General features: G+C 55.9%; 60 protein-coding genes, 4 tRNA genes and 1 rRNA gene (1 of these 65 cut by a window edge). 52 read left to right on the forward strand and 13 right to left on the reverse strand.

The window, feature by feature from the left end; all coding sequences use genetic code 11:
- The first annotated feature begins 203 nt into the window (after positions 1-203).
- The 50 genes from rrf to bfr all read left to right on the forward strand — a co-directional run bounded on the left by rrf (position 204) and on the right by bfr (position 35,941).
- Positions 204-319, forward strand: a 5S ribosomal RNA gene (gene rrf, locus GHO25_RS11730).
- A 203-nt stretch (positions 320-522) separates the two neighbouring features.
- Entirely contained in the window at positions 523-1,470 is a 948-nt protein-coding gene (gene birA, locus GHO25_RS11735; RefSeq protein ID WP_082148813.1) for a bifunctional biotin--[acetyl-CoA-carboxylase] ligase/biotin operon repressor BirA, read from the forward strand.
- Positions 1,460-2,203, forward strand: a complete 744-nt coding sequence (locus tag GHO25_RS11740; RefSeq protein ID WP_048373867.1) for a pantothenate kinase — start codon at positions 1,460-1,462, stop codon at positions 2,201-2,203. Before birA ends, GHO25_RS11740 begins: the two co-directional genes overlap by 11 nt.
- A 7-nt stretch (positions 2,204-2,210) precedes the next feature.
- Positions 2,211-2,690: a hypothetical protein gene (locus tag GHO25_RS11745; RefSeq protein WP_153390850.1), complete on the forward strand. Its 480-nt coding sequence runs from the start codon at positions 2,211-2,213 to the stop codon at positions 2,688-2,690.
- Between the two features lie 110 nt (positions 2,691-2,800).
- Positions 2,801-2,885: transfer RNA gene (locus tag GHO25_RS11750), tRNA-Tyr, on the forward strand.
- Between the two features lie 24 nt (positions 2,886-2,909).
- Positions 2,910-2,983: transfer RNA gene (locus GHO25_RS11755), tRNA-Gly, on the forward strand.
- Between the two features lie 25 nt (positions 2,984-3,008).
- Positions 3,009-3,084 (forward strand) — tRNA-Thr (locus tag GHO25_RS11760).
- A gap of 241 nt (positions 3,085-3,325) precedes the next feature.
- Positions 3,326-3,401: transfer RNA gene (locus tag GHO25_RS11765), tRNA-Trp, on the forward strand.
- A 45-nt stretch (positions 3,402-3,446) separates the two neighbouring features.
- Positions 3,447-3,815 (forward strand): preprotein translocase subunit SecE, encoded by a 369-nt coding sequence (gene secE / locus GHO25_RS11770; RefSeq protein WP_016779165.1) that lies wholly within the window; start codon positions 3,447-3,449, stop codon positions 3,813-3,815.
- Positions 3,816-3,824: 9 nt separating this feature from the next.
- Complete coding sequence (gene nusG, locus GHO25_RS11775) at positions 3,825-4,358, forward strand: transcription termination/antitermination protein NusG (RefSeq protein WP_026014126.1); 534 nt, start codon at positions 3,825-3,827, stop codon at positions 4,356-4,358.
- A gap of 120 nt (positions 4,359-4,478) precedes the next feature.
- Positions 4,479-4,910: a 50S ribosomal protein L11 gene (gene rplK / locus GHO25_RS11780; RefSeq protein WP_048362305.1), complete on the forward strand. Its 432-nt coding sequence runs from the start codon at positions 4,479-4,481 to the stop codon at positions 4,908-4,910.
- Positions 4,910-5,605, forward strand: coding sequence for a 50S ribosomal protein L1 (gene rplA / locus GHO25_RS11785; RefSeq protein ID WP_048373858.1), 696 nt, complete (start codon positions 4,910-4,912; stop codon positions 5,603-5,605). The genes rplK and rplA overlap by 1 nt, the downstream gene beginning before the upstream one ends.
- A 195-nt stretch (positions 5,606-5,800) precedes the next feature.
- Entirely contained in the window at positions 5,801-6,301 is a 501-nt protein-coding gene (gene rplJ / locus GHO25_RS11790) for a 50S ribosomal protein L10 (RefSeq protein ID WP_048373856.1), read from the forward strand.
- Positions 6,302-6,381: 80 nt separating this feature from the next.
- On the forward strand, positions 6,382-6,747 hold the full coding sequence (gene rplL, locus GHO25_RS11795; protein WP_048373854.1) for a 50S ribosomal protein L7/L12: 366 nt from the start codon (positions 6,382-6,384) through the stop codon (positions 6,745-6,747).
- Between the two features lie 219 nt (positions 6,748-6,966).
- Positions 6,967-11,040, forward strand: a complete 4,074-nt coding sequence (gene rpoB, locus GHO25_RS11800; RefSeq protein WP_048373853.1) for a DNA-directed RNA polymerase subunit beta — start codon at positions 6,967-6,969, stop codon at positions 11,038-11,040.
- A gap of 64 nt (positions 11,041-11,104) precedes the next feature.
- Positions 11,105-15,304 carry a DNA-directed RNA polymerase subunit beta' gene (gene rpoC / locus GHO25_RS11805; RefSeq protein ID WP_048373851.1) on the forward strand — a complete coding sequence of 1,400 codons (4,200 nt, stop codon included), beginning with the start codon at positions 11,105-11,107 and terminating at the stop codon, positions 15,302-15,304.
- Positions 15,305-15,518: 214 nt separating this feature from the next.
- Positions 15,519-15,890, forward strand: coding sequence for a 30S ribosomal protein S12 (gene rpsL / locus GHO25_RS11810; RefSeq protein WP_002555494.1), 372 nt, complete (start codon positions 15,519-15,521; stop codon positions 15,888-15,890).
- 124 nt (positions 15,891-16,014) lie between these two features.
- The gene (rpsG, locus tag GHO25_RS11815; protein ID WP_019409900.1) at positions 16,015-16,485 is read left to right on the forward strand and encodes a 30S ribosomal protein S7; all 471 of its coding nucleotides are present in this window, start codon (positions 16,015-16,017) and stop codon (positions 16,483-16,485) included.
- 30 nt (positions 16,486-16,515) lie between these two features.
- Positions 16,516-18,618 (forward strand): elongation factor G, encoded by a 2,103-nt coding sequence (fusA, locus tag GHO25_RS11820; protein ID WP_048373849.1) that lies wholly within the window; start codon positions 16,516-16,518, stop codon positions 18,616-18,618.
- 35 nt (positions 18,619-18,653) lie between these two features.
- Positions 18,654-19,847, forward strand: coding sequence for an elongation factor Tu (gene tuf / locus GHO25_RS11825; RefSeq protein ID WP_048373848.1), 1,194 nt, complete (start codon positions 18,654-18,656; stop codon positions 19,845-19,847).
- 143 nt (positions 19,848-19,990) lie between these two features.
- Entirely contained in the window at positions 19,991-20,302 is a 312-nt protein-coding gene (rpsJ, locus tag GHO25_RS11830) for a 30S ribosomal protein S10 (protein WP_003186070.1), read from the forward strand.
- A gap of 81 nt (positions 20,303-20,383) precedes the next feature.
- Positions 20,384-21,019 (forward strand): 50S ribosomal protein L3, encoded by a 636-nt coding sequence (rplC, locus tag GHO25_RS11835; protein WP_019409902.1) that lies wholly within the window; start codon positions 20,384-20,386, stop codon positions 21,017-21,019.
- Between the two features lie 12 nt (positions 21,020-21,031).
- The gene (gene rplD, locus GHO25_RS11840; RefSeq protein WP_048373846.1) at positions 21,032-21,634 is read left to right on the forward strand and encodes a 50S ribosomal protein L4; all 603 of its coding nucleotides are present in this window, start codon (positions 21,032-21,034) and stop codon (positions 21,632-21,634) included.
- Positions 21,631-21,930: a 50S ribosomal protein L23 gene (gene rplW / locus GHO25_RS11845; protein WP_003444375.1), complete on the forward strand. Its 300-nt coding sequence runs from the start codon at positions 21,631-21,633 to the stop codon at positions 21,928-21,930. Before rplD ends, rplW begins: the two co-directional genes overlap by 4 nt.
- Before the next feature lie 14 nt (positions 21,931-21,944).
- Positions 21,945-22,769 (forward strand): 50S ribosomal protein L2, encoded by an 825-nt coding sequence (gene rplB, locus GHO25_RS11850; RefSeq protein WP_048373844.1) that lies wholly within the window; start codon positions 21,945-21,947, stop codon positions 22,767-22,769.
- A gap of 16 nt (positions 22,770-22,785) precedes the next feature.
- Positions 22,786-23,061 (forward strand): 30S ribosomal protein S19, encoded by a 276-nt coding sequence (rpsS, locus tag GHO25_RS11855; protein WP_003232420.1) that lies wholly within the window; start codon positions 22,786-22,788, stop codon positions 23,059-23,061.
- Positions 23,062-23,074: 13 nt separating this feature from the next.
- Positions 23,075-23,407, forward strand: coding sequence for a 50S ribosomal protein L22 (gene rplV / locus GHO25_RS11860; RefSeq protein ID WP_003444373.1), 333 nt, complete (start codon positions 23,075-23,077; stop codon positions 23,405-23,407).
- A gap of 13 nt (positions 23,408-23,420) precedes the next feature.
- A complete protein-coding gene (gene rpsC, locus GHO25_RS11865; RefSeq protein ID WP_003176422.1) occupies positions 23,421-24,107 on the forward strand; it encodes a 30S ribosomal protein S3 in 687 nt (228 codons plus the stop codon).
- A gap of 12 nt (positions 24,108-24,119) precedes the next feature.
- On the forward strand, positions 24,120-24,533 hold the full coding sequence (rplP, locus tag GHO25_RS11870) for a 50S ribosomal protein L16 (RefSeq protein ID WP_019409905.1): 414 nt from the start codon (positions 24,120-24,122) through the stop codon (positions 24,531-24,533).
- On the forward strand, positions 24,533-24,724 hold the full coding sequence (gene rpmC / locus GHO25_RS11875) for a 50S ribosomal protein L29 (protein ID WP_003444371.1): 192 nt from the start codon (positions 24,533-24,535) through the stop codon (positions 24,722-24,724). The genes rplP and rpmC overlap by 1 nt, the downstream gene beginning before the upstream one ends.
- A gap of 2 nt (positions 24,725-24,726) precedes the next feature.
- Positions 24,727-24,993 carry a 30S ribosomal protein S17 gene (gene rpsQ, locus GHO25_RS11880; RefSeq protein ID WP_003176419.1) on the forward strand — a complete coding sequence of 89 codons (267 nt, stop codon included), beginning with the start codon at positions 24,727-24,729 and terminating at the stop codon, positions 24,991-24,993.
- Positions 24,994-25,016: 23 nt separating this feature from the next.
- Positions 25,017-25,385 carry a 50S ribosomal protein L14 gene (gene rplN, locus GHO25_RS11885; RefSeq protein WP_011063774.1) on the forward strand — a complete coding sequence of 123 codons (369 nt, stop codon included), beginning with the start codon at positions 25,017-25,019 and terminating at the stop codon, positions 25,383-25,385.
- 11 nt (positions 25,386-25,396) lie between these two features.
- Entirely contained in the window at positions 25,397-25,711 is a 315-nt protein-coding gene (gene rplX / locus GHO25_RS11890; protein ID WP_048373841.1) for a 50S ribosomal protein L24, read from the forward strand.
- A gap of 22 nt (positions 25,712-25,733) precedes the next feature.
- On the forward strand, positions 25,734-26,273 hold the full coding sequence (rplE, locus tag GHO25_RS11895; RefSeq protein WP_003186044.1) for a 50S ribosomal protein L5: 540 nt from the start codon (positions 25,734-25,736) through the stop codon (positions 26,271-26,273).
- Positions 26,274-26,286: 13 nt separating this feature from the next.
- The gene (rpsN, locus tag GHO25_RS11900; RefSeq protein WP_048373839.1) at positions 26,287-26,592 is read left to right on the forward strand and encodes a 30S ribosomal protein S14; all 306 of its coding nucleotides are present in this window, start codon (positions 26,287-26,289) and stop codon (positions 26,590-26,592) included.
- Between the two features lie 212 nt (positions 26,593-26,804).
- The gene (gene rpsH, locus GHO25_RS11905) at positions 26,805-27,197 is read left to right on the forward strand and encodes a 30S ribosomal protein S8 (RefSeq protein WP_048373837.1); all 393 of its coding nucleotides are present in this window, start codon (positions 26,805-26,807) and stop codon (positions 27,195-27,197) included.
- A gap of 12 nt (positions 27,198-27,209) precedes the next feature.
- Complete coding sequence (gene rplF, locus GHO25_RS11910; RefSeq protein WP_003176412.1) at positions 27,210-27,743, forward strand: 50S ribosomal protein L6; 534 nt, start codon at positions 27,210-27,212, stop codon at positions 27,741-27,743.
- 10 nt (positions 27,744-27,753) lie between these two features.
- The gene (gene rplR / locus GHO25_RS11915; protein WP_003444364.1) at positions 27,754-28,104 is read left to right on the forward strand and encodes a 50S ribosomal protein L18; all 351 of its coding nucleotides are present in this window, start codon (positions 27,754-27,756) and stop codon (positions 28,102-28,104) included.
- Positions 28,105-28,107: 3 nt separating this feature from the next.
- Positions 28,108-28,608, forward strand: coding sequence for a 30S ribosomal protein S5 (rpsE, locus tag GHO25_RS11920; RefSeq protein WP_003186035.1), 501 nt, complete (start codon positions 28,108-28,110; stop codon positions 28,606-28,608).
- 2 nt (positions 28,609-28,610) lie between these two features.
- Positions 28,611-28,787 carry a 50S ribosomal protein L30 gene (rpmD, locus tag GHO25_RS11925; RefSeq protein ID WP_003176408.1) on the forward strand — a complete coding sequence of 59 codons (177 nt, stop codon included), beginning with the start codon at positions 28,611-28,613 and terminating at the stop codon, positions 28,785-28,787.
- A gap of 3 nt (positions 28,788-28,790) precedes the next feature.
- A complete protein-coding gene (rplO, locus tag GHO25_RS11930; protein ID WP_048373834.1) occupies positions 28,791-29,228 on the forward strand; it encodes a 50S ribosomal protein L15 in 438 nt (145 codons plus the stop codon).
- Positions 29,229-30,557 carry a preprotein translocase subunit SecY gene (secY, locus tag GHO25_RS11935; protein WP_003444361.1) on the forward strand — a complete coding sequence of 443 codons (1,329 nt, stop codon included), beginning with the start codon at positions 29,229-29,231 and terminating at the stop codon, positions 30,555-30,557.
- Positions 30,558-30,585: 28 nt separating this feature from the next.
- Entirely contained in the window at positions 30,586-30,702 is a 117-nt protein-coding gene (gene rpmJ / locus GHO25_RS11940; protein WP_002555468.1) for a 50S ribosomal protein L36, read from the forward strand.
- 129 nt (positions 30,703-30,831) lie between these two features.
- The gene (rpsM, locus tag GHO25_RS11945; RefSeq protein ID WP_048373831.1) at positions 30,832-31,188 is read left to right on the forward strand and encodes a 30S ribosomal protein S13; all 357 of its coding nucleotides are present in this window, start codon (positions 30,832-30,834) and stop codon (positions 31,186-31,188) included.
- A gap of 30 nt (positions 31,189-31,218) precedes the next feature.
- Entirely contained in the window at positions 31,219-31,608 is a 390-nt protein-coding gene (rpsK, locus tag GHO25_RS11950; protein ID WP_002555466.1) for a 30S ribosomal protein S11, read from the forward strand.
- An 18-nt stretch (positions 31,609-31,626) separates the two neighbouring features.
- A complete protein-coding gene (gene rpsD, locus GHO25_RS11955) occupies positions 31,627-32,247 on the forward strand; it encodes a 30S ribosomal protein S4 (protein WP_003444359.1) in 621 nt (206 codons plus the stop codon).
- A 22-nt stretch (positions 32,248-32,269) separates the two neighbouring features.
- Entirely contained in the window at positions 32,270-33,271 is a 1,002-nt protein-coding gene (rpoA, locus tag GHO25_RS11960) for a DNA-directed RNA polymerase subunit alpha (RefSeq protein WP_003176403.1), read from the forward strand.
- Positions 33,272-33,313: 42 nt separating this feature from the next.
- Positions 33,314-33,700 carry a 50S ribosomal protein L17 gene (gene rplQ, locus GHO25_RS11965; protein ID WP_016779185.1) on the forward strand — a complete coding sequence of 129 codons (387 nt, stop codon included), beginning with the start codon at positions 33,314-33,316 and terminating at the stop codon, positions 33,698-33,700.
- 173 nt (positions 33,701-33,873) lie between these two features.
- Positions 33,874-35,322 (forward strand): catalase, encoded by a 1,449-nt coding sequence (locus GHO25_RS11970; RefSeq protein WP_048373827.1) that lies wholly within the window; start codon positions 33,874-33,876, stop codon positions 35,320-35,322.
- A gap of 154 nt (positions 35,323-35,476) precedes the next feature.
- On the forward strand, positions 35,477-35,941 hold the full coding sequence (gene bfr / locus GHO25_RS11975) for a bacterioferritin (RefSeq protein WP_048373825.1): 465 nt from the start codon (positions 35,477-35,479) through the stop codon (positions 35,939-35,941).
- Between the two features lie 70 nt (positions 35,942-36,011).
- Here bfr and uvrA read toward each other — a convergent pair whose 3' ends face one another.
- Positions 36,012-38,846: an excinuclease ABC subunit UvrA gene (gene uvrA, locus GHO25_RS11980; RefSeq protein ID WP_048373823.1), complete on the reverse strand. Its 2,835-nt coding sequence runs from the start codon at positions 38,844-38,846 to the stop codon at positions 36,012-36,014.
- A gap of 227 nt (positions 38,847-39,073) precedes the next feature.
- Between uvrA and GHO25_RS11985 the strand changes: the two genes are divergently transcribed.
- Both GHO25_RS11985 and GHO25_RS11990 read left to right on the forward strand, forming a co-directional pair.
- Positions 39,074-40,465, forward strand: coding sequence for an MFS transporter (locus GHO25_RS11985; protein ID WP_048373821.1), 1,392 nt, complete (start codon positions 39,074-39,076; stop codon positions 40,463-40,465).
- Between the two features lie 9 nt (positions 40,466-40,474).
- Positions 40,475-40,963, forward strand: a complete 489-nt coding sequence (locus GHO25_RS11990) for a single-stranded DNA-binding protein (RefSeq protein ID WP_153390851.1) — start codon at positions 40,475-40,477, stop codon at positions 40,961-40,963.
- A gap of 264 nt (positions 40,964-41,227) precedes the next feature.
- Here the strand turns inward: GHO25_RS11990 and GHO25_RS11995 are convergent, their stop codons facing one another.
- From GHO25_RS11995 to GHO25_RS12050, 12 genes are all read right to left on the reverse strand, one after another.
- A complete protein-coding gene (locus GHO25_RS11995; protein ID WP_153390852.1) occupies positions 41,228-42,805 on the reverse strand; it encodes an aldehyde dehydrogenase (NADP(+)) in 1,578 nt (525 codons plus the stop codon).
- Between the two features lie 71 nt (positions 42,806-42,876).
- Positions 42,877-44,301: an FAD-binding oxidoreductase gene (locus tag GHO25_RS12000; protein ID WP_153390853.1), complete on the reverse strand. Its 1,425-nt coding sequence runs from the start codon at positions 44,299-44,301 to the stop codon at positions 42,877-42,879.
- Positions 44,298-44,840, reverse strand: a complete 543-nt coding sequence (locus GHO25_RS12005) for a permease (protein WP_153328512.1) — start codon at positions 44,838-44,840, stop codon at positions 44,298-44,300. Before GHO25_RS12005 ends, GHO25_RS12000 begins: the two co-directional genes overlap by 4 nt.
- A 47-nt stretch (positions 44,841-44,887) precedes the next feature.
- Positions 44,888-45,979, reverse strand: coding sequence for an ABC transporter permease (locus GHO25_RS12010; protein WP_153390854.1), 1,092 nt, complete (start codon positions 45,977-45,979; stop codon positions 44,888-44,890).
- A complete protein-coding gene (locus GHO25_RS12015; RefSeq protein ID WP_153390855.1) occupies positions 45,972-46,967 on the reverse strand; it encodes an ATP-binding cassette domain-containing protein in 996 nt (331 codons plus the stop codon). The genes GHO25_RS12010 and GHO25_RS12015 overlap by 8 nt, the downstream gene beginning before the upstream one ends.
- 2 nt (positions 46,968-46,969) lie before the next feature.
- Positions 46,970-48,031 carry a TauD/TfdA family dioxygenase gene (locus tag GHO25_RS12020; RefSeq protein ID WP_048373905.1) on the reverse strand — a complete coding sequence of 354 codons (1,062 nt, stop codon included), beginning with the start codon at positions 48,029-48,031 and terminating at the stop codon, positions 46,970-46,972.
- Between the two features lie 25 nt (positions 48,032-48,056).
- Positions 48,057-48,719 carry a class I SAM-dependent methyltransferase gene (locus GHO25_RS12025; RefSeq protein ID WP_048373904.1) on the reverse strand — a complete coding sequence of 221 codons (663 nt, stop codon included), beginning with the start codon at positions 48,717-48,719 and terminating at the stop codon, positions 48,057-48,059.
- A 77-nt stretch (positions 48,720-48,796) separates the two neighbouring features.
- Positions 48,797-51,799 (reverse strand): citrate/2-methylcitrate synthase, encoded by a 3,003-nt coding sequence (locus GHO25_RS26320; RefSeq protein WP_082148815.1) that lies wholly within the window; start codon positions 51,797-51,799, stop codon positions 48,797-48,799.
- Between the two features lie 36 nt (positions 51,800-51,835).
- Entirely contained in the window at positions 51,836-52,831 is a 996-nt protein-coding gene (locus tag GHO25_RS12035; RefSeq protein WP_048373903.1) for a hypothetical protein, read from the reverse strand.
- A gap of 4 nt (positions 52,832-52,835) precedes the next feature.
- The gene (locus tag GHO25_RS12040) at positions 52,836-54,410 is read right to left on the reverse strand and encodes an acyl-CoA ligase (AMP-forming), exosortase A system-associated (protein ID WP_048373901.1); all 1,575 of its coding nucleotides are present in this window, start codon (positions 54,408-54,410) and stop codon (positions 52,836-52,838) included.
- Positions 54,411-54,420: 10 nt separating this feature from the next.
- Complete coding sequence (locus tag GHO25_RS12045; protein WP_082148814.1) at positions 54,421-55,599, reverse strand: pyridoxal-dependent decarboxylase; 1,179 nt, start codon at positions 55,597-55,599, stop codon at positions 54,421-54,423.
- Between the two features lies 1 nt (position 55,600).
- Positions 55,601-56,047, reverse strand: partial view of a hypothetical protein gene (locus GHO25_RS12050; protein WP_048373897.1) — the final stretch only. The gene runs 531 nt beyond the window's last position; only the last 447 of its 978 coding nucleotides appear in the window; the start codon falls outside the window, past its right edge; its stop codon occupies positions 55,601-55,603.

Below are 56,047 nucleotides of genomic sequence, written 5' to 3' on the forward strand. Positions count from 1 at the left end.
AAGCGCTGTGAGGCGTTGAGCTAACCAATACTAATTGCCCGTGAGGCTTGACCATATAACACCCAAGCAATTTGAGTCGAAGAGACCAGATTGCGGTGTGTGAAGACGATACAAACCGAAAGTTTGCAACTCACAAAACACCGATTCTATTACATACCCATTCGCTGGAGCGTTACGCACGTAACGACCTGGCTACCGAATTTCTTGACGACCATAGAGCATTGGAACCACCTGATCCCATCCCGAACTCAGTAGTGAAACGATGCATCGCCGATGGTAGTGTGGGGTTTCCCCATGTGAGAGTAGGTCATCGTCAAGATTAAATTCCAAAATCCCTGTCTGCTCACGCAGACAGGGATTTTGTTTTTGTGCTCGAAAAAACATTGTCGACGGGACAAGGCGCGCTGCGCGTTACAGCGTTGCGTTGCTTATCAGTGTTGTACAGTCCTTCTCTTACAGGGTTTCTATGCAATAGCGTGGCTCGTCGTTATTATGCGTGCCTGATTGTGAGGCGTAACTTGCATGCTGACGTTGTTGAAGCTTCTTAAAGATGGTCGTTTTCATTCTGGGCAAGCGCTGGGTGCTGCGCTCGGCATAAGCCGTAGTGCGGTCTGGAAGCAGTTGCAGCGTTTGGAAGCTGACCTGAACCTGCCTATCCATAAAGTTCGTGGTCGTGGCTATCAATTGGCCGCGCCGCTTGAGCTTCTCGAGCGCGATCAGCTCGCTGATAGCCCTTATCCTGTTTCCATACATGAGTCCCTCGATTCGACGAACGCAGAAGCTTTGCGCGAAATTTCGGGAGGAGTTCAGGCGCCTTTTGTAATTCTGGCCGAGCAGCAGAGCGCAGGTCGAGGACGCAGGGGGAGAAAGTGGATCAGCCCGTTTGCCGAAAATATTTATTACAGCCTGGTACTTCGAATTGATGGTGGCATGCGTCAGCTTGAAGGACTGAGTTTAATTGTCGGTCTGGCGGTTTTGAGTTCGCTTCGTGAATTTGGTAGTCGCGATGCGGGTTTAAAGTGGCCCAACGATGTACTGGTGGGCAATAAAAAAATCGCCGGTATTCTGCTGGAGCTGGTGGGTGATCCAGCTGATGTGTGTCATGTCGTTATAGGCATCGGCATCAACGTTAATATGATGGTCGCCAGTGATGTCGATCAGTCCTGGACATCCGTTCGCTTGGAGGCGGGTCAGGCGATCAATCGGAATGAGCTGATTGTTGCCTTGGGTCGCAATTTGCAGGGTTATCTGATTCGCCACGAGGCTGAAGGATTTGCTGCTATTCAGGCAGAGTGGGAGTCCAACCATTTGTGGCAAGGGCGTGAGGTTACGTTGATTGCGGGTACACACACTGTTGATGGCGTGGTCGCTGGTGTGGATCAGCAGGGGGCATTGCGTCTTAATGTCGCGGGTCAGGAGAAGGTTTTTAGTGGTGGCGAGCTGAGCTTGAGGTTGCGCCATGATTCTTGAAATGGATTGCGGTAACAGTTTTATCAAGTGGCGAGTACTTGATAGCAATACTGTGGTCGATGGTGGCGTTGTAGATTCCGATGTTGGTCTCATAGCCGCGCTCTTGGCTAGCCCGTTGCTGCGCATCACGCGCTGCCGTTTGGTGAGTGTGCGCAGTGACGGTGAAACTGCGAGTCTGGCTGCTCTTTTGTCGTCCACATTCTCGGTAGAAGTAGTGTGTGCAAGCCCGGCAAGAGTGATGGCGGGAGTAACGAACGGCTATGAGGACTTTGAGCGTCTAGGCTTGGACCGCTGGCTAGCCTTGATCGGCGCTTATGAGCTCTCCAGGCGCGCCTGTCTTGTCCTGGATCTGGGTACAGCCGTAACAGCCGATTTTGTGGCTAAAGACGGTAAGCATTTGGGTGGGTTCATATGCCCTGGATTACCGTTAATGCGTAACGAGTTGCGCACGCATACCCGGCGAATCAGATATGACAACCTTTCGGCTGAGCAGGCGTTGTTGCGAAATAGTCCCGGGCGGACGACTGTTGAAGCTGTGGAGCGTGGCTGTCTAATGATGTTGCGAGGGTTTGTCCTGAGTCAGTTGCAATTGGCACGTGATTACTGGGGGGATGATTTCGAGGTGTTTCTCACGGGCGGTGATGCAGATCTCGTGGCTTGCGCTGTGCCTGAGGGTCGTTTGGTGAAAGATCTTGTGTTCATAGGCTTGGCTGCAGCTTGTCCTATTTATTGAGGTTTCTATGCGCTGGTTGTTTCTGCTGCTTGTTGTATTGAATATTTTCTACTTTGTATGGCATCAGCAAGAGGCTCCTCTTAAAGCGAAGGAGGTTGTATCTCTATCGTTGTACAAAGGAAGCAAGCAGGAAATACAGCTGCTGAGTGAAACGCGAACAGGGCTTGTCCCTGTACAGTCTGGAGAAAGCGCGAGCAGTGATAAAGGTGTCTGCTTCTACCTGATCGGGTTGATCCGTTCTGACGCTGAGGTCAAGATTAAAAAAAGTTTGTCAGATGCAGGAATAAAGAGTGGTTTGGACAGCCTGGAAGGTGCGGGCGCAGGTGATTTTGTCCTGGTCCTTTCTCCGTCGGACAATGTGCAGGCTGTTGAAAAGGTTCTACAAAGTCTTCTCAATGAATTCAATGAGTTGAAATACGAAAAAAAGCAGTGCCAGGGGTTGCAGGCGTCCGATAGTTTGCATAGAATGGCGCCCGCTCCACAGTGAACACCGGAAACGGTTTTAAATGTGAAGTGAGTCTTCAAGCTAACTTAATGATTTAATTGAGAAAAGCGGTTGACAAAGGGTTGGGATGCTGTAGAATCCCGCTCAGCTCAGGAGGGGTTCCCGAGCGGCCAAAGGGATCAGACTGTAAATCTGACGTCTACGACTTCGAAGGTTCGAATCCTTCCCCCTCCACCATATTTGCGCAAATCAGCATGATTTGCGGGTGTAGTTTAGTGGTAGAACCTCAGCCTTCCAAGCTGATGATGCGGGTTCGATTCCCGCCACCCGCTCCATTCGCGCTGGTTTCAATGGTGTTTTGCTCTTGTAGCTCAGTTGGTAGAGCACACCCTTGGTAAGGGTGAGGTCAGCGGTTCAAATCCGCTCAAGAGCTCCATATAAACAAGGCAGATATGAAAATATCTGCCTTTGTTTTAACGGGCTGAAAAGCTTGTCCGGAGTGTTTGCTGGTGGCGCTGTTGTAAGGTGTTGCTGCTCTGGTTGGCGATTGCTGTCGTTGGTGGCCTGCATTCTGCTGCTGACGTGTCGTTAGGTTTTGGGCTTGGCGATAAAGTAATTGCAAAGGTTGTTGAAAAGTCTCTCTCGGGTCTGCATAATCGGCGGCTCGATAATGTTTTAGGTCAGTAGCTCAATTGGCAGAGCGACGGTCTCCAAAACCGTAGGTTGGGGGTTCGATTCCCTCCTGACCTGCCAGATTCGCTCAATGCGTCTGGCTTTCTTTTCACAGGATCCTCTTTGATGACTCCCAAGGCTGAAGTTCAAGGCTCTCGCTTCGATCTCCTCAAGTGGCTAGTAGTGGTTGCCCTTGTGGTAGTTGGCGTTGTTGGGAATCAGTATTATTCTGGTTCGCCGATCCTGTATCGCGTCATTGCACTTCTTGTGATTGCTGCTGTTGCTGCCTATGTGGGTTTGCAAACCGCGAAAGGCAAGTCGTTTGCTGTCTTGGTAAAGGAAGCTCGTACTGAGATTCGTAAAGTCGTATGGCCGACTCGCCAAGAAACTACGCAGACTACGTTGATCGTAGTGGCTGTTGTTCTTGTTATGGCGTTGCTGTTGTGGGGTTTGGATTCCCTGCTCGGCTGGCTTGTTTCCTTGATTGTTGGCTAAGGGTGTCCCGTGGCTAAGCGTTGGTACGTAGTGCATGCTTATTCGGGTTACGAAAAGCATGTTATGCGCTCTTTGATTGAGCGTATTAAGCTGGCAGGCATGGAAGATGGCTTCGGCGAAATTCTGGTTCCCACTGAAGAAGTGGTTGAAATGCGTAATGGCCAGAAACGCAAAAGCGAACGCAAGTTCTTCCCTGGCTATGTGCTAGTCCAGATGGACATGAGCGAAGGTACTTGGCACTTGGTCAAGGATACACCTCGTGTCATGGGATTCATCGGTGGCACTGCTGATAAGCCTGCACCGATTACAGACAAAGAGGCAGAAGCAATTCTGCGTCGCGTTGCTGATGGCAGCGACAAGCCCAAGCCGAAGACACTGTTCGAGCCGGGTGAAGTTGTTCGCGTCACCGACGGTCCGTTTGCCGACTTTAACGGCACGGTCGAAGAAGTTAACTACGAAAAGAGTCGCATCCAGGTGGCTGTACTCATTTTCGGACGTTCCACTCCGGTGGAGCTAGAGTTTAGCCAGGTCGAAAAGGTCTAGCTGGACACGCATCCCAACCCCACGGCTTCGGTCGTGGGGTTTTGTCGTCACTGGGATAAACACGCAAGTAACCGGGGAGCCTTTTAAGTTAGGCGTCTGAACCCGTAATTGGAGTGCCTCATGGCCAAGAAGATTACCGCTTACATCAAGCTGCAAGTGAAGGCCGCTCAGGCCAACCCAAGCCCACCTGTTGGTCCAGCTTTGGGTCAGCACGGTGTGAACATCATGGAATTCTGCAAAGCTTTCAACGCCCGTACCCAGGGTATTGAGCCAGGCCTGCCGACTCCAGTGATCATCACTGTATACAGCGACCGTAGCTTCACATTCGAAACCAAGTCGACCCCTGCTTCGGTTCTGCTGAAGAAGGCTGCTGGTCTGACTAGCGGTTCGGCTCGCCCTAACACCGTTAAGGTTGGCACCGTTACCCGTGCTCAGCTGGAAGAAATCGCGAAAACCAAAAACGCGGATCTGACTGCAGCTGATTTGGATGCAGCCGTGCGTACCATCGCCGGTTCTGCTCGTAGCATGGGCCTTAACGTGGAGGGTGTGTAATGGCTAAGCTGACTAAGCGTCAAAAGGCAATCGCCGGTAAAATTGAAGCTGGCAAGTCTTACAACTTTGTAGACGCTGCTGCTTTGCTGGCTGAGCTGTCGACTGTTAAGTTCAGCGAGTCTTTCGACATCGCTGTTAACCTGGGCGTAGACCCACGTAAATCTGACCAGGTTGTTCGTAGCGCAACTGTGCTGCCACACGGCACTGGCAAGACTGTACGTGTAGCTGTGTTCACCCAGGGTCCAGCTGCTGAAGCTGCTTTGGCTGCTGGCGCTGATCGCGTTGGTATGGACGACCTGGCTGCCGAAATGAAAGGCGGCGACCTGAACTACGACGTAGTTATTGCTTCCCCGGACGCAATGCGTGTTGTAGGTCAGTTGGGTCAGATCCTCGGTCCACGTGGTCTGATGCCTAACCCTAAGGTTGGTACTGTAACTCCAGACGTAGCGACTGCGGTTAAGAACGCAAAAGCTGGTCAGGTTCGTTATCGCACCGACAAAAACGGTATCATCCACACTTCCGTTGGCAAGGTCGGTTTCGACGCTGTTCAACTGAAGGAAAACGTTGAAGCCCTGATCGCTGATTTGAAGCGTATCAAGCCAGCTTCCTCGAAAGGTATTTATGTTAAGCGCGTTACTCTGAGCACCACTATGGGCCCAGGCCTGGTCATCGACCAAGGTTCGTTGAACGCGTAAGACAAATTGGCGCAGCATGCTGCGCCAATGAAAGATTGGGGTCCCTGCCTGGCGGGGGCTATCCAAGACCGTAGGCGGCGCAAGTCTTAAACCTCAAGCCTACGCAGATGGTGCTCCCGGTTCCTTACCGAATCAGACACCAAAACGACATCCGACTCAGGTCAGATGAAACGGTAACAAGCAGGAGTTAAACCCGTGGCAATTAAACTCGAAGACAAGAAGGCCATCGTCGCTGAAGTCAACGAGGCTGCCAAAGTTGCCCTGTCTGCTGTTGTGGCTGATGCCCGCGGCGTGACAGTTGGCGCTATGACCGGACTCCGTAAAGAGGCTCGTGAAGCTGGCGTATACGTACGTGTTGTACGTAACACCCTGCTCAAGCGCGCTGTTGCTGACACTGAATACAGTGTTCTCAACGACGTGTTCACTGGCCCGACCTTGATCGCATTCTCCAACGAACACCCAGGCGCTGCTGCCCGTTTGTTCAAAGAGTTCGCTAAAGGTCAGGATAAGTTCGAGATCAAGGCAGCTGCGTTCGAGGGCAAGTACCTCGCAGCTAATCAGATCGACGTACTGGCAAGCCTGCCGACCCGTGACGAAGCAATTTCTCAGCTGATGAGCGTGATTCAAGGCGCTACCAGCAAATTGGCTCGTACTCTGGCGGCACTTCGCGACCAGAAAGAAGCAGCTGCAGCTTAAGGCTGAGCAACTCCTTTCAGCGTTTATTGTTTATTTCGATGGCCGCATAGGCTGTCACCCCAATACAGGAATTTATAGTCATGTCTCTGACTAACGAGCAAATCATCGAAGCAATCGGCGAGAAATCCGTTCTGGAAATCGTTGAGCTGATCAAAGCAATGGAAGAGAAGTTCGGCGTTTCGGCTGCTGCTGCTTCTGCTGGTCCTGCTGTTGCTGCTGCTGTCGTTGAAGAGCAAACTGAATTCAACGTCATGCTGCTGGAAGCTGGCGAGAAGAAAGTTAACGTGATCAAGGCTGTTCGTGAACTGACTGGTCTGGGCTTGAAAGAAGCCAAGGCAGTAGTTGACGGCGCTCCAGCAATGGTTCTGGAAGCTGTTGCTAAAGACGCAGCTGACAAAGCCAAAGCTGCTCTGGAAGAAGCAGGCGCTAAAGTCGAGCTGAAGTAAGCATCGACCTTGCGTCTCCAGCCCAAGCGTTAAGCTGAGGCTGATGGCTGGTGGCTCATGCCACCGGCCTTTTTCCGTTCTTGGCAGCCGACTGGGTTGGCGCCATAAACGAGCTGTAACCACCCTGTGCGGTGGAGCAAACCAAGGGGTTTGCACGATTTTCTGGCTGCTCCCGTCGGGAGAGGCCAAACAAGCAGGTGACCAAGCTGGGGAACGCTGATGGCTTACTCATATACTGAGAAAAAACGTATCCGCAAGGACTTTAGCAAGTTGCCGGACGTCATGGATGTGCCGTATCTCTTGGCAATCCAGCTGGATTCGTATCGTGAATTCTTGCAGGCGGGAGCGACTAAAGATCAGTTCCGCGACGTGGGCCTGCATGCGGCCTTCAAATCCGTTTTCCCGATCATCAGCTACTCCGGCAATGCTGCGCTGGAGTATGTCGGTTATCGCCTGGGCGAACCGGCATTTGATGTCAAAGAATGCGTGTTGCGCGGTGTGACTTACGCCGTACCTTTGCGGGTGAAGGTTCGTTTGATCATTTTCGACAAAGAATCGTCGAATAAAGCGATCAAGGACATCAAAGAGCAAGAAGTCTACATGGGTGAAATCCCCCTGATGACTGAAAACGGTACCTTCGTAATCAACGGTACCGAGCGTGTAATTGTTTCCCAGCTGCACCGTTCCCCGGGCGTGTTCTTTGACCACGACCGCGGCAAGACGCACAGCTCCGGTAAGCTGCTGTATTCCGCGCGTATCATTCCTTACCGTGGTTCGTGGTTGGACTTTGAGTTCGACCCTAAAGACTGCGTGTTCGTACGTATTGACCGTCGTCGCAAGCTGCCTGCGTCCGTATTGCTGCGCGCGCTCGGCTATAGCACTGAGCAAGTACTGGAAGCGTTCTACACCACTAACGTTTTCCACGTTCAAGGCGAAAGCATCAGCCTGGAACTGGTACCTCAGCGCCTGCGCGGTGAAATCGCGGCCATCGACATTACCGATGACAAAGGCAAGGTGATTGTTGAGCAGGGCCGTCGTATCACTGCTCGCCATATCAACCAGCTGGAAAAAGCCGGTATCAAAGAGCTCGTTATGCCTCTGGACTATGTCCTGGGTCGCACAACGGCCAAAGCTATCGTGCACCCGGCGACTGGCGAAATCATTGCTGAGTGCAACACCGAGCTGACCACTGAAATCCTGGCAAAAGTTGCCAAGAGCCAAGTCGTTCGCATCGAAACGTTGTACACCAACGATATCGACTGCGGTCCGTTCATTTCGGACACGCTGAAAATTGACTCCACCAGCAACCAACTGGAAGCGCTGGTTGAGATCTATCGCATGATGCGTCCTGGCGAGCCTCCAACCAAGGATGCTGCCGAGACTCTGTTCAACAACCTGTTCTTCAGCCCTGAGCGCTATGACCTGTCTGCGGTCGGCCGGATGAAGTTCAACCGTCGTATCGGTCGTACCGAAATCGAAGGTTCGGGCGTGTTGTGCAAAGAAGACATCGTCGCGGTACTGAAGACTCTGGTCGACATCCGTAACGGCAAAGGCATCGTCGATGACATCGACCACCTGGGTAACCGTCGTGTTCGCTGCGTAGGCGAAATGGCTGAAAACCAGTTCCGCGTTGGCCTGGTACGTGTTGAGCGTGCGGTCAAAGAGCGTCTGTCGATGGCTGAAAGCGAAGGCCTGATGCCGCAAGACTTGATCAACGCCAAGCCAGTGGCTGCGGCAGTGAAAGAGTTCTTCGGTTCCAGCCAGTTGTCCCAGTTCATGGACCAGAACAACCCGCTGTCCGAGATCACCCACAAGCGCCGTGTTTCTGCACTGGGCCCGGGCGGTCTGACGCGTGAGCGTGCCGGCTTTGAGGTTCGTGACGTACACCCGACTCACTACGGTCGTGTATGCCCGATTGAAACGCCAGAAGGTCCGAACATTGGTCTGATCAACTCCTTGGCTGCCTATGCGCGCACCAACCAGTACGGCTTCCTCGAGAGCCCGTACCGTGTAGTGAAAGACGCGTTGGTTACCGACGAGATCGTGTTCCTTTCTGCTATTGAAGAAGCGGATCACGTTATCGCTCAGGCTTCGGCCACCATGAACGACCAGAAAGTCCTGGTTGATGAACTGGTAGCTGTTCGTCACTTGAACGAATTCACCGTTAAGGCGCCGGAAGACGTCACCTTGATGGACGTTTCGCCGAAACAGGTAGTTTCGGTTGCTGCGTCGCTGATTCCGTTCCTCGAGCACGACGACGCCAACCGTGCGTTGATGGGTTCGAACATGCAGCGTCAAGCTGTACCAACACTGCGCGCTGACAAGCCGCTGGTAGGTACTGGCATGGAGCGTAACGTAGCTCGTGACTCCGGCGTTTGCGTCGTGGCTCGTCGTGGCGGCGTTATTGATTCCGTCGATGCAAGCCGTATCGTGGTTCGTGTTGCTGATGATGAAGTTGAGACCGGCGAAGCTGGTGTTGATATCTACAACCTGACCAAATACACCCGCTCCAACCAGAACACCTGCATCAACCAGCGTCCGCTGGTGCGTAAAGGTGATCGGGTTCAGCGCAGCGACATCATGGCCGATGGTCCGTCCACCGATATGGGTGAATTGGCTCTGGGTCAGAACATGCGTATCGCCTTCATGGCATGGAACGGCTTCAACTTCGAAGACTCCATCTGCCTGTCGGAACGTGTTGTTCAAGAAGACCGTTTCACCACGATCCACATTCAGGAACTGACCTGTGTGGCCCGTGACACCAAGCTTGGCCCTGAAGAAATCACTGCAGACATCCCGAACGTGGGTGAAGCTGCACTGAACAAGCTGGACGAAGCCGGTATCGTTTACGTCGGCGCCGAAGTTGGCCCGGGCGACATCCTGGTAGGTAAGGTCACTCCGAAAGGCGAGACCCAACTGACCCCGGAAGAAAAACTGCTGCGTGCAATCTTCGGTGAAAAAGCCAGCGACGTTAAAGACACCTCCCTGCGCGTACCAACCGGTACCAAAGGTACTGTCATTGACGTACAAGTCTTCACTCGTGATGGCGTAGAGCGCGATGCTCGTGCCCTGTCGATAGAGAAGACTCAGCTGGACGAAATCCGCAAGGATCTGAACGAAGAGTTCCGCATTGTTGAAGGCGCTACATTCGAACGTCTGCGCTCTGCCCTGGTCGGTCAAATTGCCGAAGGTGGTGCCGGTCTGAAGAAAGGCCAGGAAATCACCAATGAAGTCCTGGACGGTCTTGAGCACGGTCAGTGGTTCAAGCTGCGCATGGCTGAAGATGCTCTGAACGAGCAACTTGAGAAAGCTCAGGCTTACATCATCGATCGCCGTCGTCTGCTGGACGACAAGTTCGAAGACAAGAAGCGCAAACTGCAGCAGGGCGATGACCTGGCTCCAGGCGTGCTGAAAATCGTCAAGGTTTACCTGGCAATCCGTCGTCGCATCCAGCCGGGTGACAAGATGGCCGGTCGTCACGGTAACAAAGGTGTGGTCTCCGTGATCATGCCGGTTGAAGACATGCCGTACGATGCCAATGGCACCCCGGTTGATGTTGTCCTCAACCCGTTGGGCGTACCTTCGCGTATGAACGTTGGTCAGATTCTCGAGACCCACTTGGGCCTTGCAGCCAAAGGTTTGGGCGAGAAGATCAACCTCATGATTGAAGAACAGCGCAAGGTTGCTGACCTGCGTAAGTTCCTGCATGAGATCTACAACGAAATTGGCGGTCGTCAAGAAAGCCTGGATGACTTCTCTGATCAAGAAATCCTTGATCTGGCGAAGAACCTTCGCGGCGGTGTACCGATGGCTACCCCGGTGTTCGACGGTGCCAAAGAAAGCGAAATCAAGGCAATGCTTCGTTTGGCAGACCTGCCAGACAGCGGCCAGATGGTGCTGACTGATGGTCGTACCGGCAACAAGTTCGAGCGTCCGGTTACCGTTGGCTACATGTACATGCTGAAGCTGAACCACTTGGTAGACGACAAGATGCACGCTCGTTCTACTGGTTCTTACAGCCTGGTTACCCAACAGCCGTTGGGTGGTAAGGCGCAGTTCGGTGGTCAGCGTTTCGGGGAGATGGAGGTCTGGGCGCTGGAAGCTTACGGCGCGGCATACACTCTGCAAGAAATGCTCACAGTGAAGTCGGACGATGTGAACGGTCGTACCAAGATGTACAAAAACATCGTGGACGGCGATCACCGTATGGAGCCGGGCATGCCCGAGTCCTTCAACGTGTTGATCAAAGAAATTCGTTCCCTCGGCATCGATATCGATCTGGAAACCGAATAACACGTGACGCGAATCGAGAGCGGGGCTGCACTGCCCGCTCTCTGCTCCGCCAGGAGGAAAGGCCTTGAAAGACCTACTGAATTTGCTGAAAAACCAGGGTCAAGTCGAAGAGTTCGACGCCATCCGTATTGGATTGGCATCGCCTGAGATGATCCGCTCGTGGTCGTTCGGTGAAGTTAAAAAGCCGGAAACCATCAACTACCGTACGTTCAAGCCTGAGCGTGACGGCCTGTTCTGCGCCAAAATCTTTGGCCCGGTAAAGGATTACGAGTGCCTGTGCGGTAAGTACAAGCGCTTGAAGCACCGCGGTGTGATCTGTGAGAAGTGCGGCGTTGAAGTTGCACTGGCCAAGGTCCGCCGTGAGCGCATGGCTCACATTGAACTGGCTTCGCCAGTTGCCCATATCTGGTTCCTGAAATCGCTGCCGTCCCGTATCGGCTTGCTGATGGACATGACCCTGCGTGATATCGAACGCGTTCTCTACTTCGAGAGCTATGTTGTTATCGATCCAGGCATGACCACCCTTGAAAAAGGTCAGCTGCTGAACGACGAGCAGTATTTCGAAGCGCTGGAAGAGTTCGGCGACGACTTCGATGCCCGTATGGGTGCCGAGGCTGTGCGTGAGCTGCTGCACGCTATCGATCTGGAACACGAGATTGGCCGTCTGCGTGAAGAAATTCCGCAAACCAACTCCGAAACCAAAATCAAGAAGCTGTCCAAGCGCTTGAAGTTGATGGAAGCCTTCCTGGGCTCCGGCAACCTTCCTGAGTGGATGGTGCTGACCGTTCTGCCGGTTCTGCCGCCAGATCTGCGTCCGTTGGTTCCGTTGGACGGTGGTCGTTTCGCGACTTCCGACCTCAACGATCTGTATCGTCGAGTGATCAACCGTAACAACCGCTTGAAGCGCCTGCTTGATCTGTCCGCTCCGGACATCATCGTGCGTAACGAAAAGCGTATGTTGCAAGAAGCTGTCGACGCCTTGCTGGACAACGGTCGTCGTGGCCGCGCCATCACGGGTTCGAACAAGCGTCCTCTGAAATCCTTGGCTGACATGATCAAGGGTAAGCAAGGTCGTTTCCGTCAGAACTTGCTCGGTAAGCGTGTTGACTACTCGGGTCGTTCGGTAATTACCGTAGGTCCGACCCTGCGTCTGCACCAGTGCGGTCTGCCTAAAAAAATGGCACTCGAACTGTTCAAGCCGTTCATCTTCGGCAAGCTGGAAATGCGTGGTCTTGCTACCACCATTAAAGCCGCCAAGAAAATGGTTGAGCGCGAGCTGCCAGAAGTTTGGGACGTTCTCGCTGAAGTAATTCGCGAACACCCGGTGCTCCTCAACCGTGCGCCAACGCTTCACCGTCTGGGTATTCAGGCATTTGAACCGGTACTGATCGAAGGTAAGGCTATCCAGCTGCACCCTCTGGTCTGTGCTGCGTACAACGCCGACTTCGACGGCGACCAGATGGCTGTACACGTACCGCTGACACTGGAAGCCCAGTTGGAAGCCCGTGCGTTGATGATGTCGACCAACAACATTCTGTCGCCAGCGAACGGTGAGCCAATCATCGTTCCTTCGCAGGACGTTGTATTGGGTCTGTACTACATGACCCGTGAAGCGATCAACGCCAAAGGCGAGGGTCGTGTATTCGCGGATCTGCAAGAAGTTGACCGTGTGTTCCGTGCCGGCGAAGCCGCACTGCACGCCAAGGTTAAAGTACGGATCACCGAAACCGTTAACGACCGTGATGGCGGCAGCGTGACCAACACCCGTATCGTCGACACCACTGTCGGCCGTGCGCTGTTGTTCCAGGTTGTTCCAAAAGGCCTGTCGTACGACGTCGTCAACTTGCCAATGAAGAAAAAGGCAATCTCCAAGCTGATCAACCAGTGCTACCGCGTGGTTGGTTTGAAAGAGACTGTGATCTTCGCTGACCAGTTGATGTACACCGGTTTCGCTTACTCGACTATTTCCGGCGTTTCGATCGGTGTTAACGACTTCGTTATCCCGGATGAAAAAGCGCGCATCATCGGTGCTGCTACCGACGAAGTGAAAGAAATCGAAAGCCAGTACGCCTCGGGCCTGGTTACACAGGGCGAGAAGTACAACAAAGTAATCGACCTTTGGTCGAAAGCTAACGATGAAGTTTCCAAGGCGATGATGTCGAACCTCTCGAAAGAGAAGGTTATCGACCGTCACGGTGATGAAGTTGAGCAAGAGTCGTTCAACTCCATGTACATGATGGCCGACTCCGGCGCACGGGGTTCTGCTGCGCAGATCCGTCAGCTGGCCGGTATGCGTGGTCTGATGGCCAAGCCGGACGGTTCCATCATCGAAACGCCGATTACTGCGAACTTCCGTGAAGGTTTGAGCGTACTTCAGTACTTCATCTCCACTCACGGTGCTCGTAAGGGTCTTGCGGATACCGCCTTGAAAACGGCTAACTCCGGTTACTTGACGCGTCGTCTGGTAGACGTAGCGCAGGATCTGGTAGTAACTGAAGTCGACTGCGGTACCGAACACGGTCTGCTGATGACTCCGCACATTGAAGGCGGCGACGTTGTAGAGCCGTTGGGTGAGCGCGTACTGGGTCGAGTAATCGCCCGTGACGTATTCAAGCCAGGTACTGATGAAGTTATCGTTCCTGCTGGCACCCTGGTTGACGAGAAGTGGGTTGAGTTCATCGAGCTGAACAGCATCGACGAAGTGATCGTTCGTTCGCCAATCAGCTGCGAAACCCGTTTCGGTATCTGCGCCAAGTGCTACGGTCGCGATCTGGCTCGTGGTCACCAGGTGAACATCGGTGAAGCTGTCGGCGTAATCGCTGCTCAGTCGATCGGTGAGCCAGGTACACAGCTGACAATGCGTACGTTCCACATCGGTGGTGCGGCAAGCCGGACCTCTGCTGCTGACAGCGTTCAGGTGAAGAATGGCGGTACTGTCCGTCTTCACAACCTGAAGCACGTTGAGCGTGTAGATGGTTGCCTGGTAGCAGTATCGCGTTCGGGTGAGCTGGCAATCGCTGATGACTTCGGTCGTGAGCGTGAGCGTTACAAACTGCCGTATGGTGCCGTAATTTCGGTTAAAGAAGGTGACAAGGTTGACGCTGGCTCGATCGTAGCCAAGTGGGATCCGCACACTCACCCAATCGTTACCGAAATGAAAGGTACCGTGACCTACGTGGGCATGGAAGAAGGCATCACGATCAAGCGTCAGACTGACGAATTGACCGGTATGACCAACATTGAAGTGCTTGACGCCAAAGACCGTCCAGCTGCCGGCAAAGAAATTCGCCCGGCCGTTAAGATGGTAGGTGTTGATGGTAAGGATCTGCTGTTGCCAGGTACCGACGTACCGGCCCAGTACTTCCTGCCAGCCAACGCATTGGTTGGTGTAGCGGATGGTGCGGAAATCGCGATCGGTGACGTTATCGCTCGTATTCCGCAAGAAACTTCGAAAACTCGAGACATCACCGGTGGTCTGCCACGCGTTGCTGACTTGTTCGAAGCGCGTCGTCCGAAAGAAGCCTCTATTTTGGCTGAAGTCAGCGGCACCATCGCGTTCGGTAAAGAAACCAAAGGCAAGCGCCGTCTGGTTATTACCCCGAACGACGGTACCGATCCGTACGAAGAGCTGATTCCAAAGTGGCGTCACCTGAACGTCTTCGAAGGCGAGCAAGTGAACCGCGGCGAAGTTATCTCCGACGGTCCAAGCGATCCACACGACATCCTGCGTTTGCTGGGTGTGAGTGCGCTGGCCAAGTACATCGTTAACGAGATTCAAGACGTTTACCGTCTGCAAGGCGTGAAGATCAACGACAAGCACATCGAGACCATCCTGCGTCAGATGTTGCGTAAAGTTGAAATTTCCGAGTCTGGCGATTCCTCCTTCATCAAGGGCGACCAGATGGAGCTCACGCAGGTACTGGTCGAAAACGAGCGCCTGGGTAACGAAGACAAATTTGTCTCCAAGTTCACTCGCGTTCTGTTGGGTATCACCAAAGCGTCGTTGTCGACTGAATCGTTCATCTCCGCGGCCTCTTTCCAAGAGACAACCCGCGTACTGACCGAAGCAGCGGTAACTGGCAAGCGCGACTACCTGCGCGGCCTGAAAGAAAACGTTGTCGTGGGTCGTTTGATCCCGGCAGGTACTGGTTTGGCCTACCACAGCGAGCGTAAGCGTCGCCGTGATGCAGACAAGCCATTGCGCGTAAGCGCCAGTGAAGTGGAAGCTGCACTGACCGAAGCGCTGAACTCTAGCGGTAACTGAGTTCTGCGATAAATAAGGGTAGGCCCCGGTCTTTCCGTTCATCGAATCAAGACAATTAGTCGAGCTTTGATGGGGGAGGGGTCGGGGCTTTGCCTTGACTGGGGGCAGGATCCTCTTTAGACTCTTGTACCCCTAAATTTGGCGGGGATTCGTTCCTGCCATTTTGCTTTTCTTGCAAGACAATAGCGTCGCAAGACAACAGTGGAGCTAGTAGATGGCAACTATCAACCAGCTGGTACGTCAGCCGCGTAAGCGTATCGTCGAGAAATCCGACGTACCTGCGCTGCAAAACTGCCCGCAACGTCGTGGCGTATGCACCCGTGTGTATACCACTACGCCGAAAAAACCTAACTCGGCACTGCGTAAAGTATGCCGTGTGCGCCTGACCAACGGTTTCGAGGTTTCCTCGTACATCGGTGGTGAAGGTCACAACCTGCAAGAGCACAGCGTGGTACTGATCCGTGGCGGTCGTGTAAAAGACTTGCCAGGTGTTCGTTATCACACCGTTCGCGGCTCTTTGGATACTTCCGGCGTTAAAGGTCGTAACCAAGGTCGTTCGAAGTACGGTACCAAGAAGCCGAAGTAGTCTTCGGTCGCTGGTAAATAAATGCAGATTTCTTTTTTTCTGAGTCGATAAGAGTAAGGTCGGGCGTGCATCCACAGGGTGTAATGGTCCCGAGCTAACCTGAAGACCGTTTGAGGGCTTATCCATGCCAAGAAGACGCGTAGCAGCCAAGCGCGAAGTGCTTGACGATCCAAAATACGGAAGCCAAATCCTGGCCAAGTTCATGAACCACGTGATGGAAAGCGGTAAAAAAGCCGTTGCCGAGCGTATCGTTTATGGCGCGCTGGAAAAGGTTAAAGAACGTAAGAACGGCGATCCCCTGGAACTCTTCGAGAAAGCACTCGACGCCATCGCTCCGCTGGTCGAAGTGAAGTCGCGCCGTGTAGGCGGTGCTACTTACCAGGTTCCGGTCGAAGTTCGTCCTTCCCGTCGTAACGCTTTGGCAATGCGCTGGTTGGTAGACTTCGCACGTAAGCGTGGCGAAAAGTCTATGGCTTTGCGCTTGGCTGGCGAACTGCTGGACGCTGCTGAAGGCAAGGGCGCAGCAGTTAAGAAGCGTGAAGACGTGCACCGTATGGCTGAAGCTAACAAAGCTTTCTCGCACTACCGCTTCTAATTTCAGCGCTATTCACTTTGCGAGGGCTTTATGGCTCGTACTACACCGATTAACCGCTACCGTAACATTGGTATCTGTGCACACGTGGACGCGGGTAAAACCACGACTACTGAGCGGGTACTTTTTTACACTGGCAAAAGTCACAAGATGGGCGAGGTGCATGATGGCGCCGCGACCACAGACTGGATGGTGCAGGAGCAGGAGCGTGGTATTACCATTACTTCTGCTGCGATCACTACCTTTTGGCAGGGTTCTAACAAGCAGTACGATAACTACCGCTTCAACGTAATCGATACCCCGGGCCACGTAGACTTCACTATTGAAGTTGAGCGTTCCCTGCGTGTACTCGATGGCGCGGTTGTTGTGTTCTGCGGCACCTCGGGTGTTGAGCCTCAGTCCGAAACCGTATGGCGTCAGGCCAACAAGTACGGCGTTCCGCGTCTTGTTTACGTAAACAAGATGGACCGTGCTGGTGCGAACTTCCTGCGCGTGATCGGTCAGATCAAAACTCGTCTGGGTCACACTCCGGTGCCTATCCAGTTGGCTATCGGTTCCGAAGACAACTTCCAGGGTCAGATCGATCTGATGACCATGGAAGCGGTTTACTGGAGCGATGCTGACAAGGGTATGACTGCTCGTCGTGAAGCTATTCCTGCAGAACTGCAAGAGTTGGCTGAAGAGTGGCGCAGCAACATGGTTGAGGCAGCTGCCGAAGCCAGCGAAGAGCTGATGAACAAGTACCTGGAAGGTGAAGAACTCACCATCCCGGAAATCAAAGCGGCTCTGCGTCAGCGTACTATCGCCGGCGAGATCGTTTTGGCTGTTTGCGGTTCTTCCTTCAAGAACAAGGGCGTTCCCCTGGTTCTCGACGCCGTGATCGACTACCTGCCGGCCCCGGTAGATATTCCTGCCATCAAGGGTACTGACCCGGATGACGAGACTATCGAGCTGGAGCGTCATGCAGATGACGCAGAACCGTTCTCGGCTCTGGCGTTCAAGATCGCGACTGACCCATTCGTGGGTACTTTGACCTTCGTCCGCGTTTACTCGGGCGTGTTGAACTCCGGTGACGGCGTAATCAACTCGGTTAAAGGCAAGAAAGAGCGCGTGGGTCGTATGGTGCAAATGCACGCTAACGCCCGCGAAGAGATCAAGGAAGTACGCGCTGGTGACATCGCGGCCTTGATCGGCATGAAGGACGTCACCACTGGTGAAACCTTGTGCAACGCTGACAAGCCAATCATCCTGGTTCGCATGGACTTCCCGGAGCCGGTTATTTCGGTTGCCGTTGAGCCAAAAACCAAGGATGACCAGGAAAAAATGGGTATCGCACTGGGCAAACTGGCTCAGGAAGACCCGTCTTTCCGCGTTAAAACTGATGAAGAGACTGGTCAGACGATCATCTCCGGCATGGGCGAATTGCACCTCGACATCCTGGTTGACCGGATGAAGCGTGAGTTCAACGTTGAAGCCAACATCGGTAAGCCTCAGGTTTCTTATCGTGAGCGCATCACGAAGAACTGTGAAATCGAAGGCAAGTTCGTTCGTCAGTCCGGCGGTCGTGGTCAGTTTGGTCACTGCTGGATCCGTTTTGCACCTGCTGACGAAGGTCAGGAAGGTCTGCAGTTCGTGAACGAAGTGGTAGGTGGTGTGGTTCCTAAGGAATACATCCCGGCTATCCAGAAGGGTATCGAAGAGCAGATGAAGAACGGTGTTGTTGCCGGCTATCCGCTGATCGGCCTGAAGGCTACCGTGTTTGATGGTTCTTACCACGACGTCGACTCCAACGAGATGGCGTTTAAGGTGGCTGCTTCCATGGCTACCAAGCAACTGGCCCAGAAGGGCGGTGGTGAGTTGCTTGAGCCGATCATGGCGGTAGAGGTTGTTACACCTGAAGACTATATGGGTGACGTGATGGGCGACTTGAACCGTCGTCGCGGCATGATCCAGGGTATGGAAGATACGGTCTCCGGCAAAGTTATTCGTGCTGAAGTTCCGTTGGGCGAGATGTTCGGTTATGCGACCGACGTTCGTTCCATGTCTCAGGGTCGCGCAAGCTACTCTATGGAATTCAAAAAATACGATACAGCGCCGTCGCACATCGTCGATGCTGTTACTAAAAAACAAGGCTGATTTAGTTCAGTCCTTTAGGCAAGGAGTTAATTGTCGTGGCTAAAGAAAAATTTGATCGTTCCCTACCGCACGTCAACGTTGGCACTATCGGTCACGTTGACCATGGTAAAACCACGCTGACCGCAGCTCTGACTCGTGTTTGCTCCGAAGTTTTCGGTTCTGCTCGTGTTGACTTCGACAAGATCGACAGCGCGCCAGAAGAAAAAGCTCGTGGTATCACCATCAACACTGCTCACGTTGAGTACAACTCGACTATTCGTCACTACGCTCACGTTGACTGCCCAGGTCACGCTGACTACGTGAAGAACATGATCACTGGTGCTGCCCAAATGGACGGCGCGATCCTGGTTTGTTCGGCCGCTGATGGTCCGATGCCACAAACTCGTGAGCACATCCTGCTGTCCCGTCAGGTAGGCGTTCCGTACATCGTGGTTTTCCTGAACAAGGCTGACCTGGTAGACGACGCTGAGCTGCTGGAACTGGTTGAGATGGAAGTGCGCGATCTGCTGAGCACTTACGACTTCCCAGGCGACGACACTCCGATCATCATCGGTTCTGCTCGTATGGCTCTGGAAGGTAACGACGAAAACGAAATGGGCACCACTGCCGTTCGTAAACTGGTTGAAACTCTGGATACCTACATCCCAGAACCAGTTCGTCTGACCGACAAGCCGTTCCTGATGCCAATCGAAGACGTATTCTCGATCTCTGGTCGCGGTACTGTTGTAACTGGTCGTATCGAGCGCGGTATCGTTCGCGTTCAAGATCCACTGGAAATCGTTGGTCTGCGTGACACAACTGTTACCACTTGCACCGGCGTTGAAATGTTCCGCAAACTGCTCGACGAAGGTCGTGCTGGCGAGAACTGCGGCGTTCTGCTGCGTGGTACCAAGCGTGACGACGTTGAGCGTGGTCAGGTTCTGGTTAAGCCAGGCACTGTTAAGCCTCACACCAAGTTCACCGCAGAAGTATACGTTCTGAGCAAAGAAGAAGGCGGCCGTCATACTCCGTTCTTCAAAGGCTACCGTCCACAGTTCTACTTCCGTACTACTGACGTGACTGGTAACTGCGAGCTGCCAGAAGGCGTTGAAATGGTAATGCCAGGTGACAACATTCAAATGACTGTTACCCTGATCAAAACCATCGCAATGGAAGATGGTCTGCGTTTCGCTATCCGTGAAGGCGGTCGTACCGTCGGCGCTGGCGTCGTAGCCAAAATCATCGAGTAATCGATGATTGCATGAAAAAGCCCCCGCTCAGCGGGGGCTTTTTTTATTGAGTTGACACCTAGTGGGGTCGTCTATAGAATTGCGCCTCCTTTAAACGGGCGTATTGCGCTCGGTGGGAACAGCAATCTGGAGTCTGAAATCCAATGCAAAATCAGCAAATCCGTATCAGGTTGAAGGCTTTTGACCATCGCCTGATCGACCAATCAACCCAGGAAATCGTGGAAACCGCGAAACGTACTGGTGCTCAAGTGCGTGGTCCAATTCCACTGCCTACCCGTAAAGAGCGGTTCACCGTTCTGGTCTCCCCGCACGTCAACAAAGACGCGCGTGACCAGTACGAGATCCGTACTCATAAGCGCGTTCTGGACATCGTTCAGCCAACGGATAAAACCGTTGATGCACTTATGAAGCTTGATCTTGCGGCCGGTGTGGAAGTGCAGATCAGCCTCGGCTAAGACTTGGGTCTTAGTCGTGTAACGCTCTGAAATGGGCGGCCATAGCGGGTGAAAGCCCCGTACACTCATGAGGTTTACAACATGACTATTGGTGTAGTCGGTCGTAAATGCGGTATGACCCGTATTTTCACCGAAGAAGGTGTCTCCATTCCGGTCACGGTCATTGAGATCGAGCCGAATCGCGTCACCCAGTTCAAAACTGAAGAAACCGATGGCTATCGTGCAGTGCAAGTCACTGTCGGCGAGCGTCGCGCTTCGCGTGTAACCGCTGCTCAGGCGGGTCACTTCGCCAAGGCAAACGTTGCTGCTGGTCGTACCGTGCTGGAATTCCGTCTTGAAGAAGGCGAGTACCAAGCTGGCGATCTGATCAACGCTGAAATCTTCGCTGCTGGTCAACTGGTTGATGTAACCGGTCAGTCCAAAGGTAAAGGCTTCCAGGGTACGATCAAGCGTTGGAATTTCCGTGGCCAAGATAACACTCACGGTAACTCCGTTTCCCACCGCGTCCCGGGCTCTATTGGCCAGTGCCAGACTCCTGGTCGTGTATTCAAGGGCAAAAAAATGTCCGGTCATATGGGCGCTGAGCGCGTGACCGTGCAGTCCCTCGAAGTAGTGCGCGTCGACGCTGAACGCAATCTGTTGTTGGTCAAGGGTGCTGTTCCTGGCGCTACTGGCGGCAACCTGGTTGTACGTCCAGCGGCCAAGGCTCGCGGTTAAGGGGAAGCTGACATGCAATTAAACGTAAATGACGCTCAGGCGATCGAAGTTTCCGAACTGACTTTCGGCGGCGAATTCAACGAGACGCTGGTTCACCAAGCAGTCGTGGCCTACATGGCCGGCGGCCGTCAAGGTAGCAAGCAGCAAAAGACCCGTTCTGATGTTCGTGGTGGCGGTAAGCGCCCTTGGCGTCAGAAAGGTACTGGCCGTGCTCGTGCTGGTACTATCCGTAGCCCAATCTGGCGTGGCGGCGGTACCACTTTCGCAGCTCGTCCACAGGATCACTCTCAGAAGCTCAACAAGAAGATGTACCGCGCAGCACTGCGCTCCATCCTTGCTGAACTCGTGCGTACTGATCGTCTGGTCGTGGTTCAGGACTTCGCTGTTGAAGCGCCAAAAACCAAAGATCTGCTGAACAAACTGAATGGCATGGGTCTGACTGACGTCCTGATCGTGTCCGAAGTTGTTGATCAGAACCTGTACCTGGCTGCTCGCAACCTGCCACACGTTGATGTACGTGACGTGCAAGGTTCCGATCCAGTTAGTCTGATCGCATACGACAAGGTGTTGATCACCGTGTCGGCCGTGAAGAAATTCGAGGAGCTGCTGGGATGAACCAGGAACGCGTATTTAAAGTTCTGCTTGGCCCGCACGTTTCCGAGAAGGCTACGGTTCTGGCAGACAAGAAAGGCCAGTTCGTTTTCAAGGTTGCTACAGACGCAACCAAGCTGGAAATCAAGAAGGCCGTCGAAAGCCTGTTCAGCGTGAAAGTTGAGCGTGTTACTACCCTGAACGTTCTGGGTAAGAGCAAGCGCACCGCTCGCGGCGTGGGCAAGCGTAATGACTGGAAGAAGGCAGTAATCTCCCTTCAGCCAGGCCAAGATCTCGATTTCAGCAGCAGTGCTGAGTAAGGAAGGGGTGCATCATGGCAATCGTTAAATGCAAACCGACTTCCCCTGGCCGCCGTCATGTGGTCAAGGTGGTCAACAAGGAGCTGCACAAAGGCGCTCCTCACGCACCGCTGCTCGAGAAAAAATCGAAGTCTGGTGGTCGTAACAACAATGGCCGCATTACCACGCGTCACATCGGTGGTGGTCATAAGCAGCATTACCGTATGGTCGACTTCCGTCGCAACGACAAAGATGGCATTCCAGCCACTGTTGAGCGTATCGAATACGATCCAAACCGTACTGCTCACATTGCTCTTATGCTGTACGCAGACGGCGAACGCCGTTACATCATCGCCCCTAAAGGCGTGAGCGCTGGTGACCAGCTGATCTCGGGTGCTTTGGCCCCGATCAAGCCAGGTAACTCGCTGCAACTGCGCAGCATTCCAGTAGGTAGCACCGTACACGGCATCGAATTGAAGCCAGGTAAAGGCGCGCAAATCGCTCGTTCCGCTGGTGCTTCGGCTCAGCTGGTAGCTCGCGAAGGTGTCTACGTGACCCTGCGTCTGCGTTCTGGTGAAATGCGTAAAGTATTGGCTGAATGCCGTGCAACGCTGGGCGAAGTCTCGAACTCCGAGCACAGCCTGCGTTCGCTGGGTAAAGCTGGTGCCAAACGCTGGCGTGGCGTTCGCCCAACCGTTCGTGGTGTTGCCATGAACCCGGTTGACCACCCACATGGTGGTGGTGAAGGTCGTACCTCTGGTGGTCGTCATCCGGTATCGCCATGGGGCTTCCCGACTAAGGGCGCGAAGACTCGTGGTAATAAGCGTACCGACAAAATGATCGTCCGTCGTCGCAAGTAAATAGAGGGATACGACAGTGCCACGTTCTCTGAAAAAAGGTCCTTTTATTGATCTTCACCTACTGAAGAAGATCGAAGTGGCGGCGGAAAAGAACGATCGCAAACCGGTGAAAACCTGGTCGCGTCGTTCGATGATCCTGCCACAAATGGTCGGTCTGACCATCGCTGTGCATAACGGTCGTCTGCATGTTCCAGTTCTCGTGAACGAAGACATGGTTGGCCATAAACTAGGCGAGTTTGCCGGTACCCGCACTTATCGTGGGCACGTGGCTGACAAGAAAGCCAAGCGTTAAGGGGTAAGGAACGATGGAAGTAGCCGCTAAGTTGTCGGGCGCTCGAATCTCCGCCCAGAAAGCCCGCTTGGTCGCCGACCAGATCCGCGGGAAGAAGGTGGGCGAAGCGCTCAACCTGTTGGCTTTCAGCAACAAGAAAGCCGCCGAGATCATCAAAAAAGTGCTGGAGTCGGCCGTAGCCAACGCCGAGCATAACGAAGGCGCTGACGTTGACGACCTGAAAGTCGCCACCGTTTTCGTCAACGAAGGGCGTTCGCTGAAGCGCATCATGCCGCGTGCCAAAGGCCGCGCTGATCGCATCGTCAAGCGGTCTTGCCATATCACTGTCAAGGTTGCTGACAAGTAACGGAGTCGAAGAGATGGGTCAGAAAGTACATCCCATTGGCATTCGCCTGGGAATCGTCAAGGAGCACACCTCCGTCTGGTACGCAGACGGCCGGACTTATGCGGACTACTTGTTCGCTGATCTGAAGGTGCGTGAATACCTCCAAGACAAACTAAAAAGCGCGTCCGTAAGCCGTATCGATATCCATCGTCCGGCCCAAACTGCACGCATCACCATCCACACCGCTCGTCCAGGTATCGTTATCGGGAAGAAAGGTGAAGATGTTGAGAAGCTGCGTCAGGACCTGACCAAGCAAATGGGTGTGCCTGTGCACATCAATATCGAAGAGATCCGCAAGCCGGAACTCGACGGTATGCTGGTTGCGCAGAGCGTAGCTCAGCAGCTGGAGCGTCGTGTAATGTTCCGTCGCGCGATGAAACGCGCTGTACAGAACGCTATGCGCATTGGTGCCAAAGGCATCAAAATCCAAGTGAGCGGTCGTCTCGGCGGTGCTGAAATCGCACGTACTGAATGGTATCGCGAAGGTCGTGTGCCATTGCACACCCTGCGTGCCGACATCGACTATGCCAACTACGAAGCTCACACCACTTACGGTGTGATCGGTGTAAAGGTTTGGATCTTCAAAGGCGAAGTAATCGGTGGTCGCCAAGAAGAGCTGAAGCCACAAGCACCAGCGCCTCGTAAAAAAGCTGCTAAGTAAGGGGTACGCAAAATGTTACAACCTAAGCGTACGAAGTTCCGCAAGCAAATGACTGGCCACAACCGTGGCTTGGCACTGCGCGGTAGCAAAGTCAGCTTCGGCGAGTATGCGCTGAAGTCTGTTGCTCGTGGTCGTCTCACCGCTCGTCAGATCGAATCAGCGCGTCGTGCACTGACCCGTCACGTTAAGCGTGGCGGCAAGATCTGGATCCGTGTATTCCCGGACAAGCCTATTTCCAAAAAGCCTCTCGAAGTTCGGATGGGTAAAGGTAAGGGTAACGTGGAATACTGGGTTGCCCAGATTCAGCCAGGCAAAGTCCTGTATGAAATCGAGGGTGTTTCTGAAGAGCTGGCGCGTGAGGCTTTCGCCCTGGCTGCTGCAAAGCTGCCGCTCGCCACCTCCTTTGTTAAACGGACGGTGATGTGATGAAAGCGAATGAACTTCGTGAAAAATCCGCACAGCAGCTGAACGAGCAACTGCTCGGCTTGCTGCGCGACCAGTTCAATCTGCGCATGCAGAAAGCAACTGGCCAGTTGGGGCAGTCGCATCTGCTCTCGCAAGTTAAGCGTGACATCGCTCGCGTGAAGACTGTGCTCAAACAGCAGGCAGGTAAGTAATCATGGCTGAAGCCGAAAAAACTGTCCGTACGCTGACTGGCCGTGTTGTCAGCGACAAGATGGACAAGACCATCACCGTTCTGATCGAACGTCGCGTTAAGCACCCGATCTACGGTAAATACGTTAAGCGTTCGACTAAGCTGCACGCGCACGACGAAACCAATCAGTGCCACATCGGCGACAAAGTCACTATTCGTGAAACTCGTCCGCTGGCCAAGACTAAGTCTTGGGCTCTGGTTGATGTTCTCGAACGCGCTGTGGAAGTCTAAGGACTAGGGGTCGGAGAAATTATATGATTCAGACTCAATCCATGCTCGATGTGGCCGATAACAGCGGCGCACGCCGTGTTATGTGCATCAAGGTGCTGGGTGGCTCCCATCGTCGTTACGCTGGTATCGGTGACATCATCAAAGTTACCGTCAAGGAAGCAATTCCTCGCGGTAAAGTGAAAAAAGGCCAAGTGATGACTGCTGTAGTAGTCCGCACTCGTCACGGCGTACGTCGTGCTGATGGCTCCATTATCCGCTTTGATGGCAACGCTGCTGTTCTTCTGAACAACAAGCAAGAGCCGATCGGCACCCGTATCTTTGGGCCAGTGACCCGTGAACTTCGCAACGAGAAGTTCATGAAGATCGTCTCGCTCGCCCCAGAAGTGCTGTAAGGAGATCCGACATGCAAAAGATTCGTCGTGACGACGAGATCATCGTGATCGCCGGCAAAGACAAAGGTAAGCGCGGTAAGGTGCTTAAGGTTCTCGCTAACAACCGTCTGGTTGTTGGTGGTCTGAACCTGGTTAAGCGTCATACCAAGCCTAACCCGATGTCTGGCGTGCAAGGCGGTATCGTCGAGAAAGAAGCTCCACTGGACGCTTCTAACGTGGCCATTTTCAACGGCGAAACCAACAAGGCTGACCGCGTTGGTTTCAAAGTAGAAGAAGGCAAAAAAATTCGTGTCTTCAAGTCGACCCAAAAAGCGGTTGATGCTTGAACACTGCTAGGTAGATGAGACCATGGCACGACTAAAAGAGATTTACCGGAAGGAAATCGCTCCGAAACTTAAGGAAGAACTTAAGCTTTCGAACGTGATGGAAGTTCCGCGCGTTACCAAAATCACCCTGAACATGGGCTTGGGCGAAGCGATCGGCGACAAAAAAGTCATCGAGCACGCAGTAGCTGATTTGGAAAAAATCACCGGTCAAAAAGTTGTTGTGACCTACGCTCGCAAATCCATCGCTGGCTTTAAAGTCCGTGAAGGTTGGCCGATCGGCGTCAAAGTAACTCTGCGCCGTGAGCGTATGTACGAATTCCTGGATCGTCTGCTGTCGATCTCCCTGCCTCGGGTTCGCGACTTCCGCGGCCTGAATGCCAAGTCCTTCGATGGTCGTGGCAACTACAGCATGGGCGTTAAAGAGCAGATCATTTTCCCGGAAATTGACTACGACAAAATCGATGCTCTTCGCGGTCTGGACATCACCCTGACCACCACTGCTCGGACGGATGACGAAGGTCGCGCATTGCTGCGTGCTTTCAAATTCCCGTTCCGCAACTGATTGGAGTAGGACCATGGCCAAGATGAGCATGAAAAACCGCGAGCTGAAACGTCAGCTCACGGTTGCCAAGTTCGCCAAGAAGCGTGCTGAGCTGAAAGCTATCATCGTTGATCTGAACGCAAGTCCAGAAGCACGTTGGGAAGCTCAAATCGCTCTGCAGAAGCAGCCACGTGACGCAAGCGCTTCGCGCATGCGTAACCGCTGCCGCCTGACTGGTCGTCCGCACGGTGTTTACCGCAAGTTCGGCCTGGGCCGTAACAAATTGCGTGAAGCAGCAATGCGCGGTGACGTACCAGGTCTGGTTAAAGCTAGCTGGTAAGGCGTACCGACAAAGTTATCGCTGTCGGGGTCGCAAGATCCTGACAGCCGGTGACCTTGTACTTGAATCAAGCCCCTATTGGGGCTTGATTCATTTCTGGCGTGTGTCTAGAATGACCGGCTCGCCAGAGCCTGTGCTTTTTGAGCACGGAGTCACTCGGTGACAGTTGTAGCCGCAAGGCTAATTCTTTTTGTATCAGGAGCGTCTAGCCCATGAGTATGCAGGACCCGTTAGCGGACATGCTAACTCGAATCCGTAATGCCCAGATGGCTGAAAAGTCTGTCGTAAGCATGCCGTCTTCCACGTTGAAGGTAGCTGTAGCCAAAGTTCTGAAGGACGAAGGTTATATCGCGGATTTTCAGATCAGCAGCGAAATCAAACCACTGCTGTCTATCGAGCTGAAGTACTTCGAAGGCCGTCCGGTTATCGAAGAAGTTAAGCGCGTTAGCCGTCCAGGTCTGCGTCAGTACAAGTCCTCCGATGATCTGCCAAAAGTTCGTGGCGGCCTCGGTGTGTCCATCGTCTCCACCAACAAAGGTGTGATGACGGATCGTGCTGCGCGCGCTGCCGGTGTCGGCGGCGAAGTTCTTTGCACAGTGTTCTAAGGGGGGATAAGCATGTCACGCGTCGCTAAGAACCCCGTTAAGCTGCCAGCTGGTGTCGAAGTTAAATTCGCCGGCCAACAGCTTTCGGTGAAGGGTGCTAAAGGCACTCTAGAACTGAACATCCATTCGTCGGTTGAAATCGTTGAAGAAGCTGGTGAGCTGCGTTTCGCTGCTCGCAATGGCGATCAACAAACTCGCGCAATGGCTGGTACCACTCGTGCGTTGGTAAACAACATGGTCCAAGGCGTAAGCCAAGGCTTCGAGCGTAAGCTCCAGCTGGTCGGTGTTGGTTACAAAGCGCAAGCAAAAGGCACAGTGCTGAACCTGGCTCTTGGCTTCTCGCACCCAGTGGATTACGAACTGCCGGAAGGCATCACCGCTGAGACCCCTAGCCAGACCGATATCCTGATCAAGGGCATCGACAAGCAGCTGGTAGGTCAAGTGGCCGCTGAGATCCGCGACTTCCGTCCACCAGAGCCTTACAAAGGTAAAGGTGTGCGTTACGCGGACGAAGTCGTCCGCCGTAAAGAAGCCAAGAAGAAGTAGGGCCTAGCAAATGACCGACAAAAAAGTTACTCGACTGCGTCGCGCTCGCAAAGCACGTCTGAAAATGCACGAACTAGAAGTCGTGCGTCTCTGCGTGTTCCGCTCTTCGCAGCACATCTATGCCCAGGTCATCTCGGCCGACGGCAGCAAAGTCCTGGCAAGCGCCTCGACTTTGGACAAAGAACTGCGTGATGCTGCCACTGGCAACATCGACGCGGCCACAAAGGTTGGCCAGCTGGTCGCTACGCGTGCAAAAGCCGCTGGCGTCTCGCAGGTGGCTTTCGACCGCTCTGGCTTCAAGTACCACGGCCGCGTGAAAGCGCTGGCTGAGGCTGCTCGTGAAGCTGGGCTGGAGTTCTAAGTTATGTCAAATAACGACCAAAAGCGCGACGAAGGCTACATTGAGAAGCTGGTTCAAGTTAACCGCGTAGCCAAAACCGTTAAAGGCGGCCGTATCTTCACTTTCACCGCGTTGACCGTGGTTGGTGATGGTAAAGGGCGCGTTGGCTTCGGCCGTGGCAAGTCACGTGAAGTGCCTGCTGCGATCCAGAAGGCAATGGAAGCTGCTCGCCGCAACATGATTCAAGTTGACCTGAACGGCACAACTCTGCAGTACGCAATGAAGTCCGCTCACGGCGCTTCGAAGGTGTACATGCAGCCTGCTTCTGAAGGTACCGGTATCATCGCTGGCGGCGCTATGCGTGCTGTCCTCGAAGTTGCTGGCGTTCAGAACGTTCTGGCTAAGTGCTACGGCTCGACTAACCCGGTAAACGTGGTTCACGCCACTTTCAAAGGTTTGAAAGCTATGCAATCTCCTGAGTCCATCGCTGCTAAGCGTGGCAAAAGCGTCAAGGAGATCTTCTGATCATGGCTACCGTAAAAGTAACGCTGATCAAAAGCATGACCGGCCGCATCCCTAACCACAAATTGTGCGTTAAGGGTCTGGGTCTGCGTCGCATCGGTCACACTGTAGAAGTCCAGGATACTCCCGAGAATCGCGGGATGATCAACAAGGCTTACTACATGCTGCGTGTCGAGGGTTAATCGATGAAACTCAATGATCTGAGTCCAGCGCCGGGTTCCCGTCGCGAAAAGCATCGTCCGGGCCGTGGTATCGGTAGTGGTTTGGGTAAGACTGGTGGCCGTGGTCACAAAGGTCAAACTTCCCGCTCCGGTGGCACTATTGCTCCAGGCTTTGAAGGCGGTCAACAGCCGCTGCATCGTCGTCTGCCTAAGTTCGGTTTCGTTTCCCTGAAAGCTATGGATCGCGCAGAAGTGCGTCTGTCCGAGCTGGCTAAAGTGGAAGGCGACATCGTTACTCTGCAGACCCTGAAAGATGCCAACGTGATCAACGTCAACGTACTGCGTGTGAAAATCATGCTGTCCGGTGAAGTTACTCGCGCTGTCACAATCGGCAAGGGAATCGGCGCCACCAAAGGTGCGCGTTCGGCTATCGAAGCAGCTGGCGGCAAGTTCGAGGAATAAATGGCTAAGCAAGGTGCTCTCTCAGCGCTCAGCAAAGGCGGGTTATCCGAGCTCTGGGCTCGTCTGCGTTTTCTATTCCTGGCGATTATCGTCTACCGGATAGGCGCACACATTCCAGTTCCAGGCATTAACCCCGACCGGCTGGCGGACCTGTTTCGACAGAATGAGGGGACCATACTTAGCTTGTTCAACATGTTTTCCGGCGGTGCGCTGGAGCGGATGAGTATTTTTGCGCTGGGGATCATGCCGTACATTTCGGCATCGATCATCATGCAGCTTATGTCCGCTGTCAGCCCACAGCTGGAGCAGTTGAAGAAGGAAGGTGAAGCTGGTCGTCGCAAGATAAGCCAGTACACCCGCTACCTCACTGTCGCTCTCGCTCTCGTCCAGGCCATTGGCATGTCCATTGGTCTGGCGGGGCAGGGCGTAGCGTTCACTGGTGATCTAGGCTTCCATTTCGTTGCAGTAACCACATTTGTGGCGGGTGCAATGTTCATGATGTGGCTGGGTGAGCAGATTACTGAGCGTGGTGTTGGCAACGGTATCTCGATGTTGATTTTTTCGGGTATCGTCGCCGGTCTTCCGAGAGCAATTGGGCAGTCTTTTGAGTCTGCGCGTCAGGGCGATATCAATATCTTCGCCTTGGTTGCTATCGGTTTGCTGGCAGTAGCGATTATCGGTTTCGTGGTGTTCATTGAGCGTGGTCAGCGTCGTATTGCTGTTCACTACGCCAAGCGTCAGCAAGGCCGCAAGGTGTTTGCTGCGCAGACTAGCCACCTACCGCTGAAAGTGAATATGGCCGGTGTTATTCCGGCTATTTTTGCGAGCAGCATTTTGCTGTTCCCGGCTTCGCTGGGTGCCTGGTTCGGTCAGTCTGAAGGTATGGGCTGGTTGCAGGACATCTCGCAGTCGATCGCTCCTGGTCAGCCGTTGAATATTCTGCTGTTTAGTGCAGGGATTATTTTCTTCTGCTTCTTCTATACGGCGTTGATGTTCAATCCGAAAGACGTAGCGGAAAACCTGAAGAAGTCCGGTGCCTTTATTCCGGGTATCCGTCCAGGTGAGCAGTCGGCACGCTATATTGATGGCGTTTTGACTCGTTTGACTCTGTTCGGTGCTCTTTATATGACGGCCGTATGTCTGCTGCCCCAGTTCCTGGTGGTTGCGGCAAACGTTCCGTTCTACCTTGGCGGGACCTCGTTGCTGATCGTGGTCGTGGTTGTTATGGACTTTATGTCGCAAGTACAATCGCACCTCGTTTCGCACCAGTACGAATCCCTGATGAAGAAAGCCAACCTGAAGGGCTACGGCAGCGGCATGCTGCGCTGAAGTTCCCATAAGGTTAGAGGAGTTGGTGATGAAAGTTCGTGCATCGGTGAAAAAGCTATGCCGTAACTGCAAGATTATTCGCCGCGAAGGTGTTGTTCGGGTAATTTGCAGCGCGGAACCACGTCACAAACAGCGCCAAGGCTGAGTGTGATCTGTTTGAAGCCCAGCAGCTAGTGCGCTGCTGGGTTGATTATTTGTTATTACAGCGATATTATCTCGCGCCCTATTTCTTGGCTTCCGGGGCGTAGGTAGCTGTCAATTGGAGTCCCACTGAATGGCCCGTATTGCAGGCGTTAACATTCCAGATAACAAGCACACTGTTATCTCGCTGACCTACATCTTTGGTGTTGGTCGCACTACTGCACAGAAAATCTGTGTGGATGCTGGTGTAAACCCAGCCGCTAAGATCAAGGATCTGAGCGACGAGCAGATTGAGTTGCTGCGTGGCGAAGTGGCAAAGTTCACCACTGAAGGTGACCTGCGTCGTGAAGTCAACATGAAAATCAAACGCTTGATGGACTTGGGCTGCTACCGCGGTCTGCGCCATCGTCGTGGTCTTCCAGTGCGCGGTCAGCGTACCAAGACCAACGCGCGTACTCGCAAAGGTCCGCGTAAGCCGATCCGCAAGTAATCGCACCAGCGAATCGACAGGAATTTAGTCATGGCAAAACCTGCTGCTCGTCCTCGTAAAAAAGTAAAAAAGACAGTGGTTGATGGCATCGCCCACATCCACGCGTCTTTCAACAACACAATCGTGACCATCACCGACCGTCAGGGTAACGCGCTTTCTTGGGCTACCTCCGGTGGTTCGGGTTTCCGCGGTTCTCGCAAGTCCACCCCGTTCGCTGCTCAAGTAGCTGCTGAACGTGCTGGTCAAGCTGCGCTGGAATATGGCCTGAAAAACCTTGACGTTAACGTTAAGGGCCCAGGTCCAGGTCGTGAGTCCGCTGTCCGTGCTTTGAACGGCTGTGGCTATAAGATCGCCAGCATCACCGACGTGACGCCAATCCCGCACAACGGGTGCCGTCCGCCGAAGAAGCGCCGCGTGTAATCCAGGAGACTGTAAAGAATGGCTCGTTACATTGGTCCAAAATGCAAACTGGCACGTCGTGAAGGCACTGATCTCTTCCTGAAGAGTGGTGTGCGCGCTATCGAATCGAAGTGCAATATTGAAGCTGCTCCAGGCATCCACGGCCAACGCCGCGGTCGCCAATCCGACTACGGCACCCAACTGCGTGAAAAGCAGAAGGTCCGTCGTATCTACGGCGTTCTCGAGCGTCAATTCAGCGGCTACTACAAACAAGCTGCTGGCAAGAAAGGCGCAACTGGCGAAAACCTGTTGCAACTGCTCGAATGCCGTCTGGATAACGTCGTATACCGTATGGGCTTCGGTTCTACTCGTGCCGAATCCCGTCAGTTGGTATCGCACAAGTCGATCAGCGTAAACGGTCAAACCGTTAACGTTCCGTCCTACCAGGTTCGTGCTGGTGACGTGGTCGCTATCCGCGAGAAAGCAAAGAACCAGCTTCGCATTGTCCAAGCTCTCGATCTGTGTGCCCAACGTGGCCGCGTAGAATGGGTAGAAGTAGACACTGAGAAGAAGTCGGGCGTTTTCAAGAACGTTCCAGCTCGCAGTGATCTGTCCGCCGACATCAACGAAAGCCTGATTGTCGAGCTCTACTCCAAGTAAGGGCTAGAAAATAGGTGCATCCATGCAGATTTCGGTAAATGAGTTCCTGACACCCCGCCACATTGATGTGCAGGTTGTCAGTCCAACCCGCGCTAAAATCACTCTCGAGCCTCTCGAGCGTGGTTTTGGCCACACCCTGGGCAACGCGCTGCGCCGCATCCTGTTGTCCTCAATGCCAGGCTGTGCAGTAGTCGAGGCCGAGATTGATGGTGTGCTCCACGAGTACAGCGCCATCGAAGGTGTACAGGAAGACGTAATTGAAATCCTGTTGAACCTTAAAGGTCTGGCTATCAAGCTGCACGGCCGTGACGAAGTTACGCTGACCTTGTCGAAGAAGGGTTCGGGGGTGGTTACCGCTGCCGATATTCAGCTGGATCATGATGTCGAGATCGTTAATCCCGATCACGTAATCGCCAACCTGGCGTCTAACGGCGCCTTGAACATGAAGCTCACCGTAGCTCGTGGTCGTGGTTATGAACCAGCCGACTCGCGTCAGAGCGATGAAGACGAAAGCCGCAGCATCGGTCGCTTGCAGCTCGACTCTTCGTTCAGCCCGGTTCGCCGTATCGCATACGTGGTGGAAAACGCCCGTGTCGAGCAGCGTACTAACCTGGACAAGTTGGTAATTGATCTGGAGACCAACGGTACACTGGATCCTGAAGAGGCTATCCGTCGTGCTGCAACCATCCTGCAACAGCAGTTGGCTGCATTCGTCGACCTCAAAGGTGACAGCGAGCCAGTGGTTATCGAACAGGAAGACGAGATCGATCCGATCCTGCTTCGTCCGGTTGACGATCTGGAACTGACCGTGCGTTCGGCCAACTGCCTTAAGGCGGAGAACATTTACTACATTGGTGACCTGATTCAGCGCACCGAAGTAGAACTGTTGAAGACTCCGAACCTGGGCAAGAAATCCTTGACCGAAATCAAGGACGTTCTGGCCTCCCGTGGTCTGTCCCTCGGCATGCGCCTCGACAACTGGCCGCCTGCAAGTCTTAAGAAGGACGACAAGGCGACTGCCTGATCGTCGTAATCACCGAACGTTGTGTTTGGTAAGGAATGAACCATGCGTCATCGTAAAAGTGGTCGTCACCTGAGCCGCACTAGCTCGCACCGCAAGGCTATGTTTCAAAACATGGCAGTGTCGCTGTTCGAGCACGAGCTGATCAAAACGACTCTGCCGAAAGCCAAAGAACTGCGTCGCGTTGCTGAGCCGCTGATTACTCTGGCCAAGATTGATTCTGTTGCTAACCGCCGTCTGGCTTTCGACCGTACTCGTTCGAAAGCTATGGTTGGTAAGCTGTTCAACGATCTGGGCAAGCGTTATGCAACTCGTGAGGGTGGCTACCTGCGCATCCTCAAGTGCGGTTTCCGCGCTGGCGACAACGCGCCTATGGCGTACGTCGAGTTGGTTGATCGTCCAGTTGGCGGTGAAGCTGTATCCGCTGAGTAAGACGTCAGTCTCTACAAAGAACCGGGCCTAGTGCCCGGTTTTTTGTGTCCGTTCGATAATAAAAAGCTATTGAGTTCGACAATTTAATGCATTTGCCCACACAGGTATCGTGGTCAATACTCTTCCTCAGCCGATTAGCCGGCAGCATCAAGACTGACTGAGGAAGGATTAGCATGAGCCAGACCAAAACCCTGACGACCGCCAGCGGCGCCCCTGTTGCTGACAACCAGAACTCTCGTTCGGCTGGGCCTCGGGGCCCGTTGTTGCTCGATGACTTTCACCTGATCGAAAAACTCGCGCACTTCAACCGCGAAAATATTCCAGAACGTCGCGTGCACGCCAAAGGTTCGGCTGCCCATGGCACGTTCACACTGACCCGTGACATCAGCCAATACAGCAGCGCCAAGCTGTTTGACACCGTTGGCAAGCAAACCCCGACTTTCTTGCGCTTCTCAACCGTGGGCGGTGAACGTGGCTCTGCTGACACCGAGCGCGACCCGCGTGGTTTTGCTCTCAAGTTCTACACCGAAGAAGGCAACTGGGACATCGTGGGCAACAACACCCCGGTTTTCTTCATTCGTGATCCGCTGAAATTCCCTGACTTTATCCACACCCAAAAACGCTTGCCGCAAAGCAACCTGAAAAGTGCGCAGATGAAGTGGGATTTCTGGTCGCATTCACCAGAATCGCTGCACCAGGTCACCATCCTGTTCTCGGACCGCGGCATTCCTGATGGCTACCGCCATATGCACGGTTTTGGCAGTCACACCTACAGCCTGATCAATGCGGCCGGTGAGCGTCATTGGGTCAAGTGGCATTACAAAACCAAGCAAGGCATCAAGAACTTGCCACCAGAAGAAGCTGCACGTCTGGCAGGTACTGACCCGGACTACGCCCAGCGCGACCTGTTCGAAGCCATCGAGCGTGGTGACTATCCGAAATGGCGTGTATGCATCCAGATCATGACCGAGGCCCAAGCGGCAACGCATCGCGACAACCCGTTCGATGTCACCAAAACCTGGTCGCAAAAAGAGTTCCCGTTGATCGAGATCGGCGAACTTGAGCTCAACCGCAACCCGCTCAACTACTTTGCAGAAGTTGAACAGGCGGCGTTTGGTCCAAGCAACATGATCCCGGGTGTAGGTCTCTCCCCTGATCGCATGCTCCAAGGCCGTGTATTCGCTTACGCGGATGCGCACCGTTACCGTGTCGGTACCAACCACCAGCACCTGCCCATCAACGCCCCGCGTGTGCCTGCGCACAACTATCAGCGCGACGGTTCGATGGCCTATGGCAACAATGGGGGTGCTGCGCCTAACTACGAACCCAACAGCTACGCTGACGCGCCCAAGCAGGCCCCGCAGTATGCTGAACCACCCTTGGCGCTCAGTGGCGCAGCAGACCGCTACGACCACCGTGAAGACACCGACTACTACAGCTACGCCGGTGCTCTGTTCCGCTTGATGAATGATGACCAGAAAGCCCTGCTCATCAACAACATCGCCGGTGCGATGGAAGGCGTGACCGACGACGTTGTTCAGCGTCAGTTGCAGCACTTCCTCAAAGCAGACCCGGCCTATGGTCAAGGCGTTGCCAAAGCCTTGGGTGTAACGGTGAAGTAAGTCTAAGTGAGAAGCAGAACCGCCCTCAAATGGGCGGTTTTTGCGTTATTTAGACGTGTTTTCTGTGAAAATTAGCGTTTTTATTGCGATTGAGCCGTGACCTCTCAGTCAGCTTGGTTCAAACTACAGCCTTTCAGCAGGGAGATGTGGGGCGATGCTAGGGCACCCGGACGTAATCGATTACCTCAACACGTTGTTAACCGGCGAGCTGGCTGCACGTGACCAATATTTTGTCCATTCCCGTATGTACGAGGACTGGGGCTTCACCAAGTTGTACGAGCGTATCAACCACGAAATGGAAGAAGAGGCACAACACGCTGATGCGTTGATGCGCCGGATTCTCATGCTCGAGGGTACGCCACGCATGCGCCCGGACGATCTGGACGTCGGCACCACCGTGCCAGAGATGCTCGCCGCCGATTTGCGCCTGGAATACAAAGTCCGTGCTGCACTGTGCAAAGGCATCGAGTTGTGTGAGCTGCACAAAGACTACGTAAGCCGCGACATCCTGCGCATTCAGTTGGCAGACACCGAAGAAGACCACACCTACTGGCTGGAAAAACAGCTGGGCCTGATCAAGTCCATCGGTCTGCAGAACTACCTGCAATCGCAGTTCTGATCGGCAGTCTTCACGCCCAACAAAAAGCCCCTGTCATTTCGCAATGACAGGGGCTTTTTAATACCGCGAATTAAGCGCGGTCGCGGATCAGTAACGGCTTCAGGTAGAAGCCGGTGTGAGACTGCGTCATCTCAGCCACTGCTTCCGGCGTGCCGGTCGCAATGATCTGCCCACCTTTCGAGCCGCCTTCCGGGCCGAGGTCCACCAGCCAGTCTGCGGTTTTGATCACATCCAGGTTGTGCTCAATCACCACCACCGTGTTGCCGTGGTCGCGCAGCCTGTGCAGCACTTCCAGCAATTGCTTGATGTCCGCAAAGTGCAGGCCGGTAGTCGGCTCATCAAGGATGTACAGCGTTTTGCCGGTGTCGCGCTTGGACAGCTCGCGAGACAACTTGACCCGCTGTGCTTCACCGCCTGACAGCGTCGTGGCGGACTGCCCGAGCTTGATGTACGACAAACCTACGTCCATCAACGTTTGCAGCTTGCGCGCCAGTGCAGGGACTGCATCGAAGAACTCACGCGCTTCTTCGATCGTCATCTCCAGCACTTCATGGATGCTCTTGCCCTTGTACTTGATCTCAAGGGTTTCGCGGTTATAGCGCTTGCTCTTGCAGACGTCGCACGGCACGTAGATATCCGGCAGAAAGTGCATTTCTACCTTGATAAGGCCATCGCCCTGACACGCCTCGCAGCGCCCGCCTTTCACGTTGAACGAGAAACGCCCTGGGCCATAACCCCGCGAACGGGATTCAGGCACGCCCGAAAATAGCTCGCGGATCGGCGTAAACAGCCCCGTGTAGGTTGCCGGGTTGGAACGCGGCGTCCGGCCAATCGGGCTTTGATCAATGTCGACGACTTTATCCAGGTGCTCCAGCCCCTTGATGCTGTCATGGGCGGCAGCTTCCAGGGTGGTGGCGCCATTGAGTGCGGTGGCACTCAGCGGATACAGCGTGTTGTTAATCAGCGTCGACTTGCCCGACCCCGAAACACCGGTCACGCAGGTCAGAAGACCAATCGGGATCTCAAGGTCGACGTTGCGCAAGTTGTTGCCGCGGGCGCCCTTGAGCGACAGCGTCAGCTTCTTGTTGCGTGGCGTACGTTTGGCAGGAACTTCAATTTTCACCCGGCCAGACAAGTACTTGCCAGTGAGCGAGTCAGGGTGCGCCATCACTTCGGCAGGCGTACCCTCAGCCACGATATGCCCGCCATGCACCCCGGCACCCGGGCCGATGTCCACCACGTAATCCGCCAGACGAATCGCGTCTTCGTCGTGCTCAACCACAATCACCGTGTTGCCGATATCGCGCAGGTGCTTGAGCGTGCCCAGCAAACGGTCGTTATCGCGCTGGTGCAAACCAATCGAGGGTTCGTCGAGGATGTACAGAACGCCCACCAAACCCGCGCCAATCTGGCTGGCCAGACGAATCCGCTGCGCTTCACCGCCCGACAGCGTGTCGGCACTGCGGTCCAGCGACAGGTAGTCGAGGCCCACATTCACCAAAAACTGCAGGCGCTCGCGGATTTCTTTAAGGATTTTGTCCGCAATTTCACCACGCCGTCCGGTCAGGCTCAGGCTACTGAAATACTCAGTCGCATCACCAATCGGCATATTGGTCACGGCCGGCAGGTTTTTCTCACCCACCCATACATGACGGGCCTCGCGGCGCAGGCGGGTGCCACGGCAATCCGGGCAAGACTGCGTGCTGAGGAACTTGGCCAGCTCTTCACGCACCGTGGCAGACTCGGTTTCCCGATAGCGACGCTCAAGGTTCGGCACAATCCCTTCAAACGGGTGCGCGCGCTTCACGATGTCGCCGCGATCATTCAGATAACGGAAATCCACGTTCTGAGAGCCACTGCCGTACAGAATGACTTTCTGCTTGTCGGCAGGCAGTTCATTGAACGGCACTTCAAGGCTGAAATCGTAATGCTTGGCCAGCGCCCCGAGCATCTGGAAGTAATAGACGTTACGACGGTCCCATCCGCGGATGGCACCCTCGGCCAGGGTCAACTCACCGTTCACCAGGCGCTTGATATCAAAGAATTGCTTCACCCCCAGACCGTCGCACGTCGGGCACGCGCCAGCCGGGTTGTTAAAGGAAAACAGCTTGGGTTCAAGTTCACTGATGGCATGGCCACAGATCGGGCAGGCGAAGCGCGCAGAGAAGATGATCTCTTCACCCGGCTCATCGTCCATCGGCGCGACCAGCGCAATACCGTCGGCCAGCTTCAGGGCCGTTTCAAACGACTCCGCCAAGCGCTGCTGCAGGTCAGCACGCACTTTAAAGCGGTCAACCACCACATCAATGGTGTGCTTCTTCTGCTTGTCGAGTTTAGGCAGCTCATCCAGCTCACAGAGCTTGCCGTCCACACGGGCCCGTACAAAACCCTGCGCACGCAACTCCTCAAACACCGACAGGTGCTCACCCTTGCGCTCGCGGATCACCGGCGCCAGCAGCATCAACTTGCTGCCTTCGGGCTGAGCCAGCACCAAGTCAACCATCTGGCTGACCGTCTGGGCTTCCAGGGGGATGTCGTGGTCCGGGCAACGCGGGATACCGACGCGGGCGTACAGCAGGCGCAGGTAATCGTAAATCTCGGTGATCGTACCGACCGTAGAGCGCGGGTTGTGCGAGGTCGACTTCTGCTCGATCGAAATCGCCGGTGACAACCCTTCGATGGTATCGACGTCGGGCTTTTCCATCATCGACAAGAACTGGCGGGCATAAGCCGACAAAGACTCGACGTAACGTCGTTGGCCTTCGGCATACAACGTGTCAAACGCCAGGGATGATTTGCCGGAGCCAGACAGTCCGGTGATGACGATCAGTTTGTCCCTTGGCAGGGTCAGGTCGATGTTCTTCAGGTTGTGGGTTCGTGCCCCACGTATCAGGATCTTGTCCACTGCGGCCTCGCTTGGCGGGCATAACGTAAACGACTGAGTATACGTATCTGCGGGAAAACTGTGCAGGTCCTTGATGGCTGCATGTCATCAGCGGCTGCTGACGTTGGGTGTGTGTTCTGTCAGGTGTTTCTTAACTTTTACGTGACAAAGCGTCGCGGCCCGCTCCTGTGTGTGCTGTTACTCGATGGGACTGATAGAATCGCCGCCGGTTCACATGAGGTTTTTCCATGCACGATCCCCAAAGCGAACGCATGAGTGGCAGCGAGACCCGCGCAGCCAGCGGTCTGGCACTTGTGTTTGCGTTCCGTATGCTTGGCATGTTTATGGTGTTGCCGGTTCTGGCGACCTATGGCATGGACCTGGCAGGCGCTACACCTGCACTGATTGGATTGGCGATAGGCGCTTACGGCCTGACTCAGGCGCTCTTTCAGATCCCGTTTGGGATCATTTCCGACCGCATTGGCCGACGCCCGGTCATCTACCTCGGGTTAATCGTGTTTGCCCTGGGCAGCGTGCTGGCGGCTCAATCGGATTCCATTTGGGGCGTGATTGCAGGGCGCGTCCTGCAAGGCGCTGGCGCTATTTCGGCGGCCGTGATGGCGCTGCTCTCAGACCTCACCCGCGAACAGCACCGCACCAAGGCCATGGCCATGATCGGTATGACCATCGGCTTGTCGTTTGCCGTTGCCATGGTCGTCGGGCCGCTGCTGACCCGCGCCTTCGGCCTGTCCGGGTTGTTCCTGGCCACGGGGGCGATGGCGCTGCTGGGCATCGTGATCATCCGGTTTATGGTGCCGCGTTCTACCGACACCTTGCAGCACCGCGAATCCGGTGTGGCCAAGCAGGCCTTGTTGCCGACCTTGCGCCATCCCGACCTGCTGCGCCTGGATTTGGGCATCTTTGTGTTACACGCCATGTTGATGTCCAGCTTCATTGCCTTGCCGCTGGCGCTGGTCGAAAAAGCCGGCCTGCCCAAAGAGCAGCACTGGTGGGTCTACCTCACCGCGCTGCTGATTTCTTTCTTCGCCATGATCCCGTTCATCATCTACGGCGAAAAGAAACGCAAAATGAAACGAGTTTTGCTCGGCGCCGTCAGTACGTTGATGCTGACTGAGCTATTCTTCTGGCAGTTCGGTGACAGTTTACGAACGTTGGTGATCGGCACGGTGGTGTTCTTCACCGCGTTTAACCTGCTGGAGGCGTCATTGCCTTCATTGATCAGCAAGGTGTCACCGGCGGGCGGCAAAGGGACGGCGATGGGGGTGTATTCCACCAGCCAATTCCTCGGTTCGGCACTGGGCGGCATACTCGGCGGCTGGTTTTTCCAGCATGGCGGTTTGTCGGCTGTGTTCCTGGGATGCGCAGCTCTGGCTGCACTCTGGCTGGTCTTTGCTGTTACCATGCGCGAACCACCTTACGTAACAAGCCTGCGCTTGCCGTTGTCGCCTCAAGCGTTGCGCGAAGCAGGTCTGGCAGAGCGTTTAAAGGCCGTTAAGGGCGTTACAGATGCAGTGGTCGTGACTGAAGAGTCTGCGATTTATATCAAATTGGACACCGAACTATTGGATCGCGCGACACTTGAGCAGCTGGTTAACCCGGCGCCGGTGCGCGAAGCCTAGGAGAACGTTATGGCCCGTGGGGTTAACAAAGTTATATTGGTCGGCACATGCGGCCAGGATCCCGAAGTTCGCTACTTGCCTAACGGTAATGCCGTGACCAACCTGAGTCTGGCAACCAGCGAACAATGGACCGACAAACAAACCGGTCAGAAAGTCGAAAAGACTGAATGGCACCGTGTATCGATGTTCGGCAAAGTGGCCGAAATCGCTGGTGAATACCTGCGCAAGGGTTCGCAGGTGTACATCGAAGGCAAGCTGCAAACCCGTGAGTGGGAAAAAGACGGTATCAAGCGTTACACCACCGAAATCGTGGTCGACATGCAAGGCACCATGCAACTGCTGGGTGGCCGTCCACAGGGCGACCAACAAAACCAGGGCGGCGGTAACAACTACCAGCAATCCGCTCCGCGTCAGCAGGCACAACGCCCTGCGCCGCAACAGCAGGCTCCACAGCCAGCCGCGGACTTCGACAGCTTCGATGACGATATTCCGTTCTGACGAACACCTGAGACCTAAATCTAAGGTTTCGTTCTGAAAGCCCCTGTACAGGGCAATGCTGTTCACATAAGGGAAAGCGAACCCTGTAGGAGCGAGCTTGTCTCGCGATCTTTTGATCTTTTAAAAGCTCGCGAGACAAGCTCGCTCCTACAGTTACTCGTACGCATCTCATAAGTGAACAGCATTACCTGTATAGGGGCTTTTTTTATGGTTTTACGACGCGAAGTTTTAAACCTTGAAGTGTTGTCCCCATCAGGAAAAAGCTTAGGCAAGCACACATTCACCATTGACCGTCCGCCACAGTTCTAGCGGATTGCCATCCTGTAGCGCTGCCGGCATCAAGGCCGCAGGCAGGTCCTGATAACACACCGGCCGCAGGAACCTGTCGATGGCGCTGGCGCCGACCGCGCTGCTGCGGCTGTCCGAACTGGCCGGGAACGGGCCGCCGTGCACCATCGCGTGCGAGACCTCGACGTTGTTCGGGTAACCGTTCGCCAAAATCCGCCCCGCCTTGCGCTCAAGAATGGGCAACAGTTTTCGTGCCAGCCCATGATCAGCCTCATCCAGGTGCAAGGTCGCCGTCAGTTGGCCTGACAGGTGCTCGGCGACTGCCAGCATGTCTTCTTCATTCTTGCAGGCGACTATCAGCGAGCTGGGGCCGAATGTTTCGTCGCCCAGTCGTCCTGTCGTCACAAAGGTGGCTGCATCCGTTACGAACAATGCGGCTTGCGCTGCACATGGCTTTTGCGCGGGACCACCGTGGCCCAGCGTCGTAACACCGTTGATAGTGGCCGTCTCCTCGACCCCAGCGAGGTAAGCCTGATGAATGCCCGGCGTCAGCAGGGTTGCCGCCGCCTTTGTGCGCAGGGTATCCAGGGCTGTGTCGCAAAACTGGGTCAGGGACGGGCCTTCCAGGGCAATCACCAAGCCAGGATTGGTGCACAGTTGCCCCGCACTCATTGTCAGCGCCTCGACGAATCCCCGGCCGATTTCGCTGGCGCGCATCGACAGCGCATGCGGCAACAGGAACACGGGATTGATGCAGCTCATTTCGGCGTACACCGGAATCGGTTCGCTGCGTTGCGCCGCCGTACGCATCAGCGCCAAGCCGCCTTGTCGCGAACCTGTGAAGGCGACGGCCTTGATCGCGGGATGGCTGACCAGGGTTTGGCCGAACAGATGACCGTCGCCTATGAGCAGGGAAAACACGCCCTCTGGTAACGAGTGAGCAGCGGCTGCCTGCTGAATCACCTGGCCAACCAGTTCAGACGTACCCAGATGAGCTTCATGCGCCTTGACCACGATCGGGCAGCCAGCGGCCAGGGCGGCGGCGCTATCGCCGCCGGCAACCGAAAACGCCAGGGGAAAATTGCTCGCACCAAACACCGCCACCGGACCGAGGGCGATCTTGTGCAACCTCAGGTCGGGGCGAGAAGGGAGGCGCGTCGGCAACGCGCTGTCCAGGGTGGCGCCGAGGTAGTGGCCATCGCGAACAACCTTCGCGAACAGCCGCAACTGGCTGACGGTGCGGCCCCGCTCGATGATCAGGCGCACAGCAGGCAATCCCGACTCCAGAGACGCGCGCTCGATCAGCGCAGCCCCCAACGCCAAAATGCCCGTGGCAATCGCTTCCAGAAATTGAGCACGCTGCTCTGCCGTGGTCGCGCGGTAGCGATCGAAGGCTTGTTGCGCCAGCGTGCAGGCCTGCTCAATCTCAGTTATACCGCCGACGCCGAAGTCGGGGCTCAGCGTTTCATGGGTGGCAGGGTTGATTGCACACAGCGATCCGTTGTCGCCACGCACGGCTGATTGGCCGATGAGCATTTTGCCGGTAATCATCATGTTTCCTATCGCTTGCTGTGCCATCGTCAGGCCTGATTTTTCGTTGAAATGAACTGCGCAGGCGGTTCGCTCTAGGTATAGCGGTAGCGGCCCAGCACAGCCTGCGGGTCCATCAACTGCTGCATGGCCCTGCTGATGTGCTGCACTTCAGGCGCCGTGTACTTGCTGTAATAAGCGGCATTCATTGGCCCGACACCATGCTCTGCACTGAAGCAGCCGCCGTTTTCGGACACCCGCTTATAAATGCCGCTGCGCACAGCGACGATCTTGGCGATGCCGTACTGGGCGATATGCGCGTGCGGGACAAGCACAATCAAATGGCAGCCGCCGTCGGCAAAATGGCCGAAATCGTAAAGCTGCAGCAGCGGATGTTCCTGCTCTAGCCACTGTGCAGCTTGATCTCTGAAAGCCACTAACTGTGATCGCGAGAACGCCACGTCGAATGAGAGCGGGATACCTTCCTTGGCGATGGCCAACGGCAGGTTGTCTCGCAGTGGCCAAAAGCTGCTGGTGTTACCCAGAACAGCGTCGAGAACCCGGCCGCTTTCATACAGCGCTTCCAGCACCTGTTCGGTTCGTTGCGCAAAAACTGTGTGTAAGCCAGGCATGCTGCTGGCAACTTCAATCAGGGCATAACAGCTTGCCGACGATTGGCTGAACGGGTGGCGCAGGGTAGGAAAGTTGCGCAACGTAATGGCGAGCGCCGCCTCGGATATCACTTCGAACGCACACAGCAGATCGCCAAATTGAAGTTCGAAGGCCTGCAGCACCTCAAGCGCTGTCCCATGGTCAGGCAAGGCAACAAACATGCTCTGTGTCGACTGATCGAGGCGTTTGAGCTCAAGCGTCGCCGCCGTAATGATCCCGAAGGCGCCGCCGGTGCCGACAAACATCTGCTTGAGGTCGAGCCCGGTATTGTTCTTGCGCAACGGCGCGAGCAACTGCACCACGGTGCCGTCGCCGTCGGCCAGCACCACCTCGATGCCGAGCAGGTTATGGCGCACGTCGCCATGCTTGAGCAAGCGGCTGCCGCCGGCATTGGCGCCGATCAGTCCGCCTATCGCCGGATCGCTGCCGACATCGATAGGGAAACACAGCGAATGGGGCTCCAGTTGGCGATTCAACTCAGACAAGAGCACACCAGCGTCGACAATGACCGTGCGGTTCAAGGGATCAATCTCGCGCACTCGGCGTAAGCGCGAAAGGGACACGATGACTTGCGTGCCGGAGTTGTCGGTGACGGCGCCGCCCACCAACCCACTGCGATTACCTTGGGCGACCAGCCGTATGCGATGGCGCACCGCGATGCGCATCAGCGCGCTGACCGCGTGGGTATCACACGGGAGCACGACCGCCGCGGCTTTGCCCCGGCACTGCGCAACGTCGATTTCATAAGGTGCACAGGCCGCCCCGGTCAGCAGTGACGCCTGCCCCAGCCCCTCGGCGACTTCGATCAGGAACGCGTGGAGCCCCGATGCAGGTTCCAGGTTGCTCATGGCGTCGCAACCACGCGTTTGAGCAGTTGGCTGCGTGTGAGCACCAGCGCGACGATGGGCAATACGCCTCCCAGCAACGTGTTATGGCGAAAAGCCAGTGACACCGCGACGGCGATAGCAGCGGCCACCAGCAGCATCACCGAGAGTTTTCTAATCAACCCATGATCGCTGCTGGCTTCGCCGATAAAACCCAGTGGCGAAAGCCGGGTAGCGCCCAAGCCAATCACCAAAACGCACGCCAGCACGGGTGCAGCCCCCAGCTCCTGCCCCCACACTTGCAACGCCGCGGTAGAGACCCACGCCAGCAGGGCGCCAATCATCAGGTACAGATCCACGCCCAGTGCGATCCAATGGCCAGGGCGGTACTTGAACAGCCAGAACACGTGCGCAATGCTCAGAATACCGCTGACCACATACGCGGTATCCCAGCGCACGCCTGCCTCACCTGGGCCAAAACGGCCATACAAAAGGAACACGATAACCGGAATGAATGCGCTGGCATTCGACAAATAGGCACGGCCTAGCTTGCTGATAGACATGCTGGTTTCCTTGAATAGAGATGCAATGAAATGCCCGGGGTCGGGGCTTAATTTTTGTGCCAGCGGAACATGAAGGTAGCGGCGGTAAGGAACAAAGCGGTCCAGCCTGCCAGGGCCAACAGGGGCAGCCACAGCGAAGCCAGGGACGCACCGTCGAGCATCACTTGGCGCAGTACCGAGACAAACTGGTTGATCGGAATCACCGAGAGCATGGTTTTGATCCAGGCGGGCGCATCGTTCAACGGGATGGTCAGGTTGCCGAAGAACAGGGCCGGGTAATGGATCAGATGGCACAGCAATTCGGTTTCTTTTATCGAGGCGGTACGACTGGCCAGCAGGGTGCCGAGGCACAGCAACATGACGCCGCCCAGCACAATCACCGGCAACGCGCGCAAGGTCTGCACACTCCATAGCGAGAGGTCGATGCCATATCCAAACCGCGCCACCAGCAGCAAGGAGCCCACCGAAATCAGCATCATGACCACCCGCGACACGAGGATAGAGGCCAGAAAAACCAGCTTCGGCACAGGAAAGCAGGCGTAGATCTTGAGCGCGTTGTGTTCACGCAAGCTGGCAATTGACAAGGCGGTGGACATGATGCCGAGAGACATCAAACAGATGACCAAAATGCCGGTGGTAAAAAACTGGCCGTAGTCGAAGGGCTTGGCACCGGAGGCCGTGTCTTCGAAATGCACCAGGTCTGCCGACACAATGCCGCGCTTGGCCGCCGAACACCTGACCGCAGCAATCTCGATCACACGTGCGGCGGCGCGTACCGCGAGCTGGCCGTTGAAGTCGTATTGCACTTGCAACGGGCCATCGCCTGCCGGGAATACAATGCGCACCGTGTCTGCTGCGACGGAGGCAGTGTTGTGGACGGTTGAAAATTCAGCCTTTACGGGATCACCGCCCGCAAATGCCTGCTGGATCGCAAACTGGCAGTTGGTGTCCGGGCTGGTCTGGACCCCTGCCGCCACAAACTCGACCTTGACTGTACCGAGTGAGCCTCGATGACCGAAAGCCATCAGCATCACGGTCAGCAGCAGGATCGGGAAGGCCAGCGCCCAAAACAGCGCCGACTTGCTGCGAAAAAATCCCAGCAGTTCGTTGCGCGTCAATATCGCCAGTACGCTAAGCATCCAGTTCTCCTTGGGCGCAGAGGTGCAACATATCGCGGTAGTGGGTGGGGCCGAATTCACAGTGCTGGAACGCAACATTGCCGATCAGGCGGCGTATCAACGGCTCCAGTTCCTGCGTGCCATACACGCTGATTTCATTGCGTGATGGCATCGACAACCGCAGCGTGGCGCTTTCGCGTTGCAACTGCTGATAGATGGCGTTGACCTGATCAACATCGTCCAACTGCAAATAAGCATGGAAGGCGCCGACGAGGCGGTTCTTCAGTGATTCTTTATCACCTCGATACTCAACCCCGCCGTTGCACACCCACACCACGTCGCTGGCGGCATCCAGTTCTTCTTCCGAGTGGCAAATCATGATGATCGTCAGGCCGGCCAGGTCGTAGCGCAGCAGGTGTGCGACGCGCTCGATATACGCGCGGTCAAGCCCGGTAAACGGCTCGTCAAGGACTGCCAGTTCCGGGTGGTGGGCCAGCGCCACGAACAAATCGAGCCGCTGTTTCTGGCCGCGTGACAGTGCCCGATAAGGCAGTTTGCGCAGCGCTTCGATATCCAGAGCCTGCGCCACCTGCGGGTCTTGCTTGCCGTACAGGGCCAGATGCAAATCGAGGATCTCCCGCACATTCGACGAGTCTTCGTACTCGACCCGCTGCAATTGAACCCCCAGTCGCTTGCGGTGGCGGGTGCTTTGCAGAAAACGCGGCGCCGCCACCCCCAGAATCTGCGCTTCTTCCAGATGCGCCTGACGGAACCCGAGCAAGGCTTCGATCAGCGTGGTCTTACCGGCGCCATTGGGGCCGATGATGGCGGTATGCAGGCCGCGTCGAAAATGCAGATCGCGAACCTCGAAGCGGAAACTGCCGGCGCTGACCCGGATCAGTTTGGCTTCCATCGCATAAGTGGGCCTGGCTGCCAACTGCACCTCAGGATGCACGGCAGGTTCAGGCAGCCCGTGTTTGTCGTCTGTCAGCAGGATTGGACTGTTCATGGTCAATCGAACAACGCGACTTGGACATCGCGTTGGCCTTTGAAGGGGTTGCGGCCATGGGCAACAGCAATGTTATCGATCAACAGCATGTCACCGCTGCGCCAGGGGAAAGCGATCTCCTGCGCCTCAAGCGCGTCGTAGATCGGCGCGATGTCAGCCTCCGGGATCGGCGTACCGTCGCCCAGCCGCACATCGTAAGGGCGGGCCGGTTTGTCCTGATAGGCGTGCTGGATGTAGGCGTAACCCGGTTTGCCGAGGGAGCGGGCATTGTTGTGCTGGGTCGACAGTTGATTGAACCAGATGGACTCGCCCGTCTGCGGATGTTTCAAGACGGCGTCACCGGTATGCGACACCGTGATGCTGCCATCTTCGAGCCACTGGTAATCGAGGTGTGTCTCGCGGCACAGCTGTTCCACCCGCTGCGGATCATCGGTCAGGAATGCTTCATCCCAGGGCCGGTGGTATTCGCGCATATGGGTGTTGCGCGGTTCATTCTCGGGCGTGCTGGGTGCCCGGAAGTTGCGCACATACTGAATGCGCGCGGCGCTGAGGCGTTCGATCAAGGGCGCTGGCAAGCGGCGGGTAACGGCACGCATGTCACACAGAATGGTTTCGCCGCCTTCTACCGAGGGCTGTTTGCAAAAGAAGGCGAGTTTCAGTGGGTAGTGCGCCATGTAGGCCTTTTCTTGATGCAGGCCGATTTTCAGGGTGGGCGGGATACGGGTCGATTCGTAGACTCTGCCCTCAATGTTCTTGCGTGGCGTGGCGCCGCCGATATAACCGAACGCGTGCTCAGGATAGTTTTGCGCAATCACCTGGAAGTCCGCGTTTTCGCGCAAGGCAAAACCACGGAACAACAGGCAGCCGAACTCCAGCAGCAGGCTGTCAAAGACCGCCCGGTGCTGGCGATACCACGTCGCAAACGCTTCGCTGTCAGTGCTTAGCGTGTTGTCTACAGGCGTTATGACCAGCGGCATGGGCCCGTGTGACAGGAACCCACACTGCACCTGCGAGCTGCCCAGCATTGCCTGAAAGTGCTCAACCCGATCTGTACGTTGATCCATAGCCTTGTCCCCGGCGAGTTGCGTATCAAGCCAACAAAGGCTTTTTAATGAGGATTTCGAAACCCAGTGCGCCCATGCCCGAACGGGGGCTGGTCACCACTGTGCAATGCTCCAGGCCCGCCTCGATAACCAACTCGCGCGCTTCTTGCAGGGTGACTTTTTCTTCGACGTGGGTCGGTGGATACCCCACCGAAGCGCGCATTTGAGTGAATTTTTCCAGCAACTCCGGGGCTACGTCGCGGCGCATGTCGTGCACCAGACCGACGCCGCCGGGCTGCAGTACGCGGTACATCTCGGTCAGGCTTTTCACCTTGTCCGGCAAGTGATGCAAGGTGGCGCGGCTGACCGCCATGGTCAGGCTGTTGTCCGCGAAGGGCAGGTCCAGGGCGTCGCCCACCTTGAGCTCGATGGTGTCGCTCAGGCCGAGCGCTTCGATGCGCGGTCGGCCACCCTCGAGCATGGTTTCGTCCAGATCCAGGCCGATGAAATGCCAGCCTTTTAATACCGGATCGGCCGCCAGCCGTACCGGCACCACGACGGTGGCCGTGCCGATATCGACCAGGGCGCCGGGCGGCAGGTCGCGGGCAATCTGGCGAATGCGGGTAACAAACATTACGTCCCAGGGTTCCAGGGCTTGCGAGGCAAAGCGGTCGTATTCGTCGGCAGGTCGCAGGTTTTTCAATAACATTTTTAAGCTCCAGCAGTAGAGGGCGTTAAAAGAGGTTTCGGCGTTGGCATAGCAAGGGCGGTGTGCGTCTGGCTGTCTTACAGCCACCCCACTGGAACGGTGGCCAACAACGTGCGGGCGGCTTTGCTGCCGACCCCGAAAGCAGGACGATCACGCCGTTCGATGGCATGCGCGACCATGGCCGTCACCCGGCCACAGAGCCCCAGTCCGACACCCCAGCGGGCTTGCGTCACGCCGAGATCAAGCAGGGCGGCGGCGGTGATGAAATCAATGTTCGGACGCAGGCCTTTACGCTCCAGGACGTGGGCACACACGACGTCGAAAACCTCCAGGTAGCGCCCCCCGAATCCCCATTCTGCAAACAGGGCTCTGAGATGCGGCGGTCGTGGGTCCTGCACGAACAGCGGATGGCCGAAACCAAACAGCAGGTTGCCGGGTTGATCCAGCGCGTGGTCGACCGCCTGGCGTATGTCCGCAGGGCTGGCTTGCGCACTGATGGTTTTGAGCCAGGTCATCGCTTCTTCGGCTGCGCCGACATGGTTAGGCCCGCTGGCCATGAACCCGGCCGCCACGGCTTGCGCAATGCTGACACCGGTGCCGATGGCGGTACGGGGTACCAGCACCGTTGGCGTGATGTAGCCGAACCCGGCGTGCCAGGCCACCAGCAGGGCGTCGATGACACGAATGGACAGGGCGTCGATGCGCGTCGCGCCCATGGCAGCCAGCACGGCCTCGGCGTGTTGGATCGGTGCTGCGCCGTGGGCGGCATAACCGAGCGCCGCGTGTAGAAAGTGCGGTGTTGAGGCAATGCTGACCAGGCCCTGGATAAAGTCCGCATGCGTGGGCAAACCGCGCGCGCTCGCTTCGATCAGGGCGATATTTTCCAGCGTTGCCAAATCGCCGAGCAGGCCACAGGCTGCTGCCTGAACGATGCCGGCACCGCTGGCGGCCACGGCTTCGATGCCACGCCGATAGGCGGGCTCCTGCGACAAGTGGCTGGCAATGCGGACCAGGACCGCGTCAATGGCCTGGCTCTGCGTGGTGGACGGCAGGTTGCCAAACCATGCCAGCCATAGCGCCGTGGGGAAGTCGACGCTGCCGATCAGGTCATTGAGGTTGCGACCCCTGACCCACAGGCCTTCATTGGGCTCAAGTGTGGCGCCGTCGATGTTGGTGCCGCGATACAGCGTGCGCGGTCCGCCAAACAGGCTCTGCGCCGGTGCGGGAGTGGGCGTGTCGGCCTGGACCAACTCATCCAGCGTAATGCTGCCGTGGGCGACCAACAGGTTTTCTATGGCGTGGGCGTGCTGCGTCACAGTCGGCAGAATGTTGGCGAAAAAATACTGGGCGGTCTTGACCTTGCCACGGTAAAAAGCCGCTTCTTCAGCGCTTTGTGGCTGGCGTAACTGACGCTCTGCCAGGCAGGCCGATTCCAGCAAGACCCAGGCGCTGGCGGTGAGGCCGAGCATTTCCAGGAAACGCGTATAAAACTGGCTGGTTTCGTGTGTGCGACCGGCACGCACGTGCTCATTGATCCATGAGAGCGCCTGCTCAACGGCGACCATGGCGTTTTCCAGCAGCGGGAATTGGCCTTGTAGCTCAGTACCGGCCCCCAGTGTGCTGTTCAAGAAGGCATCCAGCTCTTCGCGCAGAAACTTGATCAGGCGTGAGTTCCTGCCAAAACCCAGCTTGTCGCGCACCAGGTCCTGGGACTGGATGTAGTTGGTACCTTCCCAGATCGACAGGATTTTCACGTCGCGGGCATTTTGCTCCACAGGGTAAGCATCGGTGTAGCCGATGCCGCCATGCACCTGGATCGCCAGCTCGCAGATTTTCCAGGCCTGGTCCGAGACGAAAGCCTTGCAGATCGGCGTGAACAGCAGCACCAGTTTGCGGAATTTTTCGACCTGAGCTTCGTCCAGTACCGGCTCGGCTTCCAGGGCAAACGCCTGGGTCGACGCGCCGGTCAATTTGCCGAGCAGCCCACGGCAGCCTTCTACCCGAGCCTTCATTTCCAGCAGCATGCGCTGCACGTCGGCGTGTTCGATGATGGGCACAGCAGGGGCGCTGGCATCGGACGTGCGGCTGATGGCTCGCCCTTGCAGCCGTTTGCCGGCGAAATCGGCTGAGTGCAGATAGGCGCTGGAAGCCAGACCCAGACCAATAATCGCCGTGCTCATACGCGCCTGGTTCATCAAGGGCACCAGTTGCAGCAACCCGGCATTCTTGCGATCGCCCAGCAGAACAGCGCGGGTGGTGCCGCTTCGACCAAACACCAGCTGGGTATTGGCGCAGCCCTTCAAGCCCATTTTGCGCAGCAAGGACGTGCACTCGACATGGTTGTCTTCCAGCTCTCCCGTTTCCGGGTTAGGCCAGAAGCGCGGCACTAGCAGGCAAGACAGCGAGTAGGAGGTCGAGGTGGTGGTATTAATGCGGCCCAAGACAAAGTAAACGGTGTTTTCGGTCAGCGTATGCATGCCCGCCGAGATGTAGACCTTTTCGCCGCTGACCGCATATTCGCCGTTTTCAAGAGGTTTTGCGACGGTGGTGACAGCCGTCAGGTCGCTTCCCGCCTGCTGCTCGGTGGCACAGAAGCACGCGTCCCAGTCGTAGTGCTGAAGCTTGCGCAGGTACGTTGCTTTTTGCGCTGCGGTACCATGCAGCTTCAACAGTTTGATGGCCGGGAAATTGAAGCCGCCGTAGGTCATGAACGCCGGATTGGCGCCCATGAACATTTCCTGGATGGCTTGCCGGATCAGCGGTGGCAAGGCCGGTTGCTGGGATTCGCTGTCGTTGCCCAGTACCTGAATCCACTCATCCTTATAACGTTGCCAAAGCCCGTGGAACTCTTTGGGGATTTCGACTGTGCCGTTTTCCAGCAAGCGGCACTCCTGCCGGTCGGAGGCTTGATAGGCTTTGCCCAACTCATAGGCGAACGCTCTGGCGCGCTCCAGTAAGGCATCGTAGTAGGCACGGTTCTTGTCGTTGAACGGCGCCCGAGCGAGAAAATTCTGGTCGGTTTTATGCAGTTCCCACAAAAAAAAGCGAAGCTCACGCAGGCTGACTTTATAAGCAGACATAGGTTTTCCTGATTAATAAGCGGTGTGTATCTGGGGTCAGGCGCCAGCCTGGATCTCGGCCACAATGGCCCCGGCAGTGCCGCACAAGGCTGCATCCCACAGCAAGACGGTGGCTGTTTTACCGGGGGGGAGGCTGGCACGCAGGCGCATGAGCGACAGCAAGGGCGCCGCGCTCGAGTGATGAGGCCGGGCACCGAATTCGAAATGCCGGTTTTGCGCAATGCCCAGTTCACGGCTGACGCCCAGAGTAAAGCTGTCGCCGAACCCTGACGGCAGCACCCAATCGATATCGCTGGCATTCAGGCCAGCCCGCTCGATCGCCGTTTGCGCAGCGCTCACCGCCAGCGGATGCAGGCGTTCGGCAAGGGCGGCGGGTGTCAGCCCCCAAGGGTTATCGATGGCTGCGCCATAGTGCATCGCCGAGGCGCGGATCGACCCCCAGCCTGGCCCGGCCTCACCGTCGCCATCGAGCAAGATGGCCGCTGCACTGTCGCCGTACACCACCAGATCACCCCAGGCGCGAAAGAAGGGGTAAAGCCACTTATCGGACGCCACCAACAGCACTTTGCCGCCCAGGCTGACCAGCGCCTCGATCATGCTCAGAGCGTTGAATACCCCCGCCGTCCCCGCTTGGCCGATGGCGAAAGGCAAGGCTTTGGGCAAACCCAGTGCATGCTGGATACGGCCTGCGACCGATTCATTGATGCGTTGGTTAAGGGCGGCATTGGTCACCACAATGTGGCTCACCTGTGCCAGCGTTTCGGCCGGAATCTGTTCACGCAACAGCGCGACGGCTTCCAGCGCCAGGTCGGCGCCGCTTTGCACAGGGGGCGCTACCGGCAGTTCGATGCTCGCCGTGGGAAGCAGCCGAAGCGTTTCTTCGGCGTCGATCCTGCCCTTGCCGCGTGGCATGGAAAAGACCGCTGACTTGTACAACAAATGGCCATAGCCGATGTTTTTTTCCCGGGCTTGCACCGCCTGGAACGGGGTCGTGTCGGGAACGTGAGAAGCGATAGCGCGAATTCGAAGCATGGTGCTATTCCGTGACCGTAAGTGAGGTAGAGAAAAACTCGGAAAACTGCTGCTTCAACTGCTTTCGGTCGATCTTGCCGTTCGGGTTGCGCGGTAAAGGCGAGTCATGGAAGGACACATGCAGCGGCACCATGTAGGTCGGCAGTTTTTCCCTGCACAGCTTGATCAATGCCTGGGCGGTGGTCTGAATGTGCGGGTGGGCGAACAGGCTGATGATGATGGCTTCGCCCTGTTGCGGATGCGGTACACCAAACGCTGCTGCCTCGGCCACGTCATCCACGGCAAACAGAACTTCTTCGACTTCGGTGGGGCTGACGCGATAGCCGGAGGTCTTGATCATGTCGTCGCTGCGCGCAACGAAATACAGAAAGCCGTCGCTGTCGCGGTAGACGATATCGCCCGACCAGACCGCTGTTTCGGTGCGTGAAATCTGCGAGTCCGGGCGTGGCCAAGGACGAAAGCGCTGAGCGGTCAGCTCGGGGTCATTCCAGTACCCGAGCGTGACAAATGCCCCGCGGTGCACCAATTCGCCATGTTCACCCGCCGCACATTCGGTGCCGTCCGGGCGCATCACACGGATATCAGCGTTGGGCACTGCCTTGCCGATGGAGTCGGGCCGTGTGGCGGCGGCTTCCGGTGGCAGGTAGGTCGAGCGGAAAGCCTCGGTCAAGCCGTACATCAGGTAGGGCAGCGCATCGGGGAATGCGCTTTTGAGTTTTTCCAGCAAAGGCGGTGGCATATGCCCGCCGGTATTGGCAAAGCAGCGAAGGCGTGCGCCGGTAGGCTGCGGCCACTGTACTGAGGCCAGTTGCATCCAGAGCGGCGGCACTCCGGTAATCACGGTGACGCCATGGGCTTCGCAGAACGTCGGCACTTCGCTCGCTTGCAGGAAGTCCAGCGGCGCGTAGCAGGCTGCGCTGGCCAGTGCCGTGGTCAGTTGGCTGAGCCCGGCATCGAAGCTCAGCGGCAATATGCCCAGGATCACGTCATCGGCCCGCAAGCTCAGATAGTGAGCGACGCTATGGGCGCCAGACACCAGGTTACGCTGCGACAGCACCACACCTTTGGGCCGTCCGGTTGAACCGGAGGTATACAAAATGGCCGCAGGGTCACTGTCGGTGACGGCGCTGTGTGCGTCAGCAAGCGCGGCATCGGTCGGCGTGTCCGGGTGATCGGGTTGCAGTCTTTCCAGCGGCCAGGCATCGATTTCGATGTCCTTGACCATCGCCTCGATACGTCTGAGGCGTGGGCCCGTACTGACGAGCAAGCGCGCACCGCTGTCCAGCAGGATATGGCGCACCTGTTGCTCTTTGAGCTGCGGATTGATGGGCACCAGGATCGCACCCCGGGCATTGATCGCCAGGAACATGACCACGGTTTCGTACTGCTTGCCCGCATACACCGCGACGCGTTCGCCCGCTTGCACGCCGCTATCGGCCAGCCTCTTTGTCGTCAGGCGCACGTCTTGCAGCAGTTCTGAATAAGTCGCCATCATTGCGCCCTGCGCGAACGCTCGGCGGTCGCCATGGTGGTGGGCGCTGTCTTTCAACAGGTCGTACAAACTGATGTGGGCGGTCATGGTGACGTCCCTAGGATTGGTGGATATAGGTGTGTGCGGGACTCTGCGAGAGAAATGCGCTGACGCTGTACGTCTGGTTGTAGGCGCCGCAGTTCTCGAAGATCACCAGATCGCCCACGCTTGGCGGCGCCGAAGCGTCATGGCTCCAGCCGATCACGTCGGCGCGGCTGCAAGTGCTGCCCACGAACTGGATCGGCAACGTGGGCGCATCAACCGGCGCCTGCTGGCGCCGCAGCAGACGCGGCTGCGCGTACTGCTTCAACATGGATTCAGTTTTGGCCAGCAAGAAGTTGTGGCTCAGGCCACCGTCGCAGACAGCAACGTAGCGCTCACCCAAGGCTTTGATTGAACGCACACGGGTCACGAAAGTGCCTGCACCCGCGAAGACGCCGCGCCCTGACTCATGGACGACCTTGAAGTTTTTTTGCAGCGGCGCAATACGCTGGCGATACGCGTCAAACGTCTGCGCCTGGCTAGGGAAGTGCTCGGAGAAACCGCCCCCGACGTTAAGAAACTCAACCGGCATGCCGGTAATGTGTGCGACCTGCGGCGCAAAGGCCGCGAGTGCGTGGGCCAGGGCGGCAGCATCGGAACCCTTGTCATCGATGTGAAAACTGTTGGAGCCCGCAAACGTATGGAGGCCGACGACGGGCACGTTGGCCTGGGTCAATGCAGTCGTCGTCAGCAAGGCGTCGTGGCGGCTCATGCCGAAATGGTCCGCCGGGTGTTTGCCCGAGCTGACCAACTGGCCCGCGTTCAGGCGCAATACCGTGTGCGGCGCGGCCTGTTTACCGATGACGCGAATCAGTCGCTGCGCCTGCTCCAGGCTGTCGATAATGAACGTGCAGCGTGAAGCCAGGGCCGCGCGCATGAAATCTTCATCCATGGACGGGTTGTTCACGTATTTGGGGGCGTTGATGCGGCCCGCCACAATATCGAGTTCGCCCAGGCTGGCCAGCTCCACACCGTCGATGAACGCGTGGCCGCAACGGATCAACAGATCCAGGTTGGGGTTGGCCTTGAGTGACACAATCAACGGCGTACCCAACCGTTCGCGTAAATCCGCGTAACGGGCCATTACGACAGTAGGGTCCAGCACATAGCACGGCGTTTTAAGACTCAGCAGCCATTGATCGGTCGCTGCTGCTGCGTCGTCCCGAACCGGCGGGGAGGCGTGAGTGGTTGTCATGTCAATTCACCGGATGAAGGGTCAAGGCCGAAAATGAACCGTTGTCCGATTCCGTGATGTTCATCAGGTGTGCCCCGGCATCGACCTTGCTCAAGCCCCTGTCGGCCAGGTTGATCGCCAGGTCCGAACCAAAGGAGTGACCTTTGTTCAGAATGTTGTCGGTATAGAGCGTGGTGGCGGGAATCGCCATGGCACCACAGAAGGCGTTCCAGCCAGAGTGGTTGGAGTTGTAAGGCAGAATGCAGGTGAAATCGCGGAGCGCTATGCCACAGTCGGCCACGGCTTCCATCATGACTTTGCGGGTGTAGTGCCACTCCAGATTGAACATGGCCTGCTTCACCGCGTTGTTGGTCACGGAGCCCAGATACCAGCTGCCATAATTGCGCACGGCCGTCGCGCCGACCCGGTTACGGCGGCTGTTACGGGTCACCAGCAAGCACCCCGCGCC

The organism is Pseudomonas sp. FSL R10-1350, assembly GCF_009600525.1.
GTDB lineage: Bacteria > Pseudomonadota > Gammaproteobacteria > Pseudomonadales > Pseudomonadaceae > Aquipseudomonas > Aquipseudomonas helleri.

Excerpts from the sequence above, each read along its gene's own strand:
- rpsL (WP_002555494.1), top strand. The coding sequence starts at position 15,519 with ATGGCAACTATCAACCAGCTGGTACGTCAGCCGCGTAAGCGTATCGTC.
- GHO25_RS12035 (WP_048373903.1), bottom strand. The coding sequence starts at position 52,831 with ATGCTTCGAATTCGCGCTATCGCTTCTCACGTTCCCGACACGACCCCG.
- GHO25_RS12020 (WP_048373905.1), bottom strand. The coding sequence starts at position 48,031 with ATGGATCAACGTACAGATCGGGTTGAGCACTTTCAGGCAATGCTGGGC.
- GHO25_RS12010 (WP_153390854.1), bottom strand. The coding sequence starts at position 45,979 with ATGCTTAGCGTACTGGCGATATTGACGCGCAACGAACTGCTGGGATTT.
- rplA (WP_048373858.1), top strand. The coding sequence starts at position 4,910 with ATGGCTAAGCTGACTAAGCGTCAAAAGGCAATCGCCGGTAAAATTGAA.
- secY (WP_003444361.1), top strand. The coding sequence starts at position 29,229 with ATGGCTAAGCAAGGTGCTCTCTCAGCGCTCAGCAAAGGCGGGTTATCC.
- GHO25_RS12000 (WP_153390853.1), bottom strand. The coding sequence starts at position 44,301 with ATGAGCAACCTGGAACCTGCATCGGGGCTCCACGCGTTCCTGATCGAA.
- rpsC (WP_003176422.1), top strand. The coding sequence starts at position 23,421 with ATGGGTCAGAAAGTACATCCCATTGGCATTCGCCTGGGAATCGTCAAG.
- GHO25_RS26320 (WP_082148815.1), bottom strand. The coding sequence starts at position 51,799 with ATGTCTGCTTATAAAGTCAGCCTGCGTGAGCTTCGCTTTTTTTTGTGG.
- rpsM (WP_048373831.1), top strand. The coding sequence starts at position 30,832 with ATGGCCCGTATTGCAGGCGTTAACATTCCAGATAACAAGCACACTGTT.
- rpmD (WP_003176408.1), top strand. The coding sequence starts at position 28,611 with ATGGCTACCGTAAAAGTAACGCTGATCAAAAGCATGACCGGCCGCATC.
- rplQ (WP_016779185.1), top strand. The coding sequence starts at position 33,314 with ATGCGTCATCGTAAAAGTGGTCGTCACCTGAGCCGCACTAGCTCGCAC.
- GHO25_RS12045 (WP_082148814.1), bottom strand. The coding sequence starts at position 55,599 with ATGACAACCACTCACGCCTCCCCGCCGGTTCGGGACGACGCAGCAGCA.
- GHO25_RS11740 (WP_048373867.1), top strand. The coding sequence starts at position 1,460 with ATGATTCTTGAAATGGATTGCGGTAACAGTTTTATCAAGTGGCGAGTA.
- rpoB (WP_048373853.1), top strand. The coding sequence starts at position 6,967 with ATGGCTTACTCATATACTGAGAAAAAACGTATCCGCAAGGACTTTAGC.
- GHO25_RS11985 (WP_048373821.1), top strand. The coding sequence starts at position 39,074 with ATGCACGATCCCCAAAGCGAACGCATGAGTGGCAGCGAGACCCGCGCA.
- GHO25_RS11970 (WP_048373827.1), top strand. The coding sequence starts at position 33,874 with ATGAGCCAGACCAAAACCCTGACGACCGCCAGCGGCGCCCCTGTTGCT.
- rplX (WP_048373841.1), top strand. The coding sequence starts at position 25,397 with ATGCAAAAGATTCGTCGTGACGACGAGATCATCGTGATCGCCGGCAAA.
- GHO25_RS12025 (WP_048373904.1), bottom strand. The coding sequence starts at position 48,719 with ATGTTATTGAAAAACCTGCGACCTGCCGACGAATACGACCGCTTTGCC.
- rpmC (WP_003444371.1), top strand. The coding sequence starts at position 24,533 with ATGAAAGCGAATGAACTTCGTGAAAAATCCGCACAGCAGCTGAACGAG.
- rpsG (WP_019409900.1), top strand. The coding sequence starts at position 16,015 with ATGCCAAGAAGACGCGTAGCAGCCAAGCGCGAAGTGCTTGACGATCCA.
- rpsK (WP_002555466.1), top strand. The coding sequence starts at position 31,219 with ATGGCAAAACCTGCTGCTCGTCCTCGTAAAAAAGTAAAAAAGACAGTG.
- rpsD (WP_003444359.1), top strand. The coding sequence starts at position 31,627 with ATGGCTCGTTACATTGGTCCAAAATGCAAACTGGCACGTCGTGAAGGC.
- rplK (WP_048362305.1), top strand. The coding sequence starts at position 4,479 with ATGGCCAAGAAGATTACCGCTTACATCAAGCTGCAAGTGAAGGCCGCT.
- rplF (WP_003176412.1), top strand. The coding sequence starts at position 27,210 with ATGTCACGCGTCGCTAAGAACCCCGTTAAGCTGCCAGCTGGTGTCGAA.
- GHO25_RS12040 (WP_048373901.1), bottom strand. The coding sequence starts at position 54,410 with ATGACCGCCCACATCAGTTTGTACGACCTGTTGAAAGACAGCGCCCAC.
- rplO (WP_048373834.1), top strand. The coding sequence starts at position 28,791 with ATGAAACTCAATGATCTGAGTCCAGCGCCGGGTTCCCGTCGCGAAAAG.
- rplE (WP_003186044.1), top strand. The coding sequence starts at position 25,734 with ATGGCACGACTAAAAGAGATTTACCGGAAGGAAATCGCTCCGAAACTT.
- bfr (WP_048373825.1), top strand. The coding sequence starts at position 35,477 with ATGCTAGGGCACCCGGACGTAATCGATTACCTCAACACGTTGTTAACC.
- rplP (WP_019409905.1), top strand. The coding sequence starts at position 24,120 with ATGTTACAACCTAAGCGTACGAAGTTCCGCAAGCAAATGACTGGCCAC.
- rplD (WP_048373846.1), top strand. The coding sequence starts at position 21,032 with ATGCAATTAAACGTAAATGACGCTCAGGCGATCGAAGTTTCCGAACTG.
- GHO25_RS11990 (WP_153390851.1), top strand. The coding sequence starts at position 40,475 with ATGGCCCGTGGGGTTAACAAAGTTATATTGGTCGGCACATGCGGCCAG.
- GHO25_RS12015 (WP_153390855.1), bottom strand. The coding sequence starts at position 46,967 with ATGAACAGTCCAATCCTGCTGACAGACGACAAACACGGGCTGCCTGAA.
- secE (WP_016779165.1), top strand. The coding sequence starts at position 3,447 with ATGACTCCCAAGGCTGAAGTTCAAGGCTCTCGCTTCGATCTCCTCAAG.
- rplB (WP_048373844.1), top strand. The coding sequence starts at position 21,945 with ATGGCAATCGTTAAATGCAAACCGACTTCCCCTGGCCGCCGTCATGTG.
- rplR (WP_003444364.1), top strand. The coding sequence starts at position 27,754 with ATGACCGACAAAAAAGTTACTCGACTGCGTCGCGCTCGCAAAGCACGT.
- rpsN (WP_048373839.1), top strand. The coding sequence starts at position 26,287 with ATGGCCAAGATGAGCATGAAAAACCGCGAGCTGAAACGTCAGCTCACG.
- rpsQ (WP_003176419.1), top strand. The coding sequence starts at position 24,727 with ATGGCTGAAGCCGAAAAAACTGTCCGTACGCTGACTGGCCGTGTTGTC.
- rplW (WP_003444375.1), top strand. The coding sequence starts at position 21,631 with ATGAACCAGGAACGCGTATTTAAAGTTCTGCTTGGCCCGCACGTTTCC.
- rpsE (WP_003186035.1), top strand. The coding sequence starts at position 28,108 with ATGTCAAATAACGACCAAAAGCGCGACGAAGGCTACATTGAGAAGCTG.
- rpsJ (WP_003186070.1), top strand. The coding sequence starts at position 19,991 with ATGCAAAATCAGCAAATCCGTATCAGGTTGAAGGCTTTTGACCATCGC.
- birA (WP_082148813.1), top strand. The coding sequence starts at position 523 with ATGCTGACGTTGTTGAAGCTTCTTAAAGATGGTCGTTTTCATTCTGGG.
- rpsH (WP_048373837.1), top strand. The coding sequence starts at position 26,805 with ATGAGTATGCAGGACCCGTTAGCGGACATGCTAACTCGAATCCGTAAT.
- rplV (WP_003444373.1), top strand. The coding sequence starts at position 23,075 with ATGGAAGTAGCCGCTAAGTTGTCGGGCGCTCGAATCTCCGCCCAGAAA.
- GHO25_RS11995 (WP_153390852.1), bottom strand. The coding sequence starts at position 42,805 with ATGATGATTACCGGCAAAATGCTCATCGGCCAATCAGCCGTGCGTGGC.
- rplL (WP_048373854.1), top strand. The coding sequence starts at position 6,382 with ATGTCTCTGACTAACGAGCAAATCATCGAAGCAATCGGCGAGAAATCC.
- rpmJ (WP_002555468.1), top strand. The coding sequence starts at position 30,586 with ATGAAAGTTCGTGCATCGGTGAAAAAGCTATGCCGTAACTGCAAGATT.
- rplC (WP_019409902.1), top strand. The coding sequence starts at position 20,384 with ATGACTATTGGTGTAGTCGGTCGTAAATGCGGTATGACCCGTATTTTC.
- fusA (WP_048373849.1), top strand. The coding sequence starts at position 16,516 with ATGGCTCGTACTACACCGATTAACCGCTACCGTAACATTGGTATCTGT.
- GHO25_RS12005 (WP_153328512.1), bottom strand. The coding sequence starts at position 44,840 with ATGTCTATCAGCAAGCTAGGCCGTGCCTATTTGTCGAATGCCAGCGCA.
- rplN (WP_011063774.1), top strand. The coding sequence starts at position 25,017 with ATGATTCAGACTCAATCCATGCTCGATGTGGCCGATAACAGCGGCGCA.
- GHO25_RS11745 (WP_153390850.1), top strand. The coding sequence starts at position 2,211 with ATGCGCTGGTTGTTTCTGCTGCTTGTTGTATTGAATATTTTCTACTTT.
- rpoA (WP_003176403.1), top strand. The coding sequence starts at position 32,270 with ATGCAGATTTCGGTAAATGAGTTCCTGACACCCCGCCACATTGATGTG.